The following is a 56,321-nucleotide window of genomic DNA, read 5'->3' on the forward strand; positions in this document are numbered from 1 at the left end:
AGCTTCAACGCCGCACCCAACCCCGCAATAAGGGCATGTTGAACGCACCGCGCATTTCATGATGCCACCGCACGCATAATCAGCGCCTGATTCCCCACCCACACGGTGCCCTGTTCGACTTTTACCGGCCACGCACGAACGGCCCGTTCACCGTCAGGCGTGCATCCATCGCACAAACGAATTCGGTGTTTATACAGTGGGGAAATCACAATCGGCTCGCCGCTGGCGTCACCCACAATCCCGCGTGACAGCACGTTAGCATCGCTACCCGGCTCGAGATTATCGAGGGCGTAAATCGTCTCTCCTATGCGGAACAGGGCGATTTGATGCTCGCCCAGGCGTGCGCCAATGCCGGCCTGGGCTGGGATCGCGTTAATATCACATACCGCCTGCCACGGTTTTGTCGGAAGCCGTGCTTGCGGGTGAGTCACCTCATTGACGGGCTGGCGTTGCTGGCGCAGGTTCTGGCGCTGTACCGCTTCGTCCGGTGTATCGCTGTTAACGTATGAGCGAAACAGTGCCAGTCTGTCCGGGCTGTTGAGCGTGGTTTGCCATTCGCACTGGTAGGTTTCCACCACGTGACCCATCTCTTTTTCCAGCGCGTCGGTCAGGCCTAAGCTGTCGTGCAAAATTACCTCTCGCAGATAGTCAATGCCACCTTCAAGGTTATCCATCCAGGTACTGGTGCGCTGCAAACGGTCGGCGGTGCGGATGTAAAACATCAGCAAGCAGTCGATGGTGCGAATCAGGGTTTCACGATCCAGATCGCTGGCAAACAAATCCGCATGCCGCGGCTTCATGCCTCCGTTACCGCAGACATAGAGATTCCAGCCTTTGTCGGTGGCAATCACTCCGATGTCTTTGCTTTGTGCTTCGGCGCATTCACGCGTACAGCCAGAGACCGCCATTTTGATTTTGTGCGGGGAGCGCAGCCCCTTGTAACGGTTTTCCAGCTCAATCGCGAGGCCTGTCGAGTCCTGCACGCCGTAACGGCACCACGTCGAACCCACGCACGATTTCACCGTGCGTAACGACTTTCCGTAGGCATGACCGGTTTCAAATCCCGCCGCAACCAATTCTGCCCAAATCGCTGGCAGCTCTTCCAGGCGTGCGCCAAATAAGTCTATGCGCTGGCCGCCGGTTATTTTGCTGTACAACTGATAACGCTTTGCCACCTGGCCGATAGCAATCAGCCCGTCCGGGGTAATTTCCCCCGCAGGTACGCGTGGAACAATGGAGTAAGTGCCGTCTTTCTGGATGTTGGCAAAATAGCGGTCATTGGTGTCCTGTAGTGGCAAATGCGCCGGTTTCAGCAGGTATTCATTCCAGCATGATGCCAGCACGGAAGCCGCCAGCGGTTTGCAGATTTCGCAGCCATGACCGTGGCCGTAGCGGCTAATCAACTGTTCAAAACTGCGGATGTGGTTGACGCGCACCAGGTGATAAATCTCTTGCCGCGAGTACGGGAAGTGTTCGCAGATGTCCTTTTTCACCTCCACACCCTGCTGTTGTAGCTGGTACTCCAGCACCTGTTTCACCAGCGCCGAACACCCCCCGCAGCCCGTCGCCGCTTTGGTGCAGGATTTAATCGCGCCCATGTCCCCTGCGCCCTGGTTCACTGCGGAACAAATATCCGCCTTGCTGACGTTATGGCACGAGCAAATCTGCGCCGTATCGGGCAACGCCGCCACACCTAAGCCCTTTGGTACACTCCCCGCGGTTGCAGGCAAAATCAGGCTTTCGGGTTGAGCGGGCAAAGGCATGGCGTTGAGCATCATTTGCAGCAGTTGCGCATATTCACTACTGTCGCCCACCAACACACCTCCCAGCAGAGTTTTGTGGTCGCCAGAAACCACGATCTTTTTGTAGATTTGCTGCGGGCCGTTTGTCCACTGGTAACTCTGGCTGCCTGGCGTGCGCCCGTGAGCGTCTCCAAATGAGGCCACGTCTATACCGAGCAGCTTCAGTTTGGTGCTCATATCCGCGCCGTGGAACGCGGACTCAATCCCGGCAAGTGTCGCCGCCGTGACGCGTGCCATCTGGTAACCGGGTGCGACGAGGCCAAAGATTTTCCCTTCCCACAACGCACACTCACCGATGGCGTAAATCGCGCTGTCGCTGGTCTGGCAGTGATCATTGATCACAATCCCGCCGCGCTCACCAACGGCCAGGTTTCCGCTTTTCGCCAAGGCATCTTGCGGGCGAATACCGGCGGAAAAGACAATTAAGTCGGTGCTCAGCGTTTCGCCATCGGCGAAATTGAGTTGCAGGCCACTCTCAACCTCAGTAATCGCCGTGGTGGATTTGCTGGTATGCACCTGAACACCGATATCGCTAATTTTCTCTCGCAACATCGCGGCACCCGCGTTATCGAGCTGTACCGCCATTAAGTTGGGGGCAAACTCCACCACGTGCGTTTCCAGGCCAAGCTGTTTGAGGGCGTTTGCCGCTTCCAGCCCCAGCAAACCACCACCTATCACCACCCCACGCGTGGCGTGACGCGCACGTTCCGCAATGGCATCAAGATCGTCGAGCGTGCGATAGACAAAACAGCCGGGAAGCGTGTGGCCGGGGACGGGTGGGACAAAGGGATACGATCCGGTCGCCAGCACCAGTTTGTCCCAGAAAATTTCATGCCCCTGGTCGTCGCGCACCAGGCGTTGCTGACGGTCAATATCGACAATTTTGCTGTGACAACGCAGTTCAATGCCGTTTTCGTTAAAGAAATCCCCTTGTACCATCGACAGCGATTGCGCACTGCGACCCGCAAAATACTCCGAAAGATGGACACGATCGTAGGCCGGATGGCGCTCTTCACCGAACACCACAATGTGAAAGCGCAGGTGGAGTTGCTGCTCCACGCACTGCTCCAGAAAGTGATGCCCGACCATGCCGTGACCAATGACTACCAGCGTTTGTTTTGTCATGTCGTCATTTCCGGCAGCCAGCGGCTGCTCATCTGAGAGGAATTCATCAAACAGCACGGCAGGCGTAATCGGCGCTGCGCTGCATAAAATGTCGGTCAGAGCGTTGGCGGGCGCGATATCGCCCAGCAGTAAAGCGCCCACTAATTTGCCGCCGTGCAAATGGAGGCAACGATAGTGTTTTGCCAGGGGATCAAATGCGGTGAGTATCTGCGTATCCGGCCCGGCGTTGATGTCGCCTGCCGAAAACAGCGGAATGCCGCTAACTTTCAGGCGCGTGCCACGATCCTGATAGCAGAAGTCAGGGATGGGTTCAGCGCACAGACGAGCGGCGAGTACATCAGCCTGTTGCAGACACGGCGCCACCAGCCCCCACGTCTGCCCGTCTATTTCGCAGCATTCCCCTAACGCGCTGATGTGCGGAGTATCGCTACGCAGTTGCGCATCAACGGTAATACCGCGCTGGCAGGCAATTCCCGCTCGCAAGGCCAGCGAAATATTCGGTTTTACGCCGGTTGCGATAATCACCCGTCCGGCAGGCAATACGTCACCGTTGCTCAACACCACGCTATCTGTATTAATGCGTTCAATGCCGCAATTGAGCTGGCAGACAATGCCGCGCTCTGCGAGATGTTGCTCAAGCAGGACTCCGGCATCCTGATTAAGCTGAATGTCCATCAACCACGGCTGGCGGTGAACCAGCGTCACGGAGATGTCACGCGCACAAAGTGCGGCAGCCGCTTCAACACCCAGCAATCCGCCACCCAGCACCACGGCATTGCCTTCGCCTTGCAAAATAGTGTCAACGTCTGCCAGGGTGCGAAAACCGTGGACATGCGGCAGCGTGTGTCCCTCAATCGGCGGGATAAAGGGCAGCGACCCGGTAGCGAATACTAGTTCGTCATAATTAAGCGAGCGCTTTGCCGACCGCACCGTCTGTTGTTGGGTGTCCACGTCCAGCACGGCTTCGCCCGTGAAAAACTCAATGCCATGGGAAACATACCAGGCAGCATCGTGCAGTTGCATGGCACTGGCGGGCTTCTCACCCGCCAGCACCGGAGAGAGCAGAATGCGGTTATAGCTGAGCGTGGGTTCTTCGCCAAAAACCGTAATGGCAAAACGCCCCGCGGCCCGCGCCACAATCTGTTCGACCAGACGTATGGCGGCCATGCCGTTTCCGATAACAATCAGACGTTGCGGTTTCATAAGCGCCTCCTCAGGCAGCCTTCGGCTGTTTTTCGTAGAGAAAACGCAGCACCTGCTGGCGCAAATGGTGATAGCGACGATCTTCTGCCAGCTCCACGCGGTTGCGCGGGCGGGGCAAATCCACCAGCAATGTTTCACCCACCGTTGCCGCAGGGCCGTTGGTCATCATCAACACGCGATCGGAGAGCAGCACCGCTTCATCCACGTCATGGGTGATCAGCACAATAGTGGTGCGCAGCTCTTGCTGAATGTGCATCACCGCATCCTGTAAATGGGCGCGGGTCAGCGCGTCGAGCGCGCCGAAGGGTTCATCCATCAGCAGCACTTTTGGTTTCATCGCCAGTGCACGTGCAATACCTACCCGCTGCTTCATGCCGCCTGAAATTTCACCCGGGCGTTTATCAATGGCGTGACCCATTTGCACCCGCTCAAGGTTGTGAATGATCCATTCACGCCGCTCGGCACGACTCATGGTGCGGCGAAAAACCTGGTCTACCGCCAGTGCGACATTTTCAAAACAGGTCATCCATGGCAGCAGTGAATGGTTTTGAAACACCACCGCGCGTTCAGGACCAGGACCGGCAATTTCACGGTTGTCGCAAAGCAGCCCCCCTTCTGACGGCAACGTGATCCCGGCAATCAGGTTGAGCAGCGTGGATTTACCGCATCCTGAATGGCCAATCAGGCTGATGGTTTCCCCTTCTGCGATATCAAAACTGACATTGCTCAGTGCAATAAACTCACCGCTGGCGGTGGAAAAATGCTGGCTGACATTTTGAACCTGAATAATTTTCTTCATGTTTTTCCCCTTATTTTTCCCAGCTAAAGCGACGCGCTAACAGCATTAACCCTTGTTCGAGCAGCAGCCCAACCACCCCGATAATCACAATGGCGATAAGGATGTTTTCGACGTTGAGGTTGTTCCACTCGTTCCAGATCCAAAAGCCAATCCCCAACCCGCCCGTCAGCATTTCTGCGGCAACAATCACCAGCCAGGCGATGCCAATGGATAAACGCACGCCGGTTAATACCGCAGGCAGAACCGCCGGAAATAAGATGAGCCGCATGACCGTCCATTCGGAAAGTTTCAGCACTCGCGCCACGTTGAGGTAGTCGTCCGGGATGCGCTTCACCCCTTCGGCGGTATTGATAACCATCGGCCAGATTGAACAGATGAAGATGGTCCAGCTCGACGCAGGTTCGGCCTTCTGGAAGAGCAGTAAACCAATGGGCAACCAGGCCAGTGGGCTGACCGGGCGCAAGAGCGCGATAATCGGGTTAAACATGCGAGCGAGGAAGGTAAAGCGGCCAATCAGGAAACCCGCAGGAATGCCCACGATGGCGGCAAGACCGAACCCAATAGCCACACGCTGAAGTGAAGCCAGGATGTTCCAGCCAATGCCCTGGTCGTTTGGCCCGGCGTTATAGAACGGGTCGGAAAACAAGACGATTGCCGAATCCAGGGTGCTGAGCGGTGTCGGGAATCCTTTGCCGTTGAGCGCTGCGATTTGCCATGCCAACACCAATAAACCCATACCGAAAACGGCAGGGATCAGGCGTTGGAACAGGCTCAAACTTAGCTGGCGCCATTGTGGTTTACGGCGACGAACGACGACCGGTGGCAGCGTGATCACTTCACCCACAGGAGCGCTAAGTTCCGGCACTGACGGTTTTTGTGCAGGCGTGTTCATATCATTCCCCTTCGCGTTTAATGGCAAAACTTGCGGCATAAGCGGCAGGATCACTGCCGTTCCAGGTGCTTCCATCCATCAACGTGCTGGTGCGCATCGGGCTTGCAGGTAGTGAAACGTTACCCACGGCTGCCGCGGCTTGCTGATAGATGTCGATACGGTTAATGCGTTTGGCAACGGCGAGATAATCCGGGTTGTGGTCCAGTAACCCCCAACGACGATGCTGGGTCAGGAACCACATGCCGTCGGATAACCACGGGAAAGTCACTTCGCCATCGCAGAAAAACTGCATGGCGTGTTTGTCCTGCCAGGTTCTCCCCATCCCGTTGTCGTATTGCCCGAGCATGCGCCCGGTGAGGTATTCCGCTTTGGTGTTGAGATAAGCTCGTCCTGCGAGCACATTGGCTGTTTCGCGGCGATTATCGTCACTGGCATCAATCCAGCGCGATGCTTCAAGAATTGCGGCGACTAACGCCCGTGCAGTATTGGGGTTTTGCTCCACCCACTCGCGACGCGTGCCGAGGATTTTTTCCGGATGATCCGGCCAAATTGATTGAGACGTGGCAGCGGTAAATCCGATGCCGTTGCTGATGGCTCGCTGATTCCACGGCTCACCCACGCAGAAGCCCTGCATATTGCCGATACGCATGTTCATCACCATTTGCGGGGGTGGAACCACCACCGTGCGCACGTCGGTGAACGGGTTGATTCCCGCCTGCGCCAGCCAGTAATAGAGCCACATCGCATGCGTACCGGTTGGAAAGGTATGCGCGAAGGTAAAACTACCTGGTGCTAGGCTTGCCACTTTCTTTTTCAAGCTTTCCCCGTCGGTGACGCCCTGTTTTGCCAGCTCCATGGAAAGCGAGATCGCCTGACCGTTGTTGTTGAGTGTCATCAGGTTAGCCATCCCCTGCTGTTTACCGGCAATGCCCAACTCAAGGCCGTAGACCAGGCCGTATAAAACATGGGCCGCATCGAGCTCACCGGACACCATTTTGTCGCGCACCGCCGCCCAGCTCGCCTCTTTGCTTGGAACAATCGAAATACCGTATTTTTTATCGAAGCCTTTGACCGATGCCATGACCACCGAGGCGCAGTCGGTCAGCGGAATAAAACCCACTTTTACGGTGTTTTGCTCAGGGGCATCACTCCCTGCCGCCCAGGCAGAACCCATCATTCCGGGGAGCAAAACTGCGCTACCTAATGCGGCACCCGCCTGTAGAAAACGACGGCGCGAGAGGACCAGAGGTTTGTTGCTCATCGGCTTCATCCTGATAAAAAGGTAAAAAAAAGCGCCCAACAATGTGGGTGAGCACATTGAAGGACGCCTTTGTCCAACCTGGAAGGCACCTCCATTGGCGCCATTCAGGTAAAAATAGTCTTCATACAAACAATGCAACTCGCGTGCCAGGTTAGATAGCCCCATATCAGGGACTTTGTCAGTCAAAGTCGGTCGTGGGCGCACCACAAAAATGCATTAATTGCCCACGCTTTGTGCAGTTACTCCTTAGTGGGTAATTGCCAGATATCCGCGACCGATACCATTGCGCTGGCGACATCTACCATGCGTTTATTCTGGTTCATTGCCATTTTGCGCAGAACCTGCCAGGCCTGTTCTTCGCTGTGCCCCTGATGGCGAATCAATAACGCTTTGGCTTTATCGATGATTTTTCGCTCCTCGAGGGTGGCCTGTAGCGACGCCAACTGTTGTGCCATCATTTCGAGTTGTTGGGCTTGTTGGCGTACCAGCGGCAATAAATGGCGATCGAGATAGCGCTCGTTTTTCATCTCGTCGTTGCCAGCAACCCAATTAGCGATGTCGTCTTCATTCAACGGGGCTTGCTGTAAACCCTGCCCCAACGCCCGTTGTGCCTGAACCATCACCCTGGCAATCAGCGCATCTTCCACCTCTTTCAAAGCATCAATTCTGGCGCTTAGCAACGCAAACCAGCGTAAAGCGCGCGGCGAGCCGTCCTTCTCACCCGTCAGTCGCGTGCAGGCCATCCGTCGCAACTGTTCTGTTTCCCGACAAGGCTCGCTACAGGCCCTGAATTGCGCCCGCAACGGCTCGTCAACCAGGCTACAAAACGCATCAAAACAGTGTTGCTGACTGTCGATGCGGTCAACCAGTTGCTGGCGCAGCACGTCGGTGAATTCCCCTAACGTGAAGCCCAGCGCACCTATCGCCCGCTCTTGCCCTGCCAACTCTTTACCCTGCATAAAACTAAACAGTGCGGTCAGGCTTCGCACCACACCGGCATCATCCACCACGTTACTGACTTCCGGAACAATGCTTAGCAGATGGCGCAGCGTGATGTTGAATTGCTCCATCGCCTGCAAAGGTTGAATGTGTTGCTGCGCAATTGCCTCCCGAAGTGGCGGTAAACGCTCGAGGTAATGAAGCGCACAAGCGAGGCTCACCAGGATAGCGCTGCCGGGTAGGTCATTCGGGTCGGCAATCGCCTGTTTGAAAAGCGTTAATTCATGGTCAACCTCTTCAATGCAACGTGAACGTTCAGCCGAAAAAAGTTGGCCTGACGAACACAACCAGATGTTGGAAGCCCCTCGCTCACGCTGTAGCATATGCGCGAGCCTGGCTATCCGTCCGGTGAGTTGCCCGATGTGTAAAATGTCCTGCAACTGTTCACGCCCACGAGTGCGAGCCGCCATTAAAAAGTCACGGGCGGTAGGATTCACGGTGACGGTAGCCTTCATAAAACGCTCCTGGACGGCAAGTCGTGCTTCAGATACCTCCATATAAGCAAAAGTCGTGCCGTCAGGTGCCAGGGAGAAAAACATGCAGAAGATTGTGATTATTGCCAACGGGGCTGCTTACGGCAGCGAATCTCTGTTCAACAGCCTGCGGCTGGCGATCGCACTGTGCGACCAGCAACCACAGCCGGAAGTGAAATTGTTTCTCATGTCTGATGCGGTGACCGCCGGTTTGCGCGGCCAGAAACCCGCTGAAGGCTACAACATCCAGCAGATGCTTGAGATTTTAACGGCGCAAAATGTGCCAGTGAAATTATGCAAAACGTGTACTGACGGGCGCGGTATTTCGACATTGCCGCTGGTAGAAGGTGTTGAAATTGGCACGCTGGTGGAATTAGCCGAGTGGACGCTAAGCGCTGATAAAGTCTTAACCTTCTGATACCAGATTTTATGACGACCTGACGTTAATTTTCCGCATAAAAATTCATCAGCTGAAAGGTATCAGGCGCATCTACACTAAAGTTTAATCGTTACAGCATTTTTTGATCAAAGTCAGCATTCTTCGCGCCGGGGTCTGGTGTTATGCATAAAGTGTGATTTGTGAACACCGTCACTGAATGCGAGAAATGCGGCGGCAAAGACGCCTAACTTTGATGATATTGCGGAGTATAAAAATGCCAGTAGTGAAAGCCAGTCTGCACCTTTTCGGCGGCGATACCGTGGTGGTTCGCTGTTCAGATAATTGTCATATTCATTTGATGAGCGAGAAGCTTTCTGCGGGCAAACCGCAGGCCGATATTCTCAGCGTGGAAGATAAGCAGTCAGCGTATTTGACGGTGCCTTATAGCGGAACGTGGAAAGTGCTGATCGACAGCCATAGCCAGTCGCTTGAACATTCAATCAGTTATGTCGCCGCGTAAAAGCGCTATTCCGGCCCTCGACATGAAGGCCGGAATACTCTTTCAGGCAAATCCAGGTTGTAACCCTTCATCATCGTTTGGCTGTAGCCAGGCTCTGACTTTATTCACCAACTCATCAAGACAGTCGTCATGCATGCCGCGCTTTATGAGTTCTTGCTCCAGCGAAAACAGATACTGCGCGTTCGTGCCCAAAGGACCGCTGGCTGCGGCAATTAACGGGGCAATCACCTCAGCTCGCGTATCGGATTCGTAGAGCGGATGACGCGGGTCCATGATAAATACCAGCGCATTGACCACCCGACCATCATCCAACTCAAGTTTGCACCAGGTGGGTAAATAACAGCCGGTGATCATTTCTCGCTTCCAGACCAGCGTCAGTTCGTCGACTAGAATCTCTTCGGGTAGGCGATACGCAAGACCGGTGGTGCGCCCGCCCTCTTTCAGTGCCAGCATGCGTCCTGGCTGGCAAGCGGTGCCGCGACCTGCCGTCAAACGCAAACAAAATGCACGATGCCAGCCAACGAGCGTTCCTGCAGCTGAATCTTCATATTCGAATGCCGGGTTCCACATCAGGGAACCGTAGCCAAAAATCCATACGGGACTGCTATCGGGACGACAGGCGAGCGTTGCGGCAAGTGAAGCCGAGCGCTGCTCAGGGGTCCACAACAACGATTCCTCAATGGAACCAAAAGCTGTCTTACAATCCGCTTTCATTAAGAAATCACGCGTTAACACGATACACCTCCGCCACTGCAAACTTCCGTGTGATTACGTCAGATGCGCCTTCCAGGCTTTATATTGACTGCTCAATAACCTCAATAATTCGAGTTGCCATTCGAAGTAAGACGGTTATTTATAGAGCAGCATAACTGTGAACATATGCAATTAACGGGACGCTGGCAAGTTTGATGACAGTCACAAAAAAACAAAAATGTCATATTAACTTGCCATACTGAGGAGTCTTGCGCCGTTTGAATATCAATATCAATGCATTATGTAAGGTTAATTTTTTTGGTGCCAAACTTCCGTTTTTTATCCAAAATTGAAGATATGCTGGCCTCACTGGTGAGGGGAAAATCTTCTAATATTTATTTACTTAAAATGCATCCTCATGTTTCGCATTGCTTAATATCAGTAAACATGTCTTTTTAATCATCAGAAATACTATTGTTATTGAAGCGGTAAAACTGAGTAAATTTCCGCAGAAAACGTAGATTTTTTGCTATTTTAACGGGGTTTTATTGCCCGACTATAATAACTAAATGACTTAGTAGCTCTGGATATGGAGAAGTACATTGACCAAAACGCAACATGAGGCGGTGAAAACCCGTCATAAGGAGAGTTCCCTTATTTTCCCGCTGTTAGCGCTGGCGGTATTGGCGATTTGGGGAGGGAGCCAGTCAATGCCTGCGGTTGTTGGGATAAATATTCTGGCCCTGGTGGGCATTTTAAGTAGCGCTTTTAGCGTCGTGCGTCACGCTGACGTACTCGCGCATCGTTTAGGTGAACCCTACGGTTCCCTGATCCTGAGTCTTTCCGTCGTTATTCTTGAAGTCAGCCTGATTTCCGCATTGATGGCAACCGGTGATGCCGCACCGACCCTGATGCGTGATACGCTCTATTCCATCATCATGATTGTGACGGGCGGTCTGGTCGGCTTCTCATTACTGTTGGGTGGCCGAAAGTTTGCCACGCAATATATGAATCTGTTTGGCATCAAACAGTATTTAATCGCCCTGTTTCCGTTGGCTGTCATCGTGTTGGTGTTACCCACTGCGCTACCGGCGGGCAACTTTAGCACCGGCCAGGCGTTAATGGCGGCCGCGATTTCCGCAGCGATGTATGGCGTGTTCCTGTTGATTCAGACGAAAACACACCAGAGCCTGTTTGTTTATGAGCACGAAGATGAGTCCGATGACGACGATCCGCATCATGGTAAGCCATCGGCCCATAGCAACACCTGGCATGCCGTCTGGTTAATCGTGCATCTGGTTGCGGTCATCGCAGTCACTAAAATGAATGCTGGCCCACTGGAGTCACTGCTCACCACACTGAATGCACCTGAGCAATTTACCGGCTTCCTGGTGGCGTTATTGATTCTCTCGCCTGAAGGTCTTGGCGCATTGAAAGCGGTATTGAGTAATCAGGTTCAACGTGCCATGAATCTGTTCTTCGGTTCGGTATTGGCAACCATTTCATTGACGGTCCCAGCGGTTACGCTTATCGCGATGATGACAGGCAACGACCTGACCTTTGGCTTAGGGATGCCGGAGTTAGTGGTGATGTTGACCTCACTAGTGTTGTGCCAGATTTCGTTTTCAACCGGGCGTACCAATGTGCTCAACGGCACTGCGCACCTGGCGCTGTTTGCCGCTTATTTGATGACGATTTTTGCCTGACGAATCTATGAGACAAAAAAAGCCCTTATCTCACGATAAGGGCTTTTTTGTTTTTATCTGCTGATTACTTGCTGGTATCAAGCGGCTCGAAGTTCTTGACCAGGTCATCAATCGCTTTGATTTGCTTGAGGAACGGTTCAAGTTTCGCCAGCGGCAGTGCTGATGGGCCATCACAACGTGCGTTGTCTGGGTCCGGGTGCGCTTCGATAAACAGACCCGCCAGGCCAGTCGCCATACCTGCACGCGCCAGTTCTGTTACCTGCGCACGACGACCGCCAGATGCAGCACCAAACGGGTCACGGCATTGCAGAGCATGCGTCACATCGAAGATAACCGGTGAGCCGTTAGAGACTTGTTTCATTACGCTAAAGCCCAGCATGTCGACAACCAGGTTGTCATAACCGAAGTTTGCGCCACGGTCACACAGGATAATCTGGTCGTTGCCACCTTCGTGGAACTTATCAACGATGTTACCCATTTGGCCTGGGCTTACGAACTGTGGTTTTTTGACGTTGATAACCGCGCCGGTTTTCGCCATCGCTTCTACCAGGTCAGTCTGGCGTGCAAGGAATGCAGGCAGCTGGATAACGTCAACCACATCGGCAACAGGTTGTGCCTGGCTTGCTTCATGAACATCAGTGATGATTTTCACGCCGAAGGTTTGCTTCAGTTCCTGGAAAATCTTCATCCCTTCTTCGAGGCCTGGACCACGATAGGAGTTGATGGATGAGCGGTTGGCTTTATCGAAAGACGCTTTGAATACGTACGGGATGCCCAGTTTCTGAGTCACAGTGACGTAATGCTCACAAATACGCATCGCCAGGTCGCGTGATTCCAGCACGTTCATGCCACCAAACAGAACAAACGGTAGGTCGTTTGCGACGTTGATATCACCAATACTAACCACTTTTTGTTTCATATTTTCGCCTTGTCAGAGGTAATACGAATTACCTGTTATTCTTTCAATAATCAGTTTTAGTGCAGCGTGATCTGCTTTTGCGAAATCGAATTGATTTGCGCTTTGATCATTTCGCTAATCGGGTCTTCCGGGCACTGCTCAACAAAATAGCTGAGGTCAGTAAGTGCCACATGTTCACAATCGAGTTGTGCATAAATCAAACCGCGATCGCGTATTTCATACGGATCTTCAGGGTTGAACTGGAGCAATGCTTCACTGGTACGCAGTGCCAGCTCCATTTGACGTTCTTCCATCAGCGCAGATTTCAGGGTGTCGAGTAGTTTACGTACCACTTCCGCGTTATCTGCTTCATCTAAATCTTCATCGAAAAGTTCAGCTGTTGGCCCGACATTACCTTTCAACCACACTTCCAGTGTGTGCTCGTTGAGCGTATCGCCGTTAAACGGGTTGATAAGCCACATTTCGCCGTCCATCCAGTCGCCGCGTAAAATCAGCTGGGTCGGGAAAATAACCGGGTTTAATGGAATATCAAGACGTTCGGCAATCCACAAAAGAATCGCCCCCAACGACACCGCACTCCCCTGACGTTTGTTCAGCACACTATCGAGCCACAACGCATCGGATAAGCGGTAAACGCCACTGGCATCTTTGAAACCCCAGTTGCCGTAAAACAGTTCGACTAATTTTTCGAGTTGCACATCCTGGTGAAGACCTTCGCAGATCTCTTCACGCGCCAGGCTCGCCAGGCTTTCCAGTTGTGCACGGACTTCTTCTGCCGGGAAATCATCACGGATCAACTGCGAGACTAAAATCATGCCCTCGCACAACGGCGCCTGATTGAATTCGAAATCGGCTAACGACCTCATGACTTACCCCAATAATGGTATTTTTGTGGTGGCGAGTTTAATGATGATGTAAAGCACCACCAGGGCCAGCAGAAAGGCAAACAACCGAATCTGCTGACTGCGCGGGCGTTTGCCCAGCACGATAAACCCTAAAACGATATAGATAATAACGCCAAATAGCTTCTCAGTCAGCCATGCACCTTGCGGTGTGAAGGGATAGAAATGCGTAATCATCACCAGCGCAGCACCACTGACCAGCAATACCGTGTCATTCACATGCGGCACAATGCGCACCCAGCGCTTGTTCGACATGGCTGAATCGCGGTACTGCCACCAGTAGCGTAAAACGAACAAACTGATGGAAATGAAGACCGTCAGAATATGCAAATGCTTGAGCGCGAAGTAAGTTGCCATTTTGCTCGATTCCTTCTCTCTAATAAAAGCGTCCTACTGTCAGACGGTCATTGCCACCGTAATCCTGACAGCTTTGTATCTCGGTATACCCAGCATCGGTAAACAACTCGCGAACCTGAGATGCCTGCTGCCAACCGTGCTCAAGCAGCAACCAACCGCCAGATTCAAGGAAGTGCCGCGATGTTTCCACCAGTATGCGTAAATCGGCCAGGCCGTGGTTTCCGGCCACTAGCGCACTGCGGGGTTCAAAGCGAACATCACCTTGCGAAAGGTGCGGATCTTCCTCATCGATATACGGTGGATTGCTGACTATCACCGCAAAACGTTGTGTATTGAGCACACCAAACCAGTTGCTTTGCAAGACCTCAACATTGGTTATTCCGAGGCGCCTCGCATTATCGCGAGCAAGCTCAACGGCATCAGGATGCAGATCAAGTGCGGTAATGTCACAATCCGGACGTTCACTGGCGATAGCCAGGGCAATGGCCCCGGTGCCAGTACCTAAATCCAGCACAGAACACGGAGTGGCAGGCATTCTTGCGAGGGCTTGTTCGACAAGACATTCGGTATCAGGACGTGGGATAAGCGTCACCGGTGACACGCGCAGTGGTAGCGACCAAAACTCACGCTCACCGACCAGATGCGCAATCGGCTCGCCCTGCACCCTTCGCGCCAGTAAAACCGCTAACTGCTGCTGTTGCTCAGTAGTCAGGACGGTTTCCCCGAAGGCCAGAATGAAGGTTCGCGCTTTTCCAGTGACAAAACCCAGCAGGATTTCCGCGTCGCGACGCGGACTTTCACTTTCCTGTAGCTGGCTGATTGCCTGCTGTAACCAATGTTTGAAATCCATTAATCCTGCTCAGACAGCGCCGCTAATTGGTCTGCCTGGAACTCCTGCACGATAGGCTCGATCAGCGCGTCGAGTTTCCCTTCCATCACTTCATCCAGACGATACAACGTCACGTTGATGCGATGGTCGGTCACGCGCCCTTGCGGGAAGTTATAAGTACGGTTGCGATCTGAACGGTCTCCGCTACCGAGCAGGTTGCGGCGCGTTGAAGCCTCTTCCTGCTGGCGTTTTGCCATTTCAGCAGCGCGAATACGCGAGCCTAACACTGAAAGCGCTTTGGCTTTGTTTTTATGCTGGGAACGTTCGTCCTGACACTCCACCACGATACCTGTCGGCAAGTGGGTAATACGGATCGCAGAGTCGGTGGTGTTGACGTGCTGACCGCCTGCGCCTGAAGAACGGAAGGTATCAATACGCAGATCGCCTGGGTTGATATCTGGCAATTCTGCTTCAGGAATTTCTGGCATGACCGCAACCGTACAAGCGGAGGTATGAATACGGCCCTGGGATTCAGTCGCCGGAACACGCTGCACGCGATGACCACCGGATTCAAACTTCAGACGCCCGTAAACACCTTCACCACTGATTTTGGCGATCACTTCTTTAAAGCCGCCGTGTTCGCCATCGTTGGCGCTCAAGATTTCCACTTTCCAGCGGCGAGATTCCGCGTAACGGCTATACATGCGGAACAGATCACCGGCAAAAATAGCCGCTTCATCGCCGCCAGTACCGGCACGAACTTCAACAAAAGCGTTACGTTCATCGTCAGGATCTTTTGGCAGCAACAGAACTTGAAGTTGTTGTTCTAATTCTTCGCTGTCACTTTTCGCCTGATTTAATTCTTCTTGCGCCATTTCGCGCATTTCCGGGTCGTCGAGCATGCTTTGTGCGGTTTCAATATCTTCCTGCACTTGACGCCATTTCAGGAAGCAGCTGGAAACGTCACTTAACTGGGCATATTCACGTGACAACGCACGGAAACGATCCTGGTCGGCAATTGTGGCAGCATCCCCAAGCAGAGCCTGAACTTCTTCATGGCGCTCTTGCAGAGCTTCTAGTTTGGCAACGATAGAAGACTTCATGGGCGGTGTTTTACCTTGTAATAAGAGTTTATTTGCTAATCCAGCCCGAGGCTGTTACGCAGAATCTGCAGGCGTTCGTCATCCCCGTCACGGGCAGCCTGCTGAAGAGATTTGGTTGGAGCGTGGATCAGGCGATTGGTTAATTTCCATGCCAGATCCTGAAGAACAGTTTCGGCATTCGCACCTTGCTGAAGCGCGGCGATGGCCTTAGCAGTCAAATCGTCACGAACTTGCTCAGCCTGGCTGCGATATTCACGGATGGTTTCTGTGGCGCTTTGCGCGCGCAGCCATGCCATAAATTCACTGCATTCCTGCGCGACGATGGTTTCGGCTTCAACAGCGGCAGCTTTGCGCTGCGCAAGGTTGCTTTGAATAATCGCCTGAAGGTCATCAACGCTATAAAGATAGGCGTTAGCCAGTTTGCCCACTTCGGGTTCAACATCGCGTGGAACAGCAATATCCACAAGCAGTAAAGGCTGATTGCGACGGGCTTTCAACGCGCGCTCTACCATACCTTTACCAATGATAGGCAGTGGGCTGGCGGTAGAACTGATAATAATGTCGGCTTCTTGCAAACGTGAATCGATGTCGCTAAGGCTGATGACTTCGGCTCCGACTTCATCAGCCAGTACCTGAGCACGTTCACGGGTGCGGTTGGCGATAATCATTTTCTGCACGTTATGTTCACGTAAGTGCCGCGCAGCAAGCTCAATCGTTTCGCCTGCACCGACCAGTAACACGGTCACGGTCGATAAAGATTCAAAGATTTGTCGCGCCAGCGTACAGGCCGCAAACGCAACCGATACGGCACTCGCGCCAATTTCAGTTTCAGTCCGGACTCGTTTCGCGACAGAGAAGGATTTCTGGAACATGCGTTCCAGTTCGCTGGAAAGCGAATGCCCTTTTTGGGAGTCGGCAAAGGCTTTTTTGACCTGGCCTAAAATTTGCGGCTCGCCGAGTACTAGCGAATCAAGACCACTTGCGACACGCATTAAATGCGTGACTGCATCGTTGTCATGATGCCAGTACAGGCTTTTACGCACTTCCTCTTCGTTGAGGTTGTGGTAATTACACAGCCAGCGTACGAGTTTTTCGTGCAGATTTTCCTGTTCTTCAACGCTCAGATACAACTCAGTACGATTGCACGTAGACAGCACAACGCCGCCCTGCACCATCGGCTGTTCAAGCAGGCTGTTCAACGCCAGGTCGAGCGTGTCCGGCGAAAACGTAACACGTTCTCGCAGCGAGACTGGAGCTGTTTTGTGGTTGATGCCAAGTGCTAATAGGGTCATTGAGCGGTCTGAGTAATACCGATGTTGATAAGGATTAACTCGGCGCATCATACAGGATGCGCGCAGTCAATAAAAGAGAGCCACCCCTTGCGGGGTATCAGTGCAATTAATGATTTAAGACAACTTGACCGTAGACGGCCTGACCGACCACCGCTAGCATAAACAGTTAACAACTAAAATGATTGAGAAGGATCTGCTGCCGCTATGTTTATGCCGAAAGCCCGTCTACTGTGCCTTGCGCCACTGGCAAGCCTTGTTTTGACTGCTTGTGTAACCCCACAATCTAGCGGTCCAGGCAAAAGTCCTGACTCTCCACAGTGGTTGCAACACCAGCAACAAGTGCAAAAAATCACCCAATATCAGACGCGTGGTGCTTTTGCCTATCTTTCTGATAGCCAGAAAGTTTATGCACGTTATAACTGGCAACAAACTTCGCCAGACCGTTATCGTTTATTGCTGACTAACCCATTAGGCAGCACCGAACTCGAGCTCAATGCGCAGCCAGGCGTCGTTCAGTTGACTGACCGTAATGGTAAAAAATACGTTGCCGATAATGCTGAAGAGATGATTGGGCGTCTGACCGGAATGCCTATTCCGATCAATAGCCTGCGCCAATGGATTCTCGGCCTGCCAGGCGATGCCACTGACTATAAAATTGATGCCCAGTATCGTCTGAGCGAAGTCAATTACACGCAAGACGGTAAAACCTGGAAAGTGGTTTACAGTGATTATGACGACAGTGTGAAACCTGCTCTGCCGTCAAACATGGAACTGCGCGAAGGTTCGCAACGTATAAAGCTCAAAATGGATAGCTGGACGGTTAAGTAATGAAAAATCGTTGGCCGTCACCGGCAAAATTGAACTTATTTTTGTACATCACGGGCCGTCGAGAAGATGGATACCATAATTTACAAACTTTATTTCAGTTCCTCGATTATGGCGACACCATCATCATTGAGCCCAAAAACGATGGCCAAATTCGTTTATCCACCCCTGTTGAAGGGGTGCCGAACGAAGAAAATTTAATTGTCCGTGCCGCCCGATTATTGCAAGACACCGCCTTACAGATGGGGACTTTACCCCAGGGGGCGGGAGCCGAGATAAGCGTTGAAAAACGCTTGCCCATGGGGGGCGGTTTAGGCGGAGGTTCTTCAAACGCAGCCACGGTGTTAGTGGCGCTAAACCACGTGTGGAACACCGGCCTGACTGAAGATCAGCTTGCTGCACTGGGTGTTACCTTGGGTGCCGATGTGCCGGTATTCGTACGGGGATTTGCCGCTTTTGCCGAGGGTGTTGGCGAGAAGCTTACCCCAGTCTCACCACCAGAAAAGTGGTACCTGGTTGCGCATCCTGGTGTCAGCATTCCGACGCCGGTTATTTTTAAAGATCCGGAGCTTCCACGAAATACCCCGATTAGATCAATTGACACGTTATTAAACTGTGAATTTGGTAATGATTGTGAGGTTATCGCAAGAAAACGTTTTCGTAAGGTTGATGACCTGCTTTCCTGGCTGTTAGAATATGCGCCGTCGCGCCTGACCGGCACCGGCGCTTGTGTGTTTGCTGAATTTGACACCGAGAACGCTGCCCGCCAGGTGCTTGAGCAAGCCCCGGAATGGCTGCATGGGTTTGTTGCGCGAGGCGTTAATGTCTCCCCGCTGCATCAGGCCATATCCGGGCAAGCTGAGTATTGGTGACAACGTCACCTTGTTTCAGACGTTGCATCAAGCTCTTTATACACCGCCTGGATGGCGCTACCCCGCCCGCATAAGCTGCGGTAGTACCATCCGCCACTGGACGCATGCCTGAGGTTTTTCTCGTGCCTGATATGAAGCTTTTTGCTGGTAACGCCACCCCGGAACTAGCACAACGTATTGCCAACCGCCTGTACACCTCCCTTGGTGACGCCGCCGTCGGTCGTTTTAGCGACGGAGAAGTAAGCGTACAAATCAACGAAAATGTACGCGGTGGTGATATTTTCATCATCCAGTCCACCTGTGCGCCAACCAATGACAACCTTATGGAATTGGTTGTTATGGTAGACGCCCTGCGCCGTGCTTCTGCAGGTCGTATCACCGCTGTTATCCCTTACTTTGGTTATGCTCGTCAGGATCGTCGTGTGCGTTCTGCCCGTGTACCAATCACCGCGAAAGTGGTTGCTGACTTCCTCTCAAGTGTTGGGGTTGACCGTGTTCTTACCGTGGACTTGCACGCAGAACAGATTCAGGGCTTCTTCGATGTTCCTGTAGATAACGTCTTCGGCAGCCCAATTCTGCTGGAAGATATGCTGCAAATCGGCCTGGAAAATCCAATTGTGGTTTCTCCAGATATCGGTGGCGTTGTGCGTGCTCGTGCTATCGCAAAACTGCTCAACGATACCGACATGGCTATCATCGACAAACGTCGTCCCCGCGCTAACGTTTCCCAGGTTATGCACATCATCGGTGATGTTTCCGGCCGTGATTGCGTACTGGTTGACGATATGATCGATACCGGCGGTACTCTGTGTAAAGCTGCTGAAGCGCTGAAAGAACGTGGTGCAAAACGTGTGTTTGCTTATGCAACTCACCCGATTTTCTCCGGCAATGCGGTTCACAACCTGCGTAACTCCGTTATCGACGAAGTTATCGTATGTGACACCATCCCACTGTCTGATGAAATCAAAGCACTGCCAAATGTCCGCACCCTGACTCTGTCCGGTATGCTGGCTGAAGCAATTCGCCGTATCAGCAATGAAGAATCAATCTCTGCGATGTTCGAGCACTAATCGAACTCGCATAAAAAAACCCGCCACGGCGGGTTTTTTCTTTTCTATCACCTGCCTTTATGACAGTTGATGCGCTCACGGATGGAATCAAAGTGAAAACCGTATCTTCTTCTGTATTGCCTTTCCGCGCCCTGGTAGACGCTTGCTGGCGTGAAAAATACACCGTGTCCCGCTTTAGTCGCGACGTTATTGCCGGAATTACCGTGGGGATTATTGCCATTCCACTGGCGATGGCGCTGGCTATCGGTAGCGGCGTAGCACCTCAATACGGCCTGTATACCTCGGCTATCGCCGGGATTGTCATTGCCTTAAGTGGTGGCTCACGCTTTAGCGTTTCTGGCCCTACCGCGGCTTTTGTCGTCATCCTTTATCCGGTGGCACAGCAATTTGGCTTGGCCGGTTTGCTTATCGCCACGCTAATGTCAGGCGTATTTCTGATCTTATTTGGGCTGGCACGATTTGGCCGCCTGATTGAATACATTCCCCTTTCCGTGACGCTTGGCTTTACTTCCGGGATTGGGATCACCATTGCCACCATGCAGGTAAAAGATTTCTTTGGCCTCCAGCTTCCCCATGTCCCCGAACATTATTTGAATAAAGTGGCGGCGCTGGCGATGGCAATGCCGACCCTAAATCTCGGCGATGCGGCAATAGGTGTGGTCACACTTGGCGTGTTAATTCTCTGGCCGCGACTGGGCATCCGTTTACCGGGCCATTTGCCCGCACTGTTAGCCGGTTGCGCTGTCATGGGGATTGTCCATGCGATGGGCGCAGACGTGGCAACAATTGGCTCACGCTTCCACTATGTGCTCGCCGATGGCACGCAAGGCAATGGAATTCCGCAGCTGTTACCGCAATTGATGCTGCCGTGGAATATTCCCAATTCAAACTTCACGCTAAGTTGGGATTCGTTAAGCGCCCTGCTCCCGGCGGCATTTTCGATGGCCATGTTAGGTGCGATTGAATCTCTACTGTGCGCAGTCGTATTGGATGGCATGACAGGCACCAAACACAATGCCAACAGCGAACTGATAGGCCAGGGGCTGGGCAATATTATTGCCCCATTCTTCGGCGGGATTACCGCTACCGCCGCGATTGCCCGTTCCGCCGCCAACGTACGCGCTGGTGCAACCTCGCCGATAGCCGCCGTGATTCATGCGCTGCTGGTAATTATGGCGTTGTTGGTGTTAGCGCCGTTGCTGTCATGGCTGCCGCTTTCTGCGATGGCCGCCCTGTTGCTGATGGTCGCATGGAATATGAGTGAAGCGCATAAAGTGTTAAGTCTGCTGCGTCGCGCCCCCGCAGATGACATTATTGTGATGCTTATCTGCATGTCATTAACGGTGTTGTTCGATATGGTGATCGCCATCAGCGTGGGCATTGTATTGGCCTCGCTGCTGTTTATGCGCCGCATTGCGCGCATGACTCGACTGGCGCCTGTAAACGTCCATACGTCGGAAGGTGTGCTGGCGTTGCGCGTAACCGGTCCGCTGTTCTTTGCTGCGGCAGAAGGATTATTTAATGACCTTGCCCAACGTATTGAGCAAAATCACCTGATTATTTTGCAGTGGGATGCGGTTCCCGTCCTCGATGCAGGTGGACTGGATGCGTTTCAACGTTTCGTCGAGAAGCTGCCGGAAGGTTGCGAATTACGGGTGACGAATCTTGAATTTCAGCCGTTGAAGACACTTGCACGCGCTGGCGTGAAACCTATTGCAGGCCGCCTTGCTTTCTTCCCGGATATTCAGGCTGCGCTGGCTGAGTAAAATTGAGATCAAAAAAAACGGTTCTGTATCAGAACCGTTTTCTACAATGCCCTATACCCAAGAACTTCAAAATGTAGGTAGGCGGCAATCGAATGAATCCCGATGAGCTTACTCAAGTAAGTGATTCGGGTGAATGAGAGCAGCCAACAACCCTACAGTTTAAAGGGCGATGGGTATTAACTGTGGCGATGGTTATCATCACGACGACAACGCTTATCAAAGTGGCGAACCCACCAATAACGGTCGCCGATTTGTTCGTGCCCACCCACACGCGCACCAGCTAACCAAAGAACCGCACCAACAAAGATGCTCAAAACAGCACCGTGGGCGAAGTATTGCGGGAAGTTAAACTGTGGGAGTTGGTTTAAAATGGAGTAACCGACACCACCCACCATGACGACAAGCCCCAACCCCATGAAAATATTGCCGAGTAACGAAGCGTTTTTGCGTTTCATATGTCACCTCCGGGTGTTACTGGGTCGGCGGGGAAAATCCCCATTCCTTGTGTGTAAAGTATAGACAACACCGCTTCGGATTATGTGCGTCAGTGATCACAATTACGAACGAAGGACTACAAATATTTACAAATAACTCGCTGAATAGCATGCAATTACAATGGTTAACCATGGGAACTATTCAATAGTTTGGGTAGCGGCGCATTGCCTCTTTGTCATCGTGACATCGGCGCAGTAAACTACGCGGCTCTGGTCTGTTTTCAGGAAATTAAACGTGAGCATTAAATTAATAGTTGGCCTGGCAAACCCAGGTGCGGAATATGCGGCGACTCGCCATAACGCTGGGGCCTGGTATGTGGATCTGCTGGCACAGCGCCATAACCAGTCGCTAAAAGAAGAGAGCAAATTCTATGGTTATACCGCACGCATAAACCTTGCAGGTGAAGATGTTCGCCTGTTGGTGCCAACCACGTTTATGAACCTCAGCGGCAAAGCTGTCGGCGCGATGGCTACCTTTTTCCGCATTGCACCAGATGAAATCCTGGTTGCGCATGATGAGCTGGATCTCCCTCCTGGCGTGGCAAAATTTAAACTCGGTGGCGGTCACGGTGGCCACAATGGTCTGAAAGATATCATCAGCAAATTAGGCAATAACCCAAACTTTCACCGCTTACGTGTCGGAATTGGTCATCCAGGTGATAAAAACAAAGTTGTTGGTTTCGTACTGGGTAAACCGCCGCTGAGCGAACAAAAGCTGATTGACGACGCGGTAGACGAAGCAGCACGTTGCACCGAAGTTTGGTTAAAAGAAGGGTTAACCAAAGCTACCAACCGCCTACATGCCTTTAAGGCACAATAACGCATGTGCGGCTGTTAGGCAGGATTTCTGCCCCCGTTATATAGCGTTTGGGTGTATAATGGGGAAAGTTACGATCATTTTATCAATGAGGTAACATTAACTCATTGAATATCAAGTCATTAAGGTGAATTAAACCATGGGATTCAAATGCGGTATCGTCGGCTTGCCGAACGTTGGTAAATCAACCCTGTTCAACGCGCTCACCAAAGCGGGAATTGAAGCAGCAAACTTCCCGTTCTGTACCATTGAGCCGAACACTGGTGTGGTACCGATGCCGGACCCACGTCTGGATAAACTGGCCGAAATCGTTAAACCACAACGCATTCTGCCTACAACCATGGAATTCGTTGATATCGCCGGTCTGGTGAAAGGCGCGTCCAAAGGTGAAGGCCTGGGTAACCAGTTCCTGACCAACATTCGCGAAACCGAAGCTATCGGCCACGTTGTACGTTGTTTTGAAAACGACAACATCATTCACGTGAATAACAAAGTTGATCCGGCTGACGATATTGAAGTTATCAATACCGAACTGGCGCTTTCTGACCTGGACACCTGCGAACGCGCTATTCACCGTGTACAGAAACGCGCTAAAGGCGGCGATAAAGACGCAAAAGCTGAACTGGCCGCGCTGGAAAAATGCCTGCCGCAGCTCGAGAACGCAGGCATGTTGCGCGCTCTGCCTCTGACAGATGAAGATAAGGCAGCCATCAAATATCTGAGCTTCCTGACCCTGAAGCCAACCATGTATATCGCTAACGTCAACGAAGACGGTTTCGAGAACAACCCATACCTCGACAAAGTCCGTGAAATCGCTGCGGCTGAAGGCTCTGTGGTTGTAGCGGTGTGTGCAGCCGTTGAATCTGATATTGCAGAGCTTGACGATGCAGATCGTGACGAATTCATGGCTGAGCTGGGGATTGAAGAACCGGGTCTGAATCGCGTCATCCGCGCCGGTTATGAGTTGCTGAACCTGCAAACTTACTTTACCGCTGGCGTGAAAGAAGTGCGTGCATGGACTATCCCTGTTGGTGCTACTGCCCCACAAGCGGCGGGTAAAATCCACACCGACTTCGAAAAAGGCTTTATCCGCGCTCAGACTATCGCGTACGAAGATTTCATCACTTACAAGGGTGAGCAAGGCGCGAAAGAAGCCGGAAAAATGCGTGCTGAAGGTAAAGACTACATCGTTAAAGATGGCGATGTAATGAACTTCCTGTTCAACGTCTAATTCCCTTTCATGTCCACGGTACTTGATACCGTGTGCTGACAGAGTCAATAATTCAAAATCCACGCGAAAGCGTGGATTTTTTTATATTCTCTCAAGCGCTCCCATTACGGCACCACATATATTTTATAAAATCACTTCTACTGGAACAGAATGGCCATTTATGGACAGAGTTAAAATATAAAAAAACTATTAAGTTCAACATTTAAAATCTGCGAGACACAACGAAAAATAAAAAATCACGCCATTTAAATGATTTTATTAAGGCGTCATTATCGTTGACGCAATAATTAGCCAACCCTATAATCCAGAGCTCACTGCGAAAGCGGTCTTCGTCATGTAATTACAATGCGCTAACATTAAAAAAACAATGTGCCACTGATGTATTCATGTAAGCAACAATAAATAACAGTTTATATATTTTAGTTTCCCTCTTGAGCCTTCTTTAATCACTTTAAAAGAGTACAAATAGAACAATGGTTGATAAAGAGCTCATTCATCATGACGTTGTGCCGCCTTCAAAGAAGGAGTTCAATATACAAGGGAAACATCACTGGTATCATTCGATTACCGGAAAAGTGGCAGTTTACTTGATGCTGGGGGTGTTGATTGCCTATGGCGTCGGTTCTGGTGCCGGTTTTTTTGAAGTGAATCGCATTTCTCACGAGCAATGGTTTAAGCAGGCTGCTACCAATTCACAAATCACCAGTTATATCATTCGCAATATCTACACTTCCGTTTCCGTTAAATCCAATAGCGAAGGTCAGGTCGTCGCCATTGAATCCGAAAGGCCACTATGGGATGACGAGAGCATGATCCAGACGGGTTTTAACCCAGCTGACATTCTCACATTGGTTTCAACACAAACCCATAATCCAACGTGGCTATTGTTTTATGACGATAAAAACGGTTTTATCGATACTCAGTCAGAACAAAGAATAACCACGACTGATGATAAAGCGGGCCACTTTGCGTTAAAAAAATATTACCGCGGATTTGCCACGCTCAACGGGAAAGATTATTTCGTCGGTTCGATCCCCATCGTTAATTTATCAGGCACAACCATAGGTGCAGTGGTGACCAGTATCGGTGAACGTGATGCACTTTCAGCCACCCATAATCAATTGTTAACACACACCTTGCTAATGTTGATATTGATCCTCGTCGTGACGGTGTTGGTGGTTAATTGGCTGGTGCGTAATCTCTTTCGCCCGGTTCCCCGCCTTATCCAGGCAGTGAGCTTGATAGCCGATGAAAAAACCGATCAGGTCACCCCATTCCAGTCTCAAGACGATGAGATAGGTGAACTGGCAAAAGCGATTGAAAAGTTGCGTGTTGCCATGGTTGACCGTGGCTATTTGCAGCGCATGCAGGAGATGGCGCAAAAAATGGAGTACATAGCGCACCATGATTCCCTGACGCAACTGCCCAATCGAGTTGCCTATCGAAACTCCATCGACGAAAGGTTGATCAAACTGAGATCCGAAGGGAATCTCTTTAATCTTTTGCTGATCGATTTAGACCACTTCAAGCCTGTCAATGATACTTATGGGCACGTCGTTGGCGATGAACTGCTCATCGAATCCGCTGCTCGTTTGTGTGCACAACTTGGCGAAGGTGATATGGCCATCCGACTCGGTGGCGACGAATTTGCCATTCTTCAGCAGGTCAATGGCGACGCAATTTCAGAAGCCCAAGCGCTGGCGGAAAAAGTGTTAGCCGCCCTGAATACGCCCTTTGTATGTAGCGGGCATACTTTTGCCATCAGCAGCAGTATCGGGATTTCTTGTGCACCACAGCATGGTCTAACCCGTGAAGATTTGTTCGCCCACGCCGATCTCGCGCTTTACTCCTCTAAAAGCTTCGGCCGCAACTGCTTCCACTTTTATACTCAAGGCATGGCGATGACACCATCTCACGACATTCCCGTTATTCCAAATGAGTCACACATATAAAAAAGGGAGAAAGATAATTTTCTCCCTAAATACATCCATATTTATTACATCAATTGCAGAATCATGCAGAAAGACATTCCGCACAAGACACCATATAACAAGTTGTTCTGTGCTGTTTTACGCACACGTTTCTGAGAATGGATGGTGGCATCTTCCAATCTTTTACGTACGCTGCGAGAAGCCTGAACATGGTGCGATATTACATCTTTTGAACAATGTCGGAATCTAGCGATATCATCCCGAATAAACTCATCGACAACACCCTTGTTAGCTTTGAGTTCGCGGACAATTCCTTCCAGCATTTTTTCCATGCCTTTTACCCGCAGGACAACATCTTCTTCCATTTCCATTGGCAACATAATCCAAATCCGTGATTAATAAGAACACTCAGAGGTAATTCATTTACCTCCCATCCATTGCACAATAATAATGTCGTTAAGAAATAACCTAATCAAGCTTATAAACATTAATAAGCCTTAAGTTGAAAAGAATTCAAGTGAATCGATGTTTAAATGTTCATCTGTGAATGATTAATTAATCACGCTCTCCATTTGTTATTTTGTTATTACTCTTGGGCAACAAACGAATATCTTCCGCACGTCGTTGGCATACGGTTATCCACCTGAGCAGCCATGCTAATTCAGTCAGCGTTAAGAGTTAGTGTCTGGGGGTTACACGCTGTGCCAGGGTAGAAAGATCGCTCTCCGGGAAAGGGCTTTCCATCGCAAAGTTCCATTCATGCGCGGCACAGATGCCATCACTTCCACCCTGGTCTTCACATGCCGCAATTCGTTTTGCGGGGGCGTTGGCGCAAGCAAGTAAGAAAACCACCACAATAACACTGGGAATTATTAACTTAATCATTACAAAAATTTTTCACTAATGAGGGAGAACGGGGAACAGAATCCCTATTCTACGCAAATAAATTTTAATAAATCATTTAAATTTGATATTAATAGTTGAGGCGCTGACTGCGCTTTGTTGATGACGTACACAACTCCTGCTTAACCTCATCAATTTTTTAATACTCATTTAACGCACTGATAACACATCGGTGTATTTGTGTGCATTCTAAATTTGAAACAGCGTTTTTAATTCCTTTCGTGGCAAGTTGCCCCTATAATATGCGCGATCCCCACTTGAATGGTTTCAGCGCATTGAACTGTCCTACTACACTAAAAAGTCATCAATCCCTTCGACAGGCTGAACCGCAAGCACACTTTCCTCTGCACGCTTTATTTCTGTCACCTATCCTTAGTAGCGGGTGGCACTTGAACAATACCAGCATTTGTTTGCGCTCCGGCGCCCGTATCGACCGGAACCGAATTTTCACAATCCTTCTCAACTTACAGATAAGACTGTCATGAAAAAGACTAAAATTGTTTGCACCATCGGTCCAAAAACCGAATCCGAAGAAATGCTGAGCAAAATGCTTGATGCAGGCATGAACGTAATGCGTCTGAACTTCTCCCACGGTGACTACGAAGAACACGGTCAGCGTATCAAGAACCTGCGCAACGTCATGGCAACTTCAGGTAAAAAAGCTGCAATTCTGCTGGACACCAAAGGTCCTGAAATCCGCACCATTAAACTGGAAGGCGGCAAAGACGTTTCTCTGAAAGCAGGCCAGACCTTCACTTTCACCACTGACAAGACTGTTGTCGGTAACAGCGATATCGTTGCTGTGACTTACGAAGGTTTCACCAGCGACCTGAACGTGGGCAACACTGTACTGGTCGACGATGGTCTGATCGGTATGGAAGTGACCGCTATCGAAGGTAAAAACGTTGTTTGTAAAGTACTGAACAACGGTGACCTGGGCGAAAACAAAGGCGTTAACCTGCCAGGCGTTTCTATCGCTCTGCCAGCTCTGGCTGAAAAAGACAAACAAGATCTGATCTTCGGTTGCGAACAAGGCGTTGACTTCGTTGCTGCGTCCTTTATTCGTAAACGTTCTGATGTGGTTGAAATCCGCGAGCATTTGAAAGCTCACGGCGGCGAAAACATCCAGATCATCTCTAAAATCGAAAACCAGGAAGGCCTGAACAACTTCGACGAAATCCTCGAAGCTTCTGATGGCATCATGGTTGCTCGTGGTGACCTGGGCGTTGAAATCCCGGTTGAAGAAGTTATCTTCGCGCAGAAGATGATGATTGAGAAATGTGTTCGCGCACGTAAAGTTGTTATCACTGCAACTCAGATGCTCGACTCCATGATCAAAAACCCACGCCCTACTCGCGCAGAAGCGGGTGACGTGGCTAACGCCATCATTGACGGCACCGATGCAGTCATGCTGTCTGGTGAGTCTGCTAAAGGTAAATACCCACTGGAAGCTGTGACCATCATGGCAACCATCTGTGAGCGTACTGACCGCGTGATGACCAGCCGTCTGGACAACAACCATGACAGCCGTAAACTGCGCATCACTGAAGCAGTTTGTCGCGGTGCAGTTGAAACTGCAGAAAATCTGGAAGCTCCAGTGATTGTTGTTGCAACTCAAGGCGGCAAATCAGCTAAAGCTGTGCGTAAATACTTCCCGAATGCAACCATTCTGGCGCTGACCACCAACGAAGTGACTGCTCGTCAGTTAGTTCTGAGCAAAGGTGTGATTCCTCAGCTGGTTAAAGAAATCGCTTCTACTGATGATTTCTATCGTCTGGGTAAAGAAGTTGCTTTGGAAAGCGGTCTGGCTCGCAAAGGCGACATCGTAGTGATGGTTTCTGGTGCTCTGGTACCAAGTGGTACAACCAATACTGCATCCGTTCACGTACTGTAAAATTACTGCGAACGAATAATTTGCTTTAAAAGCGCCTTCGGGCGCTTTTTTTATTCGCTTTAATAGCGATTGCGAACTAAAAATCAAATAGGCCTGATCTATTTAAGTCTGATTTTACTAAGAAGAATCCGATTAAAATCCCCTGTTTTTTCTATTTTTTTTAGGTTTTACCCTCAGTTCGGTGTTTCTTTGAGCGAACGATCAAATTTAAGTGCATTCCCATCAAAAATTTATTCTCAAGATAAAAAACTTTGTGTAATACTTGTAACGCTACATGGAGATTAACTCAATCTAGAGGGTATTAATAATGAATCGTACTAAACTGGTACTGGGCGCGGTAATCCTGGCTTCTACTATGCTGGCAGGTTGTTCTTCTAACGCTAAAATCGATCAACTGTCTTCTGACGTTCAGACTCTGAACGCTAAAGTTGATCAGCTGAGCAACGACGTGAACGCAATGCGTTCTGACGTTCAAGCTGCTAAAGACGACGCAGCACGCGCTAACCAGCGTCTGGACAACCAAGCTCACTCTTACCGTAAGTAAGAGTACTTGTATTAAAATGGCGCACATTGTGCGCCATTTTTTTTGCCTTAATCTCCCGCACTCAGAACCTCTCTAATTCATCACCACACTACTCTGCCCACTTACCATGCTCCCACTGCCTGTGGTCGTCCTGACGCCCTGTATCGGAGTAATATTCACCGGTTGTGATGGGACACCTTGTGGCGCATTGACCAGTACCGGATAACCCGCACGCCTTACGATGGCACTATCCACCTGCGCTTTGTCGCTCAACGGGTTATCGATAAATGAACCAAAGGATGCGGAAATTGCAATCGGGACGGTTTGTGGATTTTCCCAATCATTGCGCGATAGCGGCTGATGCACTTCAACATAACGCCTTCCATCCGGCTCTGTGGTGAATTTTACGGGCTCATTAATGATCTGCACGCGAGTCCCCACGGAGACCTGGCTAAACACGGCCTTGATATCGGGTGCACGCATACGCATACAACCCGAGCTCACACGCAAGCCAATGCTATTACGCGCATTGGTGCCATGAATCAGATATTCACCCCCACCCTGTTCCAGACGCAGTGCGTAGCGCCCGAGAGGGTTATTTGGCCCTGCTGGCACCATCGCAGGCAGCGTTATGCCTTGCGCTGCTGAACGTGCTCGGATATTTGCCGTTGGCGTCCAGGTCGGATTAGGGATCCTCTGGCTGACACGAGTCACCATCACTGGCGTTTCTCTTCCAAGCTGCCCAATACCCAGCGGATAAACTTCAACACGATTCTGCCCCGGCGGATAATAATACAACCTCAACTCAGCAAGATTGATAACAATACCCACGCGTGGTGCATCCGGTAGGATCATTTGCGACGGTATCGTTAATTCGCTGCCAGGTTTTGGTAACCAGGGATCAACGGTATTGTTTGCCTCAATCAGCAGTAACACACCGGTATTATATTTCGCGGCGACTGCCTCAAGGTTTTTACCGTCATTCGGAACAATGTAGGTTTGATTTTCACCTATTATTCGGCTACCCGGAGGGGGTAATAAATAGTCAACAGCCCATGCTGACTGGCTAGCAGCCAGAGCACTTATCAAAACTAATGTTATTTGAGAGAACGCGCGTTTCATACTGAATTCCTGTATTCACCGGCTAAGCGCCGGAATGCTGAAAGCCGTGCGAGGCAATAAAATTACCTCGCGTTAACAGGATGAAAGCTGTTCTTTGAGTTTAGCTAAGATTGGCGGCTTTGGTGCGGATTGCGCGGATCATTGCTTCAAGCCCTTGGGAGCGAGACGGTGTAAGATGCTGAGCAAGCTCAAGTTTCTCAAACCATGGGCGCACATCAAACACGACAATATCCTGCGCCGTCATCTGTTGGTAGAGAATAAACACGATTGCAATCAGCCCTTTGACGATGGCTGCGTCACTGTCACCCTCAAGCGTCATGACACCATCAGGCTGTTGGTGCATCACAATCCACACCTGGCTCTGGCAGCCCTGAATGGTATTTTCAGCGATGCGTTCACTGTCAGGGAACACCGGAAGCCGTCCGCCGAGTTCTATGATGTAGAGGTACTTGTCTTCCCAGTTGCTGCACCGACTGAAATTTTTCAACAACTTTTCTTTGTCTGGCAAATTAGCCATGGCTTTCTCCCTGTTAGCCCAGCAGACGATGAATGCGCTGCAAACCTACCACCAGGCGATCCACCTCTTCTTCAGTGTTATACATGGCGAACGAGGCGCGGCACATCGCTGGAACCTGGAAGAACGCCATTAATGGCATCGCGCAATGGTGTCCGGTACGAACCGCAACGCCATAGTTATCGAGAAAACTCCCTACGTCATAGGCGTGATGTTTGCCCAGATTAAACGCGATCACACCGAGGCGTTGATCCGGGCCATAAATCGTCAGGTCTGGAACCGCTTTTAACGCCTGCTGCGCATACCGCATAAGCGATTGCTCGTACTCGCTCACTTCGGTCAAATTAAGGCTCTCGATATAGCGCAAGGCGGCACCCAGCCCGATAATGCCTGCGGTATTAGGCGTACCGGCCTCAAAACGCCACGGTGCGGCTGCGTAAGTGGTGCCAGCGGTCAGACTGACACTCGCAATCATCGATCCGCCCCCTTCCCACGGTGGCATGTTTTGCAGGATTTCCTCGCGTGCATACAGCACACCGATACCCGTTGGGCCATAAATTTTGTGGCCGGAGAACAGATAGAAATCACAATCCATCGCCTGCACGTCGATGGCGTGATGCATGATGACCTGTGCGCCATCCACCAGCACTTTCACCCCAGCCTGATGGGCGATTTCAATCATCTCCTGCACGGGGTTTTCTGTACCCAACACGTTCGAAACCTGGGTAATCGCCAGCAGTTTGGTATGTTCGTCAATCAGCGTCGGGAACACGTCCAATTGCAGCGTACCGTCCTGATTAAGCGGGATCACACGTAATGTTGCACCAGTATGCTCGCAGAGAATTTGCCATGGCACGATATTGGCGTGGTGCTCCATAGTGGAAATAATAATGTTATCTCCAGCATGGATATTGGCGCGCCCCCAACTATTGGCGACCAGGTTAATGCCCTCGGTCGTACCGCGAACAAAAACAATTTCTTCCGGCGTTCGTGCATTAATAAAGCGTGAAACCTGGTTGCGCACATTCTCCATTAACTGTGTCGCTTCCGCGCTCAAAGTATGAATGCCGCGATGTACCGCCGCGTAACCATGGCTGTAAAAATCCAGCTCCGCGTCGATAACCGCCTGCGGTTTTTGCGCGCTGGCGGCGCTGTCTAAATAGACCAGCGGCTGCCCGTTCACTTCACGGCTCAAAATGGGAAAATCAGCCCGCACCCGTTCGATGGAAAAACTCATGCTTCTCCCCCTGCAAAGCGCTGGCCGATCCTCGCCAGCACTTGCTGTTTCAATGCTTCGTCGCGAATATTTTCCGTTAGCTCTGCGGCAAAGGCATAAATGATCATCTGCATTGCAGCCTGCTCTTTAATCCCGCGCGAACGCAGGTAGAACATCTGTTCGTCATCGATGCGGCCAATGGTGGCTCCGTGGCTGCATTTCACATCATCGGCGTAAATTTCCAACTGCGGCTTGGTGTCTACTTCCGCCAGGCGCCCGAGCAACAAGTTGTTGTTGGTCATCTGCCCGTCAGTTTTAATCGCATACTGAGCCACTTTTATCATGCCGTTAAACACCGCCCGGCCTTTGTCACGGACGATAGTTTTATGCAACTGACGGCTGTTGCAGTAACCCTTGTTGTGCTCAAGCCAGGTGCGGGTGTCGCACACTTCGTTATTAATTGGCAGCGCCAGGCTGTTGATGCGTAATTGAGTGTTTTCACCGTTAAGTTGCGAACTGGTGTTATGGCGCAGCACCGCCGCCCCAAGCAGAAAGCTGTTGCTCTCAACCGTAGCATCCTGGCCGATAACCACATCGTTATGAGCGAAGTGATAACTTTGCGCGTTTTCAAACGCCAGTTTGTAGTGATGCAATTGGCTGTTTGCCGCCACATCAGCGGTAAAACGAGCCCCGGTAAAATGGGCGTGCTCATCAAGGCTGACGAAATGTTCAATAACTGTCGCGCAAGCCCCTTCGCCAAGCGATAAGTGATGACGATAGTGCGCGGTATTCATCTCATCCTGCGCACTGCCACGGCTGACATGCATGAGCAGCAGAGCTTTCGCGGGGTTGTCATTACGGGAAACGCGAATGTGCGTCACCCTTTCAGCAAGACTTTCGGTAAGGTGCAAAAACACCTCGCTCTGCACCGCAGCAGGCAACGACGCTCGCTGGGTATCAATGGTGATATCGAACCCGCTGTTGGACAGATCGTCGCTCAACTCGGGGCTAAATCGCCCATCCACAAACACCAGACGCCACGCGTCCAACGGCAATGCCAACGCGTTACGTTGAATTTCGCTTAACGCTTCCGATGCAGGCAACACAAACTGGTTATTGAGCAACCCTTCAAGCGGTGTGTATTTCCAGTTCTCATGTTTGCGCGTTGGCAGCCCGAGGCGCAGCATTTGCTGCATATGTTCCTGGGCTTCTTTGCTGCGCACTGAGCCCTGTGTTTCAAACAGGTGGTGCCACTGTTGCAGAGCGTTGCCGTTACTGCTGTTCGGTAAGCCAGCCATAACCCTGCTCCTCCAGTTGTTTCACCAGACTGAAATCTCCTGATTTCACAATCCTGCCCTGATAAAGCACATGGACAAAATCAGGTTTGATGTAGTCGAGAATACGCTGATAGTGCGTAACGATGACAAAAGCTCGGTGACCATCGCGCAGTGAATTCACCCCTTCAGCAACAATTTTCAGCGCATCAATATCCAGCCCCGAATCTGATTCATCCAGAATGCAAAGTTCGGGTTCGAGAACCGCCATTTGTAGAATATCGTTACGCTTTTTCTCACCACCAGAGAAGCCTACGTTCACCGAACGGCTCAGTAAGTCTTCCGGCATTTTCAGCAATTTGATTTTTTCTTCCATCAAGTCCTGAAAATCGAAACGGTCGAGTTCGTCCAGCCCACGGTATTTGCGCACCGCATTCAGCGCAGTCTGCAAAAAGAACTGATTACTCACGCCAGGAATTTCCACTGGGTACTGGAATGCCATGAAAATGCCTTCACCCGCGCGGTCTTCCGGCGATAACTCCAACAGGTCTTTGCCTTTAAAATGCACCTGCCCGCCGGTAACTTCGTAATCTTCGCGCCCGGCAAGCGTGGCAGAAAGCGTACTTTTCCCTGAACCGTTCGGCCCCATAATCGCGTGCACTTCGCCAGGTTTTATCTCGAGACTCAAACCGCGCAGGATCTCTTTGTCCTCAACGCTTACCTGTAGGTCTTTAATGCTCAGCATAATTTTCCCTTAATTCTTATCCGACGCTGTGTTCGAGGCTAATCGCTAATAATTTTTGTGCTTCCACCGCGAATTCGAGCGGTAATTCCGAGAACACATCTTTGCAGAATCCATTGACGATCATTGAAATCGCATCATCCTGCGCGATTCCGCGTTGCAGGCAGTAGAACAACTGGTCTTCCCCGATACGCGAGGTGGTCGCTTCATGTTCAAGCTGAGCGGTGTTATTGCGGCATTCGACATACGGGAAGGTATGCGCGCCGCTGTCTGGCCCGATGAGCATGGAGTCGCACTGGGTGAAATTACGGGCGTTGGTCGCAGTTGGCATGATTTTCACCAGTCCGCGATAGCTGTTCTGGCTGTGTCCGGCTGAAATTCCTTTGGAGATAATCGTCGATTTGGTGTTTTTGCCGATGTGGATCATCTTGGTACCGGTATCGGCCTGCTGGTTTCCTGCCGTCAACGCGACGGAGAAAAACTCGCCGATGGAGTTATCACCGCGCAATATCACGCTGGGGTATTTCCAGGTAATAGCCGAGCCGGTTTCGGACTGCGTCCAGGACATTTTGCTGTTTGCCCCTTCACACAACGCACGCTTGGTCACGAAGTTCAGGATCCCACCGGTATTGCCGTCGCCCGGGAACCAGTTTTGCACCGTGGAATATTTCACTTCCGCGTCTTTGTGAATGATGACCTCCACAACTGCAGCGTGCAGCTGATAGCTGTCGCGCACCGGTGCGGAGCACCCTTCGATGTAGCTGACGTAGCTGCCTTCGTCCGCCACTAAAATCGTGCGTTCGAACTGACCGGTTTTTTCGGCATTAATCCGGAAATAGGTCGAAAGCTCCATCGGGCAGCGCACGCCTTTTGGCACATAAATAAAAGTGCCATCAGATGCTACCGCCGCATTCAGCGCCGCGAAAAAGTTGTCGTTACTCGGCACCACGGTGCCAAGATATTTTTGCACCAGATCCGGGAACTCATGAATCGCCTCACCAAAGGAGCAGAAGATAATCCCCTGTTCAGAGAGTTTTTCACGATAAGTCGTCGCGACCGAAACCGAGTCAAAAATGGCATCCACGGCCACATTTGAACCTTCCCGCACCGGCACGCCGAGTTGGTTAAACGCTTCTTCCACTTCGCCGGTCAAATAAGCGTTGCCTCCCGGCTGTTGAACCGCTCCGGGCTGGGATTCGCAATTATCGTCGCAGCTGCCGCACGAAGGGGCTGAGTAATAGCTGTAATCCTGATAGTTAAGTTTTTCGTAATGCGCTTTCAGCCAATGAGGTTCTTCCATCTCAAGCCACGCACGATAAGCGCTCAGGCGAAATTCCAGCATCCATTCAGGCTCATTACGACGCGCAGAAATAGCCCGCACCACGTCTTCATTGATGCCGTGTTCCAGTTCGTCAGTTTTGAGCTGGGTGAAAAAACCTTCTTTGTACTGATGGCCGCCCGCCCAGGTTTTCACTTCTTCAGTCGTTTCAGTGTTACGTGACATAATTCCGCCTACACCCCAAAGCTTTCACCACAGCCGCATTCGTGCTGGGCTTTCGGGTTGTTAAATTTGAATATTTCATTTAATCCTTCGCGCACATAATCGACTTCCGTTCCGTCGATAAACGGCATCGCAGAAAGCGGAACCCACAGTTTCGCGCCACCCGCTTCAAAAAGGAGGTCATCAGCTTTAGGCTCTTTGACGGTATCCAGCACGTAGCCAAACCCGGCGCACCCTGTCTGTTTGATACCCAAACGGACGCCGAGAAAGCCGGGCTGCTGGCTTGCCAGTTTGCGAATATGTGCCGCAGCATCAGGGGTTAACGTCAGCCCCTTCCAGGCAAATTCGCTGGGATCGAAGCTACCGGTTTGCACGTCCATAATTCACCTCTTGATGTTTTGCCGCCCAACGGCCAATACCCCATGTTAATGATAACTATTATCAATACAACATCCTGGTAACAGGGGTATTCACGAAATGCTCGTTTTTTAGACGCCTTAACTAAGGATAGACCCTGCTGGAACTCTTGCAGAGGGTGAGCAGTGCTAATTAAGGTGATGAAATAAATAGAATTTATTCAGGAATGGAAAGCGCAGGTGATAGAAAGACAAAGATGTATAGAAAATACTAATTTATTCAATAGGTGGTTTGATGAACTGACATTCGGGCACTGGCATACTTTTCAGAGATCTTCGGTATGGAGCATATCGCGGTGGAGAACTCGTGAGTTCACACGCCATTTTTTACACTTCATCTAACAAGGCTGAAATATCTCAGAAAATACCGGCTCAGGGGTGAAATATAATTCGAATATAAAATATGCTTTTTAAAGTTACATTTCACTTCATATATATTTCACACCAGGATGGATAATTAAACCCTATGGAAATAGGAACAATCCCGAAGATAAGTCATTTTCACAATTTAAAACATATCAATGTGTTAATTAACATATATAACCATTAGTCATTTGATACAAAAAATTAATTAAGTTAGGTTAAATTCCTGTAAAGGAGAAAAAATGAAAATTAATGCAACCCAATCTATTCTGGCAGGTTTAATGTTTGCGGCTTTGTGTAGCCAGACCGTCCTTGCGGCAGAATCTGCTGAAGGGCTATACAAGAAGTGCGAAGAAAAATTGTCAACGGCTGAGCAGCGTGAATGCTATCCGATAGTGGTAAAACAATCGGAAATTGAACTAAGTGCAGCTGAAAAAAAGGTACGGGCTGAACTTGTTGAGTTAGAAAAAGAAAGTGAAGGAAGTCGCTCTTTGCATTCTGTTAAAGCCTTCGACAAAGCTGAGCTGGCATATAGAGAGTTTCGAAATGCCGAAAGCAACCGCGTTCTAACTTCCTATGGTTCTGGAAATGGCGGCGGTCTGGCAGCCTATAAATCAACTATTGATATGAATCTTATGCGGATTAAACAATTGTCTGAATAAGGCAGGAGCTAAAAAATGAACGCAGGTCTGGTAAACCTGCGTTGGATATAAATATCAGGAAGCGTTGAGCAGTGACTTATTGGCTTCAAGTGCGTCAACCGCACATTGTTGATCCAGATGGCCCCCAGGCGCACCGCCGATACCAATGGCACCGATGGTCTGGTTATCGACTTTCACCGGCACACCCCCACCCAACAGCAAGAAGCCTGGGATATCACGCATATTCTGTGCACCGGCGTTATCCTGCGCACTCTTCATGACATCGCCAGTGGCATTTTTCGTCGTCAGCGCGGTATACGCTTTCATACGGCTGGCTTCAACGGTATGCGGGCCTGCGTTATCCATACGCTTAACGGTTTTAACTACCCCAGCACGATCCACAACCGTCACCGCAACGTTATAGTTTTTGGCACTACAGGCCTGAATAGCGCTTTGGGCGAGTTTGTCGGCAAACTCGAGTGAGAGGTTCTTTTCAGTCAGAACATTGTTGGCAAAAGCAGGCATTGCGGCTGCGCTGCTGAACAGAGCAGCGGCGAACAGGATGGAGTTTTTCATGGTTTCTTCTCTCAACTCGATGTGATGAATTTACAAGAGTTAAGGTAACCAGGCGCAACCAGAGAAACCATTCGGACGAATACCTGGTATGCCAGGTAATTTTACCTGGTTCCTTTCAGCCCACCGTAGATTTTTATCAGCTTTGCCAGCGAGTTGATTTCAAGCCGCGCAAACAGGCTGGCGCGATGGGCTTCAACGGTTCGAGGAGATAACTCAAGATCTCTCGCCATCTCTTTGTTCGATTTCCCCTGCATGATTAGCGCCATCACTTCCTGTTCGCGGGCAGAAAGCAAGGCCAGTTTTGCCTGTAAATCGGCATGACTTTCACGCTGTTGCTGACTCAGTTTCTGTTGCTCGAGTGCAGCCCCCACCGTTTCAATCAGAAGGTCGGCATCAACGGGTTTGGTCAGAAACTCGAATGCTCCGTTTTTAAACGCGCGACGGCAAAGATCAATGCTGCCATGACCCGTCATCATGATAACCGGCAGCGTACTCCCCATTTGCTGCCAGTTTTCCAGGAGTGTAATACCCGACTTACCGGGCATCCGAATATCCAACAGCAAGCAGCCGTTGAGACTCGGAAGATCAGATTCAGACTCCTGAAAACTCTGCACGCTGTCATAGCTTTGCGTTTCCCAACCCATCGTCGCGAGCAGTGCAGTTAACGAAAAGCGTATCGCTTCATCGTCATCAATCAGATAGATGCGTTGCACCATCATGCCTCCGGTTGAATAAGGGGAAATATCAGGGTAAAACACGCCCCTCCGGTCGCGCTATTATCCGCCTGAATGCTGCCGTTATACCGCTGCACCAGCGTCTCGGTCAGCGCCATACCCAGGCCAAGCCCCTCTTTTTTGGTGGTGAAGAAAGGCATAAACACCTGCTGTAATGCCTGCTCACTCAGCCCTGGCCCACCGTCGGTGACGGTCAAAATGATATGGCTCTCGGTTTGGCTGGCGCTTGCGGTAACCCAGGCTTTATCCGTTTGCTGCTGAGCCTGAACGGCGTTATTGAGCAGATTATGGAATATCTGCTCGATACCCAAGGGAGATGCCATCAGCGGAGGCAAAGAGCCAGGAATATTATTGATGATGCCGACGTTGCCACGCTCGATTTCATTACCCAGCAACATGGCGACTCTTTCCCAAATCTGACGTAAATCAACTGGCTGCAATGTCTGTTCATCACTTTGCAGTTTTTCACGAAATGCCAGCAGTAAACTGCTAATCCGCTTGGTTTGCATCACGGCCGCATCCAGCAACGGTTCTGCTTTTTCCGCTTGCTGCTGTTTAATCAGACGTTGCGCAGTTTGCGAGTAACTGAGAATCGCGGTGAGCGGTTGATTCAGTTCATGTACCATACCTGCGGCAATTTCCCCCATCGTATTTAACCGCGCCAGTTCTGAAAAATGAGCACGTAAATCAGCGATTTGCCGCTGGCGTTTTGTCGCCTGATACTGATTATAAAAGTAGATTACCGCCGCCCAGAAAATCCCCAGCAGCACCAACACAAGCCAGGGCAAGCTTCGCCAGTCCGGGTTATTTGTCACCAACAGATTCAGAGGCTGAGAAGGACTTGCGACCTCTTTCTCCCAACGCCACCAATCCCCCTTCCCTTCAGCACCCTGCGTGAGAAGAGGAGTTCCCTGCCAGCTCAGGCTAAAGTGCCGAAATTTCTGTGAACGAACGAAATCGGCCAACAATGTGGGTAAATCAATCAGCAACGAACCTTGCGGGGAATTTATCCAGTAGGTTCCGGCGCGGGCGGGGTTTATATCCGGGCGCGGCGGTTTATGGGGTTTGGTTTGCCAGCGCAGAATATAGGGGAATTTTTTCTGCACCACAGCGGGGTCGCTGCTGTTAGAAAGCAGCGCCAGAATGACATCGTTTTGCGAAAGCTTGACCGTAATATCGCGGTACAAAATACGGAACTCAGCACTTTGTTCCTCGTATTGCTGATACAACGCATAGATAACCACACCGCCGCCGGATAGCGCCGTGAGGATCAGCCAAACCATCGCCTTTACCATAAATCAGAGCCAACCTTTTTTAGTGAAAGTCGCTCTGGTGGCTTCGTTCAAATCGTAGAGATGAAGATCTTCAGGTTTAACCCAGGCGATGTCCTGAAACTCTTCGTTAAACGTTATCTGCCGGTTAGCACTGACACAGTTGAATAGCAGATAGATCATGTAGATTTCTTCTTTCGTACCATCTGCATAGGTTTTTGTCCGCACATCGTCTGAGAACGTCCAGGGCGTAATATGCATAATCTTCAACTCTGCACCCAGCTCCTCGCTGATTTCACGCAGAAGCGCTTGCTCAACATTTTCACCCGGCTCCATTCCACCACCGGATAACGCCCATTGCCCCGGAAAAACCCCTCTGTCGTTTGCCATTTTACACAGCAAAATTTCGCCGTTGTTTTCAATAATTGGGCAAACGATAACTCTCTGGCGCATATGGCCTCCTGGTGTCTTTTAGTTTATGCAAACGTTAGCAGAAACAGGCTCAGGAGTCTCATCGGGAACGTACACAAGACGCTGTTAATTGATCATTTGCGAGGCGCTTTCCACAAGCCATAAAAGTCAATGTTCATCTCGTGGTTTTAAATCTAAAGTCGCGAATCCATAGCCACTAGCTCCAACACAATCCCGTACCGAGTACGAAAACAAACTTGACACTCGTACTTCGTGCGATTAAAAATACACCAGGGATAAACAACAAATGGACTATTTTGAGTTTATTGAAACCCCGACATTCGTCAGGCAACGCGAAAGTTTGTTAGATGATGATACCTTCCAGCAACTTCAGGAATATCTGCTCAAACAGCATGTCGATGGGGATACGATAAAAAATACCGGGGGCTGCAAAAAGCTCAGATGGAATCGGCCAGGGACCGGGAGACGCGGCGGCGTTCGGGTAATTTATTACGCAGTCACCCGCAAGGGAAAACTTTATCTGCTAACGGTTTATGCCAAAAATGTGAAAGACGATATGACAGAAGCTGAGAAATCCGTGTTAAAGCGATTAACCACACTTCTGGACCAGACTCTGTCTATTTTTCATGATGAAAATTTAAGGACGATATTATGGATAAGCAACTGTTCGACTCCCTTGTACAAAGCATGGAAGAGATGGTGGCGATTGAAAAAGGCGAAATGCAACCCGCTCGCGTCCACCGCCACCCTTTGCCGAATGTGAAAGCATTGCGTGAAACCACAGGTTTGAAGCAGGAGGAATTTGCTCAGGCTGTTGGCGTAAGCGCTTCACTGGTGCAAAGCTGGGAGCAAAATCGCCGCATTCCTTCAGGCTCGTCGCTAAAAATCCTGCTGATGCTGGAACACAATCCGGCGATGATTAATGTATTGCTGGCACTTTGAAAAGTTGCGGGCGGCCAGGACACGACATCCTGGCCGCCCGCAAAAGAAGACCACTCTTTGGCTCTCCCCCTTCACCGCCATTCCCGCCCACGTGATTGCAACGTCTCAGAGGGTTTTTCCAGGAACAAGCGTTGATAGTCAGTGGCAAACTGGCCGAGGTGCCAGAAGCCCCATTGCATCGCGGCATCTTTCACGGTGCTCCAGTTTGACCACGGGCTGACCAATTCCCGGCGCACAGCATTCAGACGCAGCGTCTTAAGCCAGGCATTAGGGCCAATCCCCAGCACAGCATGGAAACCATTTTGTAATGTGCGGCGGCTAACATGCAGCTCATTGCAAAGTTCAAGCACCGTTAAGGGTTCCGACGTGCGACTTAATACGCAATCACGCGCTTGGGATACCAGCCGTTGATAGCTCGTTTTTCGCGACATCAGCTCAGAAGCCACGGGCTGTGCACTTTCCAGCAGTTCACTCATTCCCGATAGCAAATTGTGTGAGAGCACCTTGCGCACGTTTTCGTTGCTCATACATTCCGGGTCATGGCTGCCATGCGCCAGTGCCTGATGTATAAATTGCCAGATAGCTTCTTTTTTCTGCGGGCAAACATCAAGGGCTGAGTTTTTTTGTAAAAGCTCAAACAAGATTTCCGGCTGATAAAACAGCCCAGCATTGCGAAACAGCACATCGTTAGCAATGACCACGCCGAGGATGGTGTACTCATCTGGCGTACTCAATTCAAACTCTGTCCCGCCAGGGCGCGCCGCAATCTCTTCTTTGCCCAACAGTTGAGTACCAATAAACCCTTTTTCACCATAGGTGGCCGGAATGCCAAACCAGAAGGCATTCGGCCACACCATGCAAGACTGTCGCAGGGCAAGATTAGTGTACTCACGGAACATCTGGATGCCATCAAGCAGAAGCTCCGTCAGCTCCCCCTGGAAGTGCCCAGGCTGAAGCTGATCATAGAGCTGCTGCCACGCAGTGATAGTGCAGGCGTGTTCATACACATCTTTTGTCTGGCGCCGATGTACACACGTCTCCTCAATCAGAGGCGCCACTTTCTCGTCCCGCGCATAGTCCGTTTTACGCAGATGATGTAAGTCAGGGTTAATTTTCTTACTCATACGCGACTCCTTGCGCCGCTACACAGCCTTCAGACGATAACGACTGCTACGCTTGCGTAATTTTCCGTCATGGAATAATGCATCAAGTTGTTTTCTGGCTTCTTCGAGTGGCCAGTTAAAATGCGCCGCAACTTCACCGGCAGTCATACCATGGCCCTGAGTTTGCAACACGTCCAGCAGCGCTTGTGTGACTTCTGGCGTGGCGACCGGCGATTGTTTTGCGGGCTTACGGCCAAAGCTGCACACCAGCCGCTCGATGTCCTCATCAGGACGGCCGAGTTCCTTACGGCTAATCACTCGGCCTGTACGACTAGCCGCACCCGCCCCCGCATCTAACGCGGCGCGACACGCAGCAAGATCCCCTTCAACAACCAGCGTCACCATGCCAGGATTGAGCACTTCATGGCTCAACAAGCGCACGTTTGCCGCTTTTAGCATTGCGTCTGCTGCGTCAATTCCCGCCACCAAACCGTACACTTCAAGTAACCCGAGAGAGTTCATTAATCACTCCCTACGCGCGTTGAATTGGGTTGCGCGCTATCTCAAGCACGGCCTCACTAAAGGCATTACAGGCGGCTTTACACGCGGCCTGACTACCGGTCATGAACGCTGCCGAGTAGTTGGTTTCTGATGGCGGCGGCACGTAGGTGACAATGCGCACGTCGGCAGATTTCAACGCAGCGTCAATGCCAAATGTCGCTTCCAGTGGCGGCGCAACCAGATAGGCCATTGGATCACCAAGCAAAATACCGGCCGTTGTTGAAAGATACGATCCTGTACGGGAAATCAGATGAGCCAAAAATGCGGTATCTTCCGAATCGTTAGCCCACTGAAACGCAGGACCTTGTTCGATAGTGGCATACATCGAGTCCAGACCCGCACGCACCTCAGCCGGATTTGGCCCACCCAGCATAATCAGCACTTCCCCGGCCGTTGGTGATGGGCCATGCGCTGCACCTGCGTACAACGAGCGGCCATACACCACTTCAACCTGCGCCTGTTTCGTGGCTTCGTCCGCGGCGATATAGGTTACATCATCGGAATCAGCAGTAATCAAACCCAGGCTACGAATATGGGAAGGTAATTTCAGTTCGCGAGCAAACCCTTCGCTGACGTTTGCGATAACCCGCATCGCTTTCACATTCGGTTTAATCAAATCTAAAGCTGGCATAGTTATGCTCCCTTAACGAGTCAGGTTGATGCCCGACGCTTTCTGCGCCAGCATACGTTTTGCAAGTTCGACAATCACAGCAGCCGCTTCGACTGGCGGTGTACCACCCCGGTGAATATTGGAAATACAGGTGCGGTCGGCTTCCACCGTGGTTGCCGTTTTTGGTGAATACACCGCGTAGCAAGAGAGGCTTTCTGATTGGCCCAGCCCTGGACGCTCGCCCACCAGCAAGATCACCACTTTCGCGCCCAGCAACTCACCGATTTGATCTTCGATCTTCACGCGCCCATAGCGGACAAAGAACGGAGTGCCAACATGCAACCCGGATTGTTCCAGTCCCTGCAACAGCGGCGGTAAGATCTCGCCATAGTTAGCGGTGATAGCGTCAGTCGAAAGGCCGTCAGAAATCACTACCTGAACGTCAGGGTTCTGTTTGCAACTGGTACGCAGCATTTCGATAGCGTTGGCACTCAAGCGACGCCCTAAATCCGGGCGGGTGAGATAGAGATTTTTGTCGCTGATTTCGGATTGCAGTTCCAACAATCCCTGCTGTTGAACCCATTCAGCGGGCACTTCTTTGAGAACGGTATCCTTCGAGCGTGAATGGTCAGCCAGGAATCGCAATAACGCCTGCGTGCGTGGACGAGGGCCTGCGCGCCCGGTACAAACGCGAGCAGCGGTGCTGTGGCGCAGTTCTTCCAGTACTTCGGCACGATGAGGGTTCTGCACACCAATCCACATTTTGGCTTCAGTCGAGCCCAAATCGACGCTACAACTTTCTTCTGTTGCTGGGACGACAGCTTGCGTCACTGGCGTTGTGGTAACGGCAGGCTGCACGGCATTTTCCGGTTTGTGCATTTGATCCAGAACACTGCGCACAATCTCTTCAATCTGTTTTTGATCCATGATGATTTCCCTGATGATTTCAGAAGAACAGCGACGGGTCGCCCGCGCGTGACGTCAAACGGCCATTAGCCATTAACCCCATTGTTTCCAGCCAAGCTTCAAACTCCGGCGATGGACGCAAATTCAGTAACTGGCGCACGGTGGCAGTATCGTGGAATGCCGTGGTCTGGTAATTGAGCATGATGTCGTCACCCAACGGCATCCCCATGATGTAGTTACATCCGGCGGTCGCCAGCAGGATCATCAGGTTTTCATTGAGGTTCTGGTCCGCATCGGCGTGGTTGGTATAGCAGCAGTCGCAGCCCATTGAGATGCCGCTAAGTTTGCCCATGAAATGATCTTCGAGCCCGGCGCGAATAATCTGGCGGTCGTTATAGAGATATTCCGGTCCGATAAACCCGACTACCGTGTTGACGATGAAAGGATCGTAATGGCGCGCCAGGCCGTAATTTCGCGCTTCCATGGTGACCTGGTCTGCGCCAAAGTTTGCGCCTGCGGAAAGAGCCGAACCCTGCCCTGTTTCGAAGTACAGGCAGTTTTCTCCGGCGATGCGGTTAAACTCCGCCCCCACGGCACGTGCTTCGTCCAGCATGGCAAGTTCCACGCCGAACTCTTTGAGCCCTTTTTCGCTGCCACAAATACTCTGGAAGATAAGCCCACCCGGAGCGCCTCGCTTAATCGCTTCAATTTGGGTAGTGACGTGCGCCAATACGCAGCCTTGCGTCGGAATCGAATACTTGTCGATAACGTTGTAGATGGTATCAAGTACGCGGGTTAGGTTACCCACATCGTCCGTCACCGGGTTAACGCCAATGACCGCATCACCCACACCAAAACACAACCCTTCGTAAATTTGCGCTTCGATACTGCGAACATCATCACGCGTGTCGTTAGGCTGCAAACGTGCGCTGAAAGTGCCAGGTAGGCCAATGGTGGTATTGGCTTTTTTAATCACCGGCATTTTCTTGCCGCCGTAGATTAAGTCTGCGTTCGAGCATATTTTAGCGACAGCCGCGACCACTTCAGAACTGATGCCTTTGCGCAGAAAAGCAATATCGTCAACGCTGGTGTCATCGCTAAGGATGTACTCACGCAGCTCGCTTATGCTCCAGTTTTTAATCCGTGTATAAGAGGTTTCGTTGATGTCGTCCTGGATAATGCGCGTCACGCAGTCATCTTCATAAGCGATAACTGGATTCATGCGAATATCCGCCACCGTCATCTCAGACAGCACCTGTTTTGCCGCCACTCGTTCCTGAGAACTCTGTGCAGCAACACCTGCCAACACATCGCCGGAACGTAATTCGTTGGCTTTCGCCAGCACTTCTTTCACATCTTTGAACTGATAAACTTGCCCAAACAGCGTGGTTTTTAGTTTCATTATGTCGATCCCTCAGGAAGGAAAGGCGAGTGATTTGATCGTTACCGGGACAACTGCTCCACTAAACAACGGCAAACCAATGTCAATATAATCGCCAGTACGGGTGACGACTTCGTCTATCACCGCAAGCTTGCGCGGCTCCACTTGTGGAAACAGCAGCATTCCCAGCGCTTTACCGAGATCCTGCTCCGCGACAACAATCAGCGGCTGCGAACCTGGAAGGCGTTGGATAAAAAGTTTCAGAGCGTTGATGACCAACTGCACGGTGGCATAGCTGGTTGGAAGTGCAGGTGGAATGGCCAGCGCGTAACAATCCTGCGCCGCATTGAGATCCATTTGTTCCAGTCCCCGTTGCCAGGTTTGTGCGAGCTCACCCTTGCCAACAGGGTGTACAACAGGAATATTGCGCAGCGGTAACGTCATCTCGTCGAGCCAGATGGTGCTACCTGAAAGCGAAAGGGTGTGCGCACCAGCACCAATCACGGTCGCGCGCACGGTTTGCTCGGGAATGTGTACGCTGAGCGAGGAAAATCCTGCATGCCGATGAATTGCTCGCGCCAGAAGCGGGCCAATATCGCCGTAACCAAACGGTGTTTCTGGTGGCTGGCGATAGCATTCCCCTACTCCACCCGACAGCGTAATCACGTCAGCAGGTTTACCTGCAGGCAACGTATCCGTCATTAACAAGCGTTGTGCCAGTGGTGAAATCTCACCGGTGACCACTTCATAAAGCAGTTGCGCCATGCGGTCGGCAACGGTATCCAGTTGCGCGGGAGTGAGCGTCTTTTTACCTTCACCAAACAGCTCATCCGCAATCCACTGACCTGGCTTATGGATAAATGTGACATTGCCGTGAGTATCGGTTTCAAACAAACGTCCACCGACATTCAGGCAAGCAGAAGCGACAACCTTGCCCCCTTCGAACAGCACGTAGTTCGCTGTACCACCGCCAATATCAATATTCATGACTCGGTTGAGCTGGCGCTGGGATAACGCCTGTGCCCCGGAGCCGTAACCGGCAATCACTGACTCAAGATGCGGCCCAGCAGTCGCGACGACAAAATCCCCAAGCTGCTGGGAAAGTGCCATCACGGCTGGACGCGCATTGCGAGTTTTGGCGGTTTCACCGGTGATAATAATTGCGCCTGAATCAATAGACTCAGGCGCGATACCCGCGTCCTGATACTGCGAGAGAATTAGGCTGAGTAGCTCTTCTTCTCTCAGATGGCCATCATTATCAACCGGGGTAAAAAACACCGGGCTTTGCCAGGTAATTTCACGTTTCACGAACTCATAGCGCGGCACCTGCGAGATTGCAGCTCGGTTAACCAGTGCAAGACAGGAGAAAATCACCTGTGTTGTGGTGGTGCCAACATCAATACCTACGCTATGAAGTTCGCGAATTTTCACGATTGCGCCTCCGCAGAATCAACCACGACATGGGTGCTTTCTTCTTTCGGCACCAGCAGCATAGCCACGCCTATCGCGGTAACGCCACCTACCAGCTTGCCGACAATCATTGGGAAGATCATCGGTGACATATTGGCCGCAGCGAAACCCAGATGGTCGCCAAGGGCGAATGCCGCCGACACGGCAAATGCGCAGTTGATGACTTTGCCGCGCGCATCCATATTCTTCATCATGCCGTACATCGGAATGTTGTTGGCGAGCGTCGCAACCATACCGCCTGCTGCAATATTGTTGATTTTCAGCAAATTGCCTACGCGCATTAACGGCTTGTCAAACCAGCGAGTCAGCAGCAGTACCATCGGATAAGCGCCAAGTAGCACACAAGAGATTGAACCGATGACTTCAATGGCGCGCATCACTTCGCCAGGCTTGTCACCCTCACTCATAAAGATAGGATCAAGCCCGGGGATCAGCGTCCAGCCTACGAGGAATTTCACCACTGCCGCTGCAAGGCCGACGGTAATTATCGCCACAAGGATTTTGGCGAAGATCTGGAAACCGTTAATCATTTTTTCCGGAATGAACTTCAGCCCCAGCGCGACTAACACCGCGACGATTAACACGGGGATCATGTTGAGCAGAATCAGGCTCATGGTGAATTCAATTGGCTGCCCATTGACTTCAACCCCGGAGTACATCGCCACCAGACCACCTGCAATGCAGCCAATCGGAATCGTGACTATTCCTGCCAACACGCCAAGCGCCAGGTAACGGCGGTCTGAAGGCTCGATAATGCCCAGCGCAACGGGAATAGAAAACACAATGGTTGGGCCCATCATGGACCCGAGAATTAGCCCTGAATAAAGCCAGGCTGCAACGTCCCCTCCCGCCAGTTCTTTGGCAAGGAAGAAACCGCCCATATCACAAGCCAGCAGCGTGCCGGCAAACATTGACGGGTTTGCGCCCAGCATTTCATAAACAGGGATAATTACCGGCCCCAGCAAGTAAGCTAACACCGGTGCCAGCGCAGTCATCCCAACCATCGCCAACCCCAGCGCGCCCATCGCCATAAAGCCTTCTTCAAACTGGCTGCCTGAACCGGAAATGCTTTTACCCAGTTTGCCCAGCCCGACAAACCCGAGGATTTTTTCTGAGCCGCCAAACTGGGTGAAAACCCGGTCAACCGCGGCAATCAGCATAAAAATCATCATGATGTACATGATAATGTCGTTAATGCCCATATCCCTTCTCCTTCATCGCCTGCGAGCAGGCCGGTGTAATGCCCGTTCAGGCGTCCTGATACAGCGTAATAATCTGGGCTTCCGTCACAGTGCGTGGATTGGTGGTAATACAGATGTCGTTTAGCGCCGCACGGGCGAAACCGACATAGTCAGACTCGCAGCCTCCGGCCGCGCGTAACCCGCTTCCTAACTCCAGTTCATTAATGAGGTGTTCAACAAAAGCGATGGTTTCACTGGCCGCGCACGATTTCCCTGTCAGGGCGTGGCCAATTTCGCTATAGGTGGTTTTGCACACCAACTGGTTAAATTTCATGACCGCCGGCAGCATGATGGCGTTAGCTTTGCCATGCGGAATGCCGTAAGCGGCACCTATCTGGTGTGCGCTGGCATGGCATAACCCAAGGCCTGCGTTAGAAAACGCCATTCCGGCCATATACGACGCGAGCATCATCGCTTCACGTGCGGCCAAATCATGCCCTTGCCCTACAGCCTGCGGTAATGCCTGCGCAATACTGTTGATGGCTCGGTACGCAAGCCCGCGAGTCAGCGGCGTGCCATTGCTTGCCACATACGCTTCAATGGCATGAGTTAAGGCATCAATTCCTGTTGCGGCGGTAATATGCGATGGAACACCCAGCGTCAGACACGCATCAATAATCGCGACATCCGGGATCAACATGGAATGGACAAGAACCTGTTTACGGTGAGTCTGCGCGGCGATAATCACTGACACATTGGTGGCTTCCGAGCCGGTGCCCGCTGTGGTTGGGATCGCGACGAACGGCAACCGGCGATTCAGACGTTTCCCTGCAACCAGGCTCTCAAGCGCGAGGCCGGGATTCGTGGCAATCACAGCGACCACTTTTGCTGCGTCCAGTACAGATCCACCGCCCAAAGCAATGACACCATCGCACTGACAACGATCGATTTGTTCAACTGCCGCACCGATATCGCGGTCGACAGGTTCGCCAGGCGAACATGGCCAGATTTCATACGTGATGCCGCTGTGCTTCAGGTTGCGCTCCAGAACATCGGTCATTCCGGCTTGATGCAGCATGTTATCGACCATGACGAATGGGCGATAAATCCCGCGTTCAAGCAATGCCTCGCCACAACGCGCGACTGCACCTGGCCCCATAAACGTGGCGGGTGGTATGGAAAATTCACGCACGTTGCGAGCATTCATCATGTCCAGCGCCTGATAAAGCGCGGATTGCATCTCTTCACTGTGCATGAGCACCCTCCACTTGAGTCATACCGCAAACGGCGATCGCCAGCGGGGTCATGAAAATGGAGTGCGGAGGTAACTGAACCGTTAATTCAGGGAAACACTGCCGGAACAGCCCTTCCACCCCCGGCTGCATACAGGAACCGCCCGCCAGCCAGAGTTGTTCGACGTCGTAACCCTCGATATGACGAGCGACAATGTCCGCCATTTTTTCGTAGACCGGGCGCACCACAGGCCAGAGGCTGGCATCGCTACCGCGCTTCATTTGTTCAGCCTCTTCCAGTGGGATGCGTTGGTTACCCGCAAGCGTCAGGGAAATATGATGTCCGCCCGTGGCTTCGTCGCCGGAGTAAATCACTTGCCCTTGTGAAACGACGGCAATGCCAGTGGTGCCACCGCCAATATCCACTACCGCCGCTTTATCAAGCTGGAGCATATCGGCAACGGCTGTCGGCTCATCGAGCACACGGCTCACTTCCAGCCCCGCAGACTCCAGCACATTGACCGAAATACGAGGATCGGTGCCCGGTGGAAATGAGGTGGCGGCGTGGCTAAAACGAAAGCCAAGCTGCTGTTCCAGCGTGTCGAGATGACGACGTACAATCTGCACCGCGCCGAAAAAATCCCAGACCACGCCATCACGAACCACATCGGCCCAATCGAGGCAAACTGCAACGGGCTGACAATTGCCGTCGACAACCAGCGATACGACATCACAGGTGCCGAGATCGATTCCGAGCCACAGCGGTTGCTGATCGACACTCGGATGCTGGTTGCACAGCAAAGACGCATTTCGTAAGCGCTCATTGAGCCAGGTTTGTTCGCTGCGTGCCATTGCCCCTCTCCTTAAACGATGCGGAATCCATCTACCAGTACACAACGACGCAGGCGTACAAAGGTTCTGGCCGATGTCACACCTTCGCCAGTTGGCGTAGTGATGGTCATGGAGGTCCAGCCTTCGCCACCCAGCCCCAGCCCGGCAATACACGAGCCATTTTTAACGAAAATACTGGTGTCGATGGCATTCGCCATGGCGTTCATGTTGTCGATATTGCGCGAGTGCATGGCGGCGGTATGGTGGCAGCCTCCTTCCAGCTTCACCGCAAGTGCAATGGCCTCGGTGACATTGGCCACCCGGATCATTGGAAGCACAGGCATCATCATTTCTGTGACGGCAAAAGGATGGCGCGCCGTGGTTTGCACCAGCAGCAAGCGTGTTTCAGGGGCCACGTTAAGACTGATAGCGGCGGCAATTTTGGACGCATCACGCCCAACCCAGTCGCGAACCACTTGGCCTTTTCCTTGTTCATCCACGTTTTTCAGCACAATCGGCAGCAGTTTTTCGGCTTGCGCATCGCTGAGCAAAACGGCGTGATTACGCTGCATTTCTTCCAACAACGCGTCCGCGACGTTTTCCACCACAATCAGCACTTTTTCGTCAGCGCAGATGATGTTGTTATCAAACGACGCACCCTGCACGATAGCTTTAGCCGCACGAGGAATATCGGCGGTTTCATCCACCACAACCGGCGGATTCCCTGCGCCTGCGGCGATCAAACGTTTGTTCGTGTGTTTACGCGCCGCGTCTACCACCGCTTCGCCACCTGTTACCACCAATAAACCGATGCCGGGGTATTTGAATAATCGTTGTGCGGTTTCGATATCAGGATTGAGAACCGTCACCAGTAAATTCGCCGGTCCACCCGCCGCAACAATCGCTTCGTTAAGCCAGGTGATTGTTTGCTGCGAAACATTTTTTGCCGCTGGATGCGGTGCAAAGACCACGCTATTCCCGGCGGAGATCATGCTGATGGCGTTATTAATGACGGTTGCCGCTGGGTTGGTAGACGGTGTTACCGAAGCCACCACGCCCCATGGCGCATTCTCGATGAGCGTCAGACCGTTATCACCGGTTAACACTTGCGGTGTCAGGCATTCAACGCCCGGAGTACCACGAGCCTGAGCAATATTTTTGGCACATTTATCTGCAACGCGGCCCATCCCGGTTTCCGCTACCGCCATTTCCGCAAGCGGTTGTGCATATTGCTCGCCCGCCAGACGGATGGCCGCCACGGCTTTCTGGCGCATCGCCACGCTGGTTAAGGATTTTTGTGCCACGCAAGCCGCTTCAACGGCATCATCCAGTGAGGCAAAAACGCCTGCGCCGCACGGTTTTGTGACGGGTTGTGGTGTTGTGTTTGCCGCCATTCCTGCCAGCACAGCTTTCACCACCTGTTCAATTTGTTGCCTGTCCATGCCGCTCAACCCTCACTATTTATGGAAGATAATTTCTCTATCCATGACCACTTCATCAACGATGCCTATCACGCACATGTCGACCGGAGAGGCTTCACTATGATGTGCTCGGCGAGCGGAACTCCCGCCCACCAGCAACACCCATTCGCCGTTTCCGGCACCAATGCTGTCAGTGGCTATTGCACACTCACCACTCGGTTCGCCCTGGCGGTTAATCATCTCCACCATCAGCAATTTGTCGTGTTCAAGCCCGCTGTGACGGACTGTGCAAACGATTTGACCAATGACCATTGCCAGCTTCATGCTCGCCTCCGGACAAAATTCAGATAAAGCAATCCTGTGCCGCCCTGAGGCTGCCAGATAATCAGGTAAAAGAAGGGTGACGTCGGGGGATGACGTCACCGGCTATCAATCGATAGTTTTGTCGCTACCCAGGCCAATCGGGAAAACTTCTTCCAAATCGCCATGTGGACGTGGGATGACATGAACGGAAACCAACTCGCCAATACGCTGAGCCGCGGCAGCTCCGGCATCGGTTGCCGCTTTACAGGCTGCTACATCGCCACGCACCATTGCCGTTACCAGCCCACCGCCGATCTGTTTTACGCCTACCAGTTTGACGCGTGCGGCTTTGACCATCGCATCCGATGCTTCAATCACTGCGACCAAACCTCTTGTTTCGATAAGTCCTAGTGCTTCCATGATTTATTTCCTCTCACTCGGTTAAAAGGCTTTCAGTTTCATTCCGACGAACGGCGCTATGCTTATCCGTCATACCTGATGCAATGAGCACCAGTTCAATAATTTCACGTGTGCTGCATCCTCGGGAAAGGTCATGCAGCGGGGCATCCAACCCCTGAATCATCGGGCCAATTGCACGGAATCCACCCAGCCGTTGCGCAATTTTGTAGCCAATATTGCCCGCCTCAAGCGATGGGAAAACCAGCACATTCGCCTGCCCTCCCAGCACACTTTCAGGCGCTTTTTGCGCAGCCACCTGGGGAACAAAGGCTGCGTCAAATTGCAACTCACCATCCACACACAGTTCAGGGGCGCGCTCGCGTACTATCTCCGTTGCCTGTTGAACGGTGGCAACGCAAGGGTGGCGGGCGCTGCCGTTGGTAGAAAATGACAGCATGGCGACACGTGCTGGCTGCCCGGTGATGGCCTGCCAGCTTTGTGCGCTGCTGATAGCGATATCAGCAAGCTGAGCGGCTGTCGGTTGCGGTACGACACTGCAATCGGCGAATCCAAGGATCCTTTCTCCCTCTGGCGGCAACATCAAAAACAGGGAAGAGAGCGTTTTAACACCCGGTTGCAAGCCGATAACTTTCAGACCGGCACGCAAAACGGCAGCCGTAGATGAAATATTCCCGGCAATACACACATCGGCTCTTCCTGCTTTAACCATTGCAGCCGCAAACCAGAGCGGGTCACGTAATCGTTCTTGGGCATCATCCGGCGTTTTATCACCGAGACGCTGCGTCAGTTGCTGATGAAATTCAGCCAACCAGTCCTGTGACGTTGCTGGGTCGATAATCTGTAATCCGTCGAGTGGTAGCCCGGCTGCCAACGCGAAATGACGCAAAGCAAACGGATTGGCCAGGATAATGGGTTGCGCCAGTCCGTGATGCTGGAGGTAATGCGCGGCTTCGATAACACGCGCATCCTTCGCATCCGGGAAGACGACACGCTTAGGCTGGTTTTGGGCCTGGCGACGGCAACGGTCAAGCAACATGTGAGCCTCCAGACAGCCGCCGCAGTAGCGTTGCTGCATCTGGCCACTCTTTTTTCAGGCACAGGATCATCAATACATAAACCGCGCTTGAGAGGCGATTAAGTGCCAGCAATAAATCCGCTTTTTGTACGTGGTAATCCGCACCAATAAAGACTGTTGCCGCGCAGATTTCGGTTTCGCGAATCTTTGTTCGAAGCAAATTGAGCAGCGCGACTTCGCGCCCATGCGCCGCATCGGGAACCAGATGATCGTGCCCAAGATATTTCAACGGCTGATGGGATAAACGGTGCAAATCGTCAGCAGATAACCCCACTAATTGCTGTTCAGGCAATGTCTGCTCTAACGCGTCTGCGCGCATAATATTGCCCAGTAAAGAGCGAATATCGGCAAGCCAAAGTGCAGCCGTGTTATCGAATTCAGTTTGCAGCCATACCGCCATAGCAATGGCGCTATCCAGACTTGCGCGAAATGCCAGACGGGGATCGTTTTTCGCCACAAATACATGCGCATTAAGGTGGGTTAGCGTGTCTGGTTTTTCTTTCACTTGCTGCTGGCATAACTCGCAATGCGCGACCTGTGCCACGGATTCACTCGTCAGGCCGTGTACCGGTTGTAATTTCTCTTCCGTTTCAACAAACAAGCGCCCGTCATCATCCTGGAATTTCACCAGCAAACGGCGTGCGTCAATGAGTTCACGGGCCGACGGTGTCATACGGCTGTCAGCGGGAAGGCGGATTTCGCTCCCTTCGCTGAGGGTGTGATTTGCCCGTAGCCAGTCTTCAGTAATGAAGGTGCTCATAAGCGCCTCGCCTTAGCATTCCTGCCAATTGGCAGGCCAGGCAACATAGAGAAAACGAACGTGGCTGGGAGTGCCAAATTCGATGCTGGAACCTTTAGGGATAAACATCACATCCCCTGCTTTACCGATAAGCGTTTCGCCTTCATGGCGTATGTGTAATTCCCCTTCCAACACCATGTCGATTTCATCGTAATTCAGCGTCCAGGGGAAAAAGCCGTTTTCCCACTGCATGAAACCTGCCGCCATGCTGCTGCCATCCGCGCCCGTGACCAAATCGGTTAGCCCAACACACGGCTCTTGCGCACCATCAAAACGGCCAAATTTTACCGAACTGCCATCAATAACTTTGATACCGCCTTTGCCCGTTACCGCACGAAAACTCGGTTGCATCCCGCTGCCCGTCCGCGTTTTCTGTTCTTGCTCAACCTTATCAATGAGCTGCGCCACCAGGCTTTCGGTGAACATTCCCTCCGGCAGTTGGGAGATGATCTCTTCGCGAATACGCTGACGTTCGGAACGAGGCGGAGTACTTTCTGTTGCGACAGGACCGACACCGTCTTCCACTAACGCGATATCCAGTTGCTCTGCAACTACGCGCGCTTCCGGCGTGACGATGGATTCTTTCAGGACAAAAGTAATGGTTTTAAGACCACGGGAATGGGCTTCACGAACATCATTAGCCGTAATGAGCTTTTTCATTGAACAGGTTCCTCCTGACCACATATCTCGGCCAGATAATCCTCAAGTTGCCTGACGCTCGCAGCATCCAGGCTGTTCAGTGCAAATATTGGTGGCGTAAATCCTGAGTCTTTGAGCATCGCCTGTGTCTGTGCAATATTTGCATCGGGCAAATCAATTTTGCTTATTACCGCAATACGTCGCAGATAAGGATAAATATCTAACAACCCAGCGGGGATACGGCATTGCGGATCGTTTGCCGCGTGGACATATATCAATATGTCCGCATCGATCAGGGTATTAATTAATGCAGAATACAACCGCGGATGGCTGATAAATTCCCCCGGCGTGTCGACATTCCCCACATCATTAAATTCAACCGCCTGCGTTTTTCTTGCCTGGGAATAATTTCCCTGTAACGCGTTAAACAATGTTGTTTTCCCCGCCCCCACGGTACCGACAAACACGATGCGTTTCATGCGGCTAGCTCCGCGTCATTGAACAGACGGTATAACTCAGAATATTGCTCAGGCCGGTTATCGTCTGTTGTAAGGCTTCTTCAACCGAACCGACTGAGCCGTAAACCACTAATGCGCCACTGAATCTATCCAGAAAACCAATGTTCACGCTGGCGGCCTTGGTGGCGAGGTCTCCCGCTATCATGGCGGTTTCACCCGGCGTCAGGGTCATAATGCCAATCGCTTCAGCGCCAGGAACGCCTATTTTCTTCGCTAATTCCTCACCGGGATGAGCAATTAAATGCGCCAGTGTGACCTGTTTTCCAGGAACAAATTCCTGAATAATGCGTTCCTTTTCCATTGCGCCTCCTGAAGAATTACAGCCATGCTGACAATAAACAGGAAAATGGAATAACAAATTTCGGCAAGTAGTGGGGAAAGTTGAAGTGGATCACTCAATATAATGAGATGAGTTTTGTTTAAAAATAAATTTCGAGGCGAACCCACAGAGGAGGAAACCGGCAATGATTAGCATGTTGTTGGTACTTTATGCATTCACTGTGATAATTCATTCGGCTCAACTAATAAGCAAAAAAGCGTTCATTTT

General features: G+C 51.3%; 60 protein-coding genes (1 of these 60 only partly in view). 16 read left to right on the forward strand and 44 right to left on the reverse strand.

Features of this window, described 5'->3' with window-relative positions; translation table 11 throughout:
* The 6 genes from OH773_RS12240 to OH773_RS12265 all read right to left on the reverse strand — a co-directional run.
* Positions 1-60, reverse strand: partial view of a nitrate reductase gene (locus OH773_RS12240; protein ID WP_270139020.1) — the start only. The gene continues 2,541 nt to the left of window position 1, outside the view; 60 of the gene's 2,601 nt are visible here — the first part of the coding sequence; the start codon lies at positions 58-60; its stop codon lies off the left edge, out of view.
* A complete protein-coding gene (gene nirB, locus OH773_RS12245; RefSeq protein WP_270139022.1) occupies positions 57-4,130 on the reverse strand; it encodes a nitrite reductase large subunit NirB in 4,074 nt (1,357 codons plus the stop codon). Before nirB ends, OH773_RS12240 begins: the two co-directional genes overlap by 4 nt.
* A 10-nt stretch (positions 4,131-4,140) precedes the next feature.
* Positions 4,141-4,929 (reverse strand): ABC transporter ATP-binding protein, encoded by a 789-nt coding sequence (locus tag OH773_RS12250; protein ID WP_183271677.1) that lies wholly within the window; start codon positions 4,927-4,929, stop codon positions 4,141-4,143.
* A gap of 10 nt (positions 4,930-4,939) precedes the next feature.
* Entirely contained in the window at positions 4,940-5,821 is an 882-nt protein-coding gene (gene ntrB / locus OH773_RS12255) for a nitrate ABC transporter permease (protein WP_270139025.1), read from the reverse strand.
* Position 5,822: 1 nt separating this feature from the next.
* The gene (locus OH773_RS12260; protein WP_270139027.1) at positions 5,823-7,082 is read right to left on the reverse strand and encodes a CmpA/NrtA family ABC transporter substrate-binding protein; all 1,260 of its coding nucleotides are present in this window, start codon (positions 7,080-7,082) and stop codon (positions 5,823-5,825) included.
* 239 nt (positions 7,083-7,321) lie between these two features.
* Positions 7,322-8,536, reverse strand: a complete 1,215-nt coding sequence (locus tag OH773_RS12265) for a nitrate regulatory protein (protein ID WP_270139029.1) — start codon at positions 8,534-8,536, stop codon at positions 7,322-7,324.
* An 82-nt stretch (positions 8,537-8,618) separates the two neighbouring features.
* Here OH773_RS12265 and OH773_RS12270 point away from each other — a divergent pair, with 82 nt between their 5' ends.
* A complete protein-coding gene (locus OH773_RS12270) occupies positions 8,619-8,972 on the forward strand; it encodes a DsrE/DsrF/TusD sulfur relay family protein (protein WP_270139031.1) in 354 nt (117 codons plus the stop codon).
* Positions 8,973-9,207: 235 nt separating this feature from the next.
* On the forward strand, positions 9,208-9,453 hold the full coding sequence (locus tag OH773_RS12275; RefSeq protein ID WP_270139033.1) for a DUF1883 domain-containing protein: 246 nt from the start codon (positions 9,208-9,210) through the stop codon (positions 9,451-9,453).
* 42 nt (positions 9,454-9,495) lie between these two features.
* Here the strand turns inward: OH773_RS12275 and OH773_RS12280 are convergent, their stop codons facing one another.
* Entirely contained in the window at positions 9,496-10,188 is a 693-nt protein-coding gene (locus tag OH773_RS12280; protein WP_270139035.1) for a gamma-glutamylcyclotransferase, read from the reverse strand.
* Positions 10,189-10,748: 560 nt separating this feature from the next.
* On the opposite strand from OH773_RS12280, the gene chaA reads away from it, so the two are divergent.
* A complete protein-coding gene (gene chaA, locus OH773_RS12285) occupies positions 10,749-11,852 on the forward strand; it encodes a sodium-potassium/proton antiporter ChaA (RefSeq protein ID WP_270139037.1) in 1,104 nt (367 codons plus the stop codon).
* Between the two features lie 64 nt (positions 11,853-11,916).
* Here chaA and kdsA read toward each other — a convergent pair whose 3' ends face one another.
* Genes kdsA through hemA form a run of 6 tightly spaced genes read right to left on the reverse strand, consistent with a single transcriptional unit; the run spans position 11,917 to position 17,254 of the window.
* Complete coding sequence (gene kdsA, locus OH773_RS12290; protein ID WP_270139039.1) at positions 11,917-12,771, reverse strand: 3-deoxy-8-phosphooctulonate synthase; 855 nt, start codon at positions 12,769-12,771, stop codon at positions 11,917-11,919.
* A gap of 56 nt (positions 12,772-12,827) precedes the next feature.
* Positions 12,828-13,637, reverse strand: coding sequence for an invasion regulator SirB1 (sirB1, locus tag OH773_RS12295; protein ID WP_270139041.1), 810 nt, complete (start codon positions 13,635-13,637; stop codon positions 12,828-12,830).
* Between the two features lie 3 nt (positions 13,638-13,640).
* Positions 13,641-14,030 carry an invasion regulator SirB2 gene (gene sirB2, locus OH773_RS12300; protein WP_183271687.1) on the reverse strand — a complete coding sequence of 130 codons (390 nt, stop codon included), beginning with the start codon at positions 14,028-14,030 and terminating at the stop codon, positions 13,641-13,643.
* A 19-nt stretch (positions 14,031-14,049) separates the two neighbouring features.
* Positions 14,050-14,880, reverse strand: a complete 831-nt coding sequence (gene prmC / locus OH773_RS12305; protein ID WP_270139044.1) for a peptide chain release factor N(5)-glutamine methyltransferase — start codon at positions 14,878-14,880, stop codon at positions 14,050-14,052.
* A complete protein-coding gene (prfA, locus tag OH773_RS12310; RefSeq protein ID WP_183271689.1) occupies positions 14,880-15,962 on the reverse strand; it encodes a peptide chain release factor 1 in 1,083 nt (360 codons plus the stop codon). The genes prmC and prfA overlap by 1 nt, the downstream gene beginning before the upstream one ends.
* Positions 15,963-15,997: 35 nt before the next feature.
* Positions 15,998-17,254: a glutamyl-tRNA reductase gene (gene hemA, locus OH773_RS12315; protein ID WP_270139046.1), complete on the reverse strand. Its 1,257-nt coding sequence runs from the start codon at positions 17,252-17,254 to the stop codon at positions 15,998-16,000.
* A gap of 204 nt (positions 17,255-17,458) precedes the next feature.
* Between hemA and lolB the strand changes: the two genes are divergently transcribed.
* From lolB to dauA, 4 genes are all read left to right on the forward strand, one after another.
* On the forward strand, positions 17,459-18,082 hold the full coding sequence (gene lolB, locus OH773_RS12320; RefSeq protein ID WP_270139048.1) for a lipoprotein insertase outer membrane protein LolB: 624 nt from the start codon (positions 17,459-17,461) through the stop codon (positions 18,080-18,082).
* Positions 18,082-18,951, forward strand: a complete 870-nt coding sequence (gene ispE, locus OH773_RS12325; RefSeq protein WP_270139050.1) for a 4-(cytidine 5'-diphospho)-2-C-methyl-D-erythritol kinase — start codon at positions 18,082-18,084, stop codon at positions 18,949-18,951. Before lolB ends, ispE begins: the two co-directional genes overlap by 1 nt.
* Before the next feature lie 122 nt (positions 18,952-19,073).
* Positions 19,074-20,021, forward strand: coding sequence for a ribose-phosphate diphosphokinase (gene prs, locus OH773_RS12330; protein WP_008454180.1), 948 nt, complete (start codon positions 19,074-19,076; stop codon positions 20,019-20,021).
* A gap of 92 nt (positions 20,022-20,113) precedes the next feature.
* Positions 20,114-21,787, forward strand: coding sequence for a C4-dicarboxylic acid transporter DauA (gene dauA / locus OH773_RS12335; RefSeq protein ID WP_270139056.1), 1,674 nt, complete (start codon positions 20,114-20,116; stop codon positions 21,785-21,787).
* Between the two features lie 176 nt (positions 21,788-21,963).
* Here dauA and ychH read toward each other — a convergent pair whose 3' ends face one another.
* Complete coding sequence (gene ychH, locus OH773_RS12340) at positions 21,964-22,242, reverse strand: stress-induced protein YchH (RefSeq protein ID WP_270139058.1); 279 nt, start codon at positions 22,240-22,242, stop codon at positions 21,964-21,966.
* Positions 22,243-22,516: 274 nt separating this feature from the next.
* Here ychH and pth point away from each other — a divergent pair, with 274 nt between their 5' ends.
* The 3 genes from pth (at position 22,517) to OH773_RS12355 (ending at position 26,281) form a co-directional block, all read left to right on the forward strand.
* On the forward strand, positions 22,517-23,101 hold the full coding sequence (gene pth / locus OH773_RS12345) for an aminoacyl-tRNA hydrolase (RefSeq protein ID WP_270139060.1): 585 nt from the start codon (positions 22,517-22,519) through the stop codon (positions 23,099-23,101).
* Positions 23,102-23,237: 136 nt separating this feature from the next.
* Complete coding sequence (ychF, locus tag OH773_RS12350; RefSeq protein ID WP_270139062.1) at positions 23,238-24,329, forward strand: redox-regulated ATPase YchF; 1,092 nt, start codon at positions 23,238-23,240, stop codon at positions 24,327-24,329.
* A 473-nt stretch (positions 24,330-24,802) separates the two neighbouring features.
* Complete coding sequence (locus tag OH773_RS12355; RefSeq protein WP_270139064.1) at positions 24,803-26,281, forward strand: diguanylate cyclase domain-containing protein; 1,479 nt, start codon at positions 24,803-24,805, stop codon at positions 26,279-26,281.
* Between the two features lie 44 nt (positions 26,282-26,325).
* Here OH773_RS12355 and OH773_RS12360 read toward each other — a convergent pair whose 3' ends face one another.
* A complete protein-coding gene (locus OH773_RS12360; RefSeq protein ID WP_270139066.1) occupies positions 26,326-26,640 on the reverse strand; it encodes a hypothetical protein in 315 nt (104 codons plus the stop codon).
* Between the two features lie 298 nt (positions 26,641-26,938).
* Positions 26,939-27,145, reverse strand: coding sequence for a hypothetical protein (locus tag OH773_RS12365; protein ID WP_270139068.1), 207 nt, complete (start codon positions 27,143-27,145; stop codon positions 26,939-26,941).
* Positions 27,146-27,405: 260 nt separating this feature from the next.
* Between OH773_RS12365 and ynhH the strand changes: the two genes are divergently transcribed.
* The 3 genes from ynhH to OH773_RS12375 all read left to right on the forward strand — a co-directional run bounded on the left by ynhH (position 27,406) and on the right by OH773_RS12375 (position 29,601).
* Positions 27,406-27,648 carry a protein YnhH gene (ynhH, locus tag OH773_RS22440; protein ID WP_442865683.1) on the forward strand — a complete coding sequence of 81 codons (243 nt, stop codon included), beginning with the start codon at positions 27,406-27,408 and terminating at the stop codon, positions 27,646-27,648.
* Complete coding sequence (pykF, locus tag OH773_RS12370) at positions 27,645-29,057, forward strand: pyruvate kinase PykF (protein WP_183271700.1); 1,413 nt, start codon at positions 27,645-27,647, stop codon at positions 29,055-29,057. Before ynhH ends, pykF begins: the two co-directional genes overlap by 4 nt.
* 307 nt (positions 29,058-29,364) lie before the next feature.
* A complete protein-coding gene (locus OH773_RS12375; protein ID WP_034455915.1) occupies positions 29,365-29,601 on the forward strand; it encodes a major outer membrane lipoprotein in 237 nt (78 codons plus the stop codon).
* Positions 29,602-29,673: 72 nt separating this feature from the next.
* On the opposite strand, the gene ldtE is transcribed toward OH773_RS12375, so the two are convergent.
* The 7 genes from ldtE to sufA all read right to left on the reverse strand — a co-directional run bounded on the left by ldtE (position 29,674) and on the right by sufA (position 36,329).
* A complete protein-coding gene (gene ldtE / locus OH773_RS12380; protein WP_270139072.1) occupies positions 29,674-30,702 on the reverse strand; it encodes a L,D-transpeptidase LdtE in 1,029 nt (342 codons plus the stop codon).
* 100 nt (positions 30,703-30,802) lie between these two features.
* Positions 30,803-31,219 (reverse strand): cysteine desulfuration protein SufE, encoded by a 417-nt coding sequence (gene sufE / locus OH773_RS12385; RefSeq protein WP_270139074.1) that lies wholly within the window; start codon positions 31,217-31,219, stop codon positions 30,803-30,805.
* Positions 31,220-31,232: 13 nt separating this feature from the next.
* A complete protein-coding gene (gene sufS / locus OH773_RS12390; protein WP_270139076.1) occupies positions 31,233-32,453 on the reverse strand; it encodes a cysteine desulfurase SufS in 1,221 nt (406 codons plus the stop codon).
* Positions 32,450-33,730, reverse strand: coding sequence for a Fe-S cluster assembly protein SufD (gene sufD / locus OH773_RS12395; RefSeq protein ID WP_270139078.1), 1,281 nt, complete (start codon positions 33,728-33,730; stop codon positions 32,450-32,452). The genes sufS and sufD overlap by 4 nt, the downstream gene beginning before the upstream one ends.
* On the reverse strand, positions 33,705-34,451 hold the full coding sequence (sufC, locus tag OH773_RS12400) for a Fe-S cluster assembly ATPase SufC (RefSeq protein WP_270139080.1): 747 nt from the start codon (positions 34,449-34,451) through the stop codon (positions 33,705-33,707). The genes sufD and sufC overlap by 26 nt, the downstream gene beginning before the upstream one ends.
* Positions 34,452-34,467: 16 nt before the next feature.
* Complete coding sequence (gene sufB, locus OH773_RS12405) at positions 34,468-35,952, reverse strand: Fe-S cluster assembly protein SufB (RefSeq protein ID WP_270139083.1); 1,485 nt, start codon at positions 35,950-35,952, stop codon at positions 34,468-34,470.
* Between the two features lie 8 nt (positions 35,953-35,960).
* Positions 35,961-36,329 (reverse strand): Fe-S cluster assembly scaffold SufA, encoded by a 369-nt coding sequence (sufA, locus tag OH773_RS12410; protein WP_270139085.1) that lies wholly within the window; start codon positions 36,327-36,329, stop codon positions 35,961-35,963.
* Between the two features lie 641 nt (positions 36,330-36,970).
* On the opposite strand from sufA, the gene OH773_RS12415 reads away from it, so the two are divergent.
* Entirely contained in the window at positions 36,971-37,390 is a 420-nt protein-coding gene (locus tag OH773_RS12415; protein WP_270139087.1) for a lysozyme inhibitor LprI family protein, read from the forward strand.
* Between the two features lie 54 nt (positions 37,391-37,444).
* Here OH773_RS12415 and OH773_RS12420 read toward each other — a convergent pair whose 3' ends face one another.
* From OH773_RS12420 to nudI, 4 genes are all read right to left on the reverse strand, one after another.
* A complete protein-coding gene (locus OH773_RS12420) occupies positions 37,445-37,945 on the reverse strand; it encodes a GlcG/HbpS family heme-binding protein (RefSeq protein ID WP_270139089.1) in 501 nt (166 codons plus the stop codon).
* Between the two features lie 101 nt (positions 37,946-38,046).
* A complete protein-coding gene (locus OH773_RS12425; RefSeq protein ID WP_270145845.1) occupies positions 38,047-38,661 on the reverse strand; it encodes a response regulator transcription factor in 615 nt (204 codons plus the stop codon).
* Positions 38,661-39,974 carry a sensor histidine kinase gene (locus OH773_RS12430; protein WP_270139091.1) on the reverse strand — a complete coding sequence of 438 codons (1,314 nt, stop codon included), beginning with the start codon at positions 39,972-39,974 and terminating at the stop codon, positions 38,661-38,663. Before OH773_RS12430 ends, OH773_RS12425 begins: the two co-directional genes overlap by 1 nt.
* Before the next feature lie 3 nt (positions 39,975-39,977).
* Positions 39,978-40,403 carry a nucleoside triphosphatase NudI gene (nudI, locus tag OH773_RS12435; RefSeq protein ID WP_270139093.1) on the reverse strand — a complete coding sequence of 142 codons (426 nt, stop codon included), beginning with the start codon at positions 40,401-40,403 and terminating at the stop codon, positions 39,978-39,980.
* A gap of 265 nt (positions 40,404-40,668) precedes the next feature.
* Between nudI and OH773_RS12440 the strand changes: the two genes are divergently transcribed.
* Complete coding sequence (locus OH773_RS12440) at positions 40,669-41,145, forward strand: type II toxin-antitoxin system RelE/ParE family toxin (protein WP_333482166.1); 477 nt, start codon at positions 40,669-40,671, stop codon at positions 41,143-41,145.
* Positions 41,034-41,324, forward strand: coding sequence for a NadS family protein (gene nadS, locus OH773_RS12445; protein ID WP_270139095.1), 291 nt, complete (start codon positions 41,034-41,036; stop codon positions 41,322-41,324). Before OH773_RS12440 ends, nadS begins: the two co-directional genes overlap by 112 nt.
* Positions 41,325-41,395: 71 nt before the next feature.
* On the opposite strand, the gene eutR is transcribed toward nadS, so the two are convergent.
* From eutR to eutS, 17 genes are all read right to left on the reverse strand, one after another.
* Entirely contained in the window at positions 41,396-42,448 is a 1,053-nt protein-coding gene (gene eutR, locus OH773_RS12450; RefSeq protein WP_270139097.1) for an HTH-type transcriptional regulator EutR, read from the reverse strand.
* Between the two features lie 18 nt (positions 42,449-42,466).
* On the reverse strand, positions 42,467-42,949 hold the full coding sequence (gene eutK / locus OH773_RS12455) for an ethanolamine utilization microcompartment protein EutK (RefSeq protein WP_270139099.1): 483 nt from the start codon (positions 42,947-42,949) through the stop codon (positions 42,467-42,469).
* A 10-nt stretch (positions 42,950-42,959) separates the two neighbouring features.
* Positions 42,960-43,619, reverse strand: a complete 660-nt coding sequence (eutL, locus tag OH773_RS12460; protein ID WP_270139101.1) for an ethanolamine utilization microcompartment protein EutL — start codon at positions 43,617-43,619, stop codon at positions 42,960-42,962.
* Between the two features lie 12 nt (positions 43,620-43,631).
* Positions 43,632-44,525: an ethanolamine ammonia-lyase subunit EutC gene (gene eutC, locus OH773_RS12465; RefSeq protein WP_270139103.1), complete on the reverse strand. Its 894-nt coding sequence runs from the start codon at positions 44,523-44,525 to the stop codon at positions 43,632-43,634.
* A gap of 19 nt (positions 44,526-44,544) precedes the next feature.
* Positions 44,545-45,906, reverse strand: a complete 1,362-nt coding sequence (locus OH773_RS12470; protein ID WP_183271715.1) for an ethanolamine ammonia-lyase subunit EutB — start codon at positions 45,904-45,906, stop codon at positions 44,545-44,547.
* Positions 45,907-45,918: 12 nt separating this feature from the next.
* Positions 45,919-47,316 carry an ethanolamine ammonia-lyase reactivating factor EutA gene (gene eutA / locus OH773_RS12475; protein WP_270139106.1) on the reverse strand — a complete coding sequence of 466 codons (1,398 nt, stop codon included), beginning with the start codon at positions 47,314-47,316 and terminating at the stop codon, positions 45,919-45,921.
* On the reverse strand, positions 47,313-48,557 hold the full coding sequence (gene eutH, locus OH773_RS12480; RefSeq protein WP_270139108.1) for an ethanolamine utilization protein EutH: 1,245 nt from the start codon (positions 48,555-48,557) through the stop codon (positions 47,313-47,315). The genes eutA and eutH overlap by 4 nt, the downstream gene beginning before the upstream one ends.
* 46 nt (positions 48,558-48,603) lie before the next feature.
* On the reverse strand, positions 48,604-49,791 hold the full coding sequence (locus OH773_RS12485; RefSeq protein ID WP_270139110.1) for an iron-containing alcohol dehydrogenase: 1,188 nt from the start codon (positions 49,789-49,791) through the stop codon (positions 48,604-48,606).
* Positions 49,781-50,620, reverse strand: a complete 840-nt coding sequence (gene eutJ / locus OH773_RS12490; RefSeq protein ID WP_270139112.1) for an ethanolamine utilization protein EutJ — start codon at positions 50,618-50,620, stop codon at positions 49,781-49,783. The genes OH773_RS12485 and eutJ overlap by 11 nt, the downstream gene beginning before the upstream one ends.
* Positions 50,621-50,631: 11 nt before the next feature.
* Positions 50,632-52,041, reverse strand: a complete 1,410-nt coding sequence (locus tag OH773_RS12495; protein WP_270139115.1) for an aldehyde dehydrogenase family protein — start codon at positions 52,039-52,041, stop codon at positions 50,632-50,634.
* A gap of 15 nt (positions 52,042-52,056) precedes the next feature.
* Positions 52,057-52,344 carry an ethanolamine utilization microcompartment protein EutN gene (gene eutN, locus OH773_RS12500; protein WP_134183085.1) on the reverse strand — a complete coding sequence of 96 codons (288 nt, stop codon included), beginning with the start codon at positions 52,342-52,344 and terminating at the stop codon, positions 52,057-52,059.
* A 105-nt stretch (positions 52,345-52,449) separates the two neighbouring features.
* Positions 52,450-52,743 carry an ethanolamine utilization microcompartment protein EutM gene (eutM, locus tag OH773_RS12505; protein WP_034455942.1) on the reverse strand — a complete coding sequence of 98 codons (294 nt, stop codon included), beginning with the start codon at positions 52,741-52,743 and terminating at the stop codon, positions 52,450-52,452.
* A gap of 13 nt (positions 52,744-52,756) precedes the next feature.
* Positions 52,757-53,779, reverse strand: a complete 1,023-nt coding sequence (pta, locus tag OH773_RS12510) for a phosphate acetyltransferase (protein ID WP_270139119.1) — start codon at positions 53,777-53,779, stop codon at positions 52,757-52,759.
* Positions 53,769-54,578, reverse strand: coding sequence for an ethanolamine utilization cob(I)yrinic acid a,c-diamide adenosyltransferase EutT (gene eutT / locus OH773_RS12515; protein WP_270139122.1), 810 nt, complete (start codon positions 54,576-54,578; stop codon positions 53,769-53,771). The genes pta and eutT overlap by 11 nt, the downstream gene beginning before the upstream one ends.
* Positions 54,579-54,590: 12 nt before the next feature.
* A complete protein-coding gene (gene eutQ, locus OH773_RS12520; protein ID WP_270139124.1) occupies positions 54,591-55,277 on the reverse strand; it encodes an ethanolamine utilization acetate kinase EutQ in 687 nt (228 codons plus the stop codon).
* Complete coding sequence (gene eutP, locus OH773_RS12525) at positions 55,274-55,735, reverse strand: EutP/PduV family microcompartment system protein (RefSeq protein WP_270139126.1); 462 nt, start codon at positions 55,733-55,735, stop codon at positions 55,274-55,276. The genes eutQ and eutP overlap by 4 nt, the downstream gene beginning before the upstream one ends.
* 4 nt (positions 55,736-55,739) lie before the next feature.
* Positions 55,740-56,075 carry an ethanolamine utilization microcompartment protein EutS gene (gene eutS / locus OH773_RS12530; protein WP_270139129.1) on the reverse strand — a complete coding sequence of 112 codons (336 nt, stop codon included), beginning with the start codon at positions 56,073-56,075 and terminating at the stop codon, positions 55,740-55,742.
* Positions 56,076-56,321: the final 246 nt, after the last annotated feature.

The sequence above is a fragment of the Buttiauxella sp. WJP83 genome (assembly GCF_027594725.1).
Classification (GTDB): Bacteria; Pseudomonadota; Gammaproteobacteria; order Enterobacterales; family Enterobacteriaceae; genus Buttiauxella; species Buttiauxella selenatireducens.

What these genes read in the sequence shown, in the direction of transcription:
- nirB (WP_270139022.1), bottom strand. Translation starts at nt 4,130, where the DNA reads ATGAAACCGCAACGTCTGATTGTTATCGGAAACGGCATGGCCGCCATA.
- OH773_RS12250 (WP_183271677.1), bottom strand. Translation starts at nt 4,929, where the DNA reads ATGAAGAAAATTATTCAGGTTCAAAATGTCAGCCAGCATTTTTCCACC.
- ntrB (WP_270139025.1), bottom strand. Translation starts at nt 5,821, where the DNA reads ATGAACACGCCTGCACAAAAACCGTCAGTGCCGGAACTTAGCGCTCCT.
- OH773_RS12260 (WP_270139027.1), bottom strand. Translation starts at nt 7,082, where the DNA reads ATGAGCAACAAACCTCTGGTCCTCTCGCGCCGTCGTTTTCTACAGGCG.
- OH773_RS12265 (WP_270139029.1), bottom strand. Translation starts at nt 8,536, where the DNA reads ATGAAGGCTACCGTCACCGTGAATCCTACCGCCCGTGACTTTTTAATG.
- OH773_RS12270 (WP_270139031.1), top strand. Translation starts at nt 8,619, where the DNA reads ATGCAGAAGATTGTGATTATTGCCAACGGGGCTGCTTACGGCAGCGAA.
- OH773_RS12275 (WP_270139033.1), top strand. Translation starts at nt 9,208, where the DNA reads ATGCCAGTAGTGAAAGCCAGTCTGCACCTTTTCGGCGGCGATACCGTG.
- kdsA (WP_270139039.1), bottom strand. Translation starts at nt 12,771, where the DNA reads ATGAAACAAAAAGTGGTTAGTATTGGTGATATCAACGTCGCAAACGAC.
- sirB1 (WP_270139041.1), bottom strand. Translation starts at nt 13,637, where the DNA reads ATGAGGTCGTTAGCCGATTTCGAATTCAATCAGGCGCCGTTGTGCGAG.
- sirB2 (WP_183271687.1), bottom strand. Translation starts at nt 14,030, where the DNA reads ATGGCAACTTACTTCGCGCTCAAGCATTTGCATATTCTGACGGTCTTC.
- prmC (WP_270139044.1), bottom strand. Translation starts at nt 14,880, where the DNA reads ATGGATTTCAAACATTGGTTACAGCAGGCAATCAGCCAGCTACAGGAA.
- prfA (WP_183271689.1), bottom strand. Translation starts at nt 15,962, where the DNA reads ATGAAGTCTTCTATCGTTGCCAAACTAGAAGCTCTGCAAGAGCGCCAT.
- hemA (WP_270139046.1), bottom strand. Translation starts at nt 17,254, where the DNA reads ATGACCCTATTAGCACTTGGCATCAACCACAAAACAGCTCCAGTCTCG.
- lolB (WP_270139048.1), top strand. Translation starts at nt 17,459, where the DNA reads ATGTTTATGCCGAAAGCCCGTCTACTGTGCCTTGCGCCACTGGCAAGC.
- ispE (WP_270139050.1), top strand. Translation starts at nt 18,082, where the DNA reads ATGAAAAATCGTTGGCCGTCACCGGCAAAATTGAACTTATTTTTGTAC.
- ychH (WP_270139058.1), bottom strand. Translation starts at nt 22,242, where the DNA reads ATGAAACGCAAAAACGCTTCGTTACTCGGCAATATTTTCATGGGGTTG.
- ychF (WP_270139062.1), top strand. Translation starts at nt 23,238, where the DNA reads ATGGGATTCAAATGCGGTATCGTCGGCTTGCCGAACGTTGGTAAATCA.
- OH773_RS12355 (WP_270139064.1), top strand. Translation starts at nt 24,803, where the DNA reads ATGGTTGATAAAGAGCTCATTCATCATGACGTTGTGCCGCCTTCAAAG.
- OH773_RS12360 (WP_270139066.1), bottom strand. Translation starts at nt 26,640, where the DNA reads ATGTTGCCAATGGAAATGGAAGAAGATGTTGTCCTGCGGGTAAAAGGC.
- OH773_RS12365 (WP_270139068.1), bottom strand. Translation starts at nt 27,145, where the DNA reads ATGATTAAGTTAATAATTCCCAGTGTTATTGTGGTGGTTTTCTTACTT.
- ynhH (WP_442865683.1), top strand. Translation starts at nt 27,406, where the DNA reads ATGCGCGATCCCCACTTGAATGGTTTCAGCGCATTGAACTGTCCTACT.
- pykF (WP_183271700.1), top strand. Translation starts at nt 27,645, where the DNA reads ATGAAAAAGACTAAAATTGTTTGCACCATCGGTCCAAAAACCGAATCC.
- OH773_RS12375 (WP_034455915.1), top strand. Translation starts at nt 29,365, where the DNA reads ATGAATCGTACTAAACTGGTACTGGGCGCGGTAATCCTGGCTTCTACT.
- ldtE (WP_270139072.1), bottom strand. Translation starts at nt 30,702, where the DNA reads ATGAAACGCGCGTTCTCTCAAATAACATTAGTTTTGATAAGTGCTCTG.
- sufE (WP_270139074.1), bottom strand. Translation starts at nt 31,219, where the DNA reads ATGGCTAATTTGCCAGACAAAGAAAAGTTGTTGAAAAATTTCAGTCGG.
- sufS (WP_270139076.1), bottom strand. Translation starts at nt 32,453, where the DNA reads ATGAGTTTTTCCATCGAACGGGTGCGGGCTGATTTTCCCATTTTGAGC.
- sufD (WP_270139078.1), bottom strand. Translation starts at nt 33,730, where the DNA reads ATGGCTGGCTTACCGAACAGCAGTAACGGCAACGCTCTGCAACAGTGG.
- sufC (WP_270139080.1), bottom strand. Translation starts at nt 34,451, where the DNA reads ATGCTGAGCATTAAAGACCTACAGGTAAGCGTTGAGGACAAAGAGATC.
- sufB (WP_270139083.1), bottom strand. Translation starts at nt 35,952, where the DNA reads ATGTCACGTAACACTGAAACGACTGAAGAAGTGAAAACCTGGGCGGGC.
- sufA (WP_270139085.1), bottom strand. Translation starts at nt 36,329, where the DNA reads ATGGACGTGCAAACCGGTAGCTTCGATCCCAGCGAATTTGCCTGGAAG.
- OH773_RS12415 (WP_270139087.1), top strand. Translation starts at nt 36,971, where the DNA reads ATGAAAATTAATGCAACCCAATCTATTCTGGCAGGTTTAATGTTTGCG.
- OH773_RS12420 (WP_270139089.1), bottom strand. Translation starts at nt 37,945, where the DNA reads ATGAAAAACTCCATCCTGTTCGCCGCTGCTCTGTTCAGCAGCGCAGCC.
- OH773_RS12425 (WP_270145845.1), bottom strand. Translation starts at nt 38,661, where the DNA reads ATGGTGCAACGCATCTATCTGATTGATGACGATGAAGCGATACGCTTT.
- OH773_RS12430 (WP_270139091.1), bottom strand. Translation starts at nt 39,974, where the DNA reads ATGGTAAAGGCGATGGTTTGGCTGATCCTCACGGCGCTATCCGGCGGC.
- nudI (WP_270139093.1), bottom strand. Translation starts at nt 40,403, where the DNA reads ATGCGCCAGAGAGTTATCGTTTGCCCAATTATTGAAAACAACGGCGAA.
- OH773_RS12440 (WP_333482166.1), top strand. Translation starts at nt 40,669, where the DNA reads ATGGACTATTTTGAGTTTATTGAAACCCCGACATTCGTCAGGCAACGC.
- nadS (WP_270139095.1), top strand. Translation starts at nt 41,034, where the DNA reads ATGGATAAGCAACTGTTCGACTCCCTTGTACAAAGCATGGAAGAGATG.
- eutR (WP_270139097.1), bottom strand. Translation starts at nt 42,448, where the DNA reads ATGAGTAAGAAAATTAACCCTGACTTACATCATCTGCGTAAAACGGAC.
- eutK (WP_270139099.1), bottom strand. Translation starts at nt 42,949, where the DNA reads ATGAACTCTCTCGGGTTACTTGAAGTGTACGGTTTGGTGGCGGGAATT.
- eutL (WP_270139101.1), bottom strand. Translation starts at nt 43,619, where the DNA reads ATGCCAGCTTTAGATTTGATTAAACCGAATGTGAAAGCGATGCGGGTT.
- eutC (WP_270139103.1), bottom strand. Translation starts at nt 44,525, where the DNA reads ATGGATCAAAAACAGATTGAAGAGATTGTGCGCAGTGTTCTGGATCAA.
- OH773_RS12470 (WP_183271715.1), bottom strand. Translation starts at nt 45,906, where the DNA reads ATGAAACTAAAAACCACGCTGTTTGGGCAAGTTTATCAGTTCAAAGAT.
- eutH (WP_270139108.1), bottom strand. Translation starts at nt 48,557, where the DNA reads ATGGGCATTAACGACATTATCATGTACATCATGATGATTTTTATGCTG.
- OH773_RS12485 (WP_270139110.1), bottom strand. Translation starts at nt 49,791, where the DNA reads ATGCACAGTGAAGAGATGCAATCCGCGCTTTATCAGGCGCTGGACATG.
- eutJ (WP_270139112.1), bottom strand. Translation starts at nt 50,620, where the DNA reads ATGGCACGCAGCGAACAAACCTGGCTCAATGAGCGCTTACGAAATGCG.
- OH773_RS12495 (WP_270139115.1), bottom strand. Translation starts at nt 52,041, where the DNA reads ATGGACAGGCAACAAATTGAACAGGTGGTGAAAGCTGTGCTGGCAGGA.
- eutN (WP_134183085.1), bottom strand. Translation starts at nt 52,344, where the DNA reads ATGAAGCTGGCAATGGTCATTGGTCAAATCGTTTGCACAGTCCGTCAC.
- eutM (WP_034455942.1), bottom strand. Translation starts at nt 52,743, where the DNA reads ATGGAAGCACTAGGACTTATCGAAACAAGAGGTTTGGTCGCAGTGATT.
- pta (WP_270139119.1), bottom strand. Translation starts at nt 53,779, where the DNA reads ATGTTGCTTGACCGTTGCCGTCGCCAGGCCCAAAACCAGCCTAAGCGT.
- eutT (WP_270139122.1), bottom strand. Translation starts at nt 54,578, where the DNA reads ATGAGCACCTTCATTACTGAAGACTGGCTACGGGCAAATCACACCCTC.
- eutQ (WP_270139124.1), bottom strand. Translation starts at nt 55,277, where the DNA reads ATGAAAAAGCTCATTACGGCTAATGATGTTCGTGAAGCCCATTCCCGT.
- eutP (WP_270139126.1), bottom strand. Translation starts at nt 55,735, where the DNA reads ATGAAACGCATCGTGTTTGTCGGTACCGTGGGGGCGGGGAAAACAACA.
- eutS (WP_270139129.1), bottom strand. Translation starts at nt 56,075, where the DNA reads ATGGAAAAGGAACGCATTATTCAGGAATTTGTTCCTGGAAAACAGGTC.